The organism is Streptomyces sp. NPDC030799, assembly GCF_055572255.1.
Genome location: NZ_JBVIDS010000012.1, coordinates 248,083 through 301,430, shown reverse-complemented (window position 1 = coordinate 301,430; position 53,348 = coordinate 248,083). Strand labels below are relative to the sequence as shown.

Below are 53,348 nucleotides of genomic sequence, written 5' to 3'. Positions count from 1 at the left end.
CCGAGCGTCGCAAGCCCGGCTGAATCGATGGTTACGGAGACATGACGTGCGGGATAGCGGGGGGAGGCTCCCGGGGGTCTTGGCCGCGAAAGTGACGTTTGTGCGCGCGACCGGCCGACCACGGACCGCAGTCGCCCGGGCGCCGGCAGTCCAACGGCGATCGGGCGTTCCGGCGGCGCAGCAAAACCGCCGGTCCGTCGCCGCCGCCGTGCCCGGCGCCGCAGGCCGGTGCTCAGGTCTCCGTGCGGTACATCAGATCCGTCTCGTACGTGCTGAACCCCAGCCGCTCGTACACCGACACCGCCGCCTGGTTGTCGGCGTCGACGTAGAGCATCGCGGTCGGCAGCTGCTGGGCGGCCAGGTGGCGCAGGCCGATCGTGGTGAGGGCCTTGCCGAGCCCGCCGCCCTGCTCGCCGGGCCGCACACCGAGGACGTACACCTCGCCGAGCCCCTCCTCGGCGTGCACCTTGGTCCAGTGGAAGCCGATCAACTCCCCGCGCCGCTCGGCGAGGAAGAACCCGGCCGCATCGAACCACGGCTCGGCCTTGCGGTCGTCGAGGTCCCGCTGGGTCAGCGCGCCCTGCTCGGGGTGGTGGGCGAAGGCGGCGGCATTGACCTCCAGCCAGGCCGCGTCGTCCTTGCCGGGCACGAAGGCGCGCACGGCCACGCCCTCCGGCAGCACCGGGTCGGGCAGCGCCAGGTCGGTCAACGACCGCCGCATCTGGCGCAGTTCACGGAACAGGGTCAGACCGAGCACCTGGGCGAGATGCCGGGCGGCGGAATGCCCGCCGTGCGCCCACACCCGCAGCCGCTTGCCGGAGGCGGCGAGCAGCGCCGAGCCGAGCGCCCGGCCGTGCCCGTGCCCGCGGTGCGCGGGGTGTACGACGAGTTCGGCGGCCGGTGCCTCCACCGGGTCGGTGTCCTCCAGCTGGGCGTAGCCGACGAGTTCGCCGTCGATGGTCAGCAGCAGGTGCGAGACGCCCTCGCGGGGACCTCCGCGCAGTTGCAGCCGCCCCTGCTCGGACACCGGCTGCTGCCCGTCGACGCGGGCGGCCTCGGCGAGCAGGGCCAGCACGGCCTCGGCCTGGTCCGGGGTGAGCGCGGAATGGGTCTCGATGGAGCGGGCGGGAAAGGCTCGTACGGTGTCGTCGCTGCTCATGGGTAGAGAGTACGGCAGGCGACTCATTGATTGAGGTTCACCGGAATTGCCCTTTTCCGGCTGGCTGGTCTTCTTCCCGTCGTACCAGATCGTCGCCGCGAGCCCGGTGATCAGCAGGGCGCACAGCAGGGCCCGGGCTGAAAGGAGTTCATGAGCTCCCCTGTCCGCGCGTCGCCTGGGGCGTGCCGCAGTGCGACATCCGCGCCGGCGGCAGAGGTACGGGCCCACCGTGGCGAGGCTGAAGCAACTGACGGAGTGTCTCAAGGGGGGCTGTCCTCCGCGTTCCCTGCCATGCGTTCGAGGACCCGGACGGCCGTGCGGTACTCGGCCGGCGTGATGCCGGTCATGCAGCGGTCGCGGAACGCGTCGACCCGTTCGGTCACGGCGGTCAGCCGGTGTCGGCCGTCCGGGGTGAGGGCGAGCCGGTCCGGTGCGGGGCGGGTCGCCCAGCCGTCGGTGAGCAGGGTGTCGACGGATGCCTTCAGGGTGAGGACGTCGGCGTTGACGGCGAGGGCCGACAGGACGGCGGAGTCGTCGGCTCCGGGGGTGTCGCGGACGACGTTGAGCACCTGCCAGTCGACGCGGGTGAGGCCGAACTCCGTCAGCGTGGCGTTCATGGCGCGGGTCAGGGCCTTGTCGGTGCGGTTGAGCCAGTAGCCGATGGGCTTCATGCGGGGGCTCCTTCGGGGGCGGGTTCGGTCAGCAGCCGTGGCCAGTCCTGTGCGGACGCCCACTGCGTGAAGGTGTGCCAGCCCACCTCGGGACAGGCGCGCCGCAGGCCGGCGACGTCGACGTCCAGACCGTGGGTGTTGAAGTACTCGAACATGGCAGCCAGGTCGGCGGAGTGGGCCCGGACGTACTGCAGGGGCACCTCGTGGTGGGTGACCGGGCGGCCGGTGGCGGTGGCGAGGACGGCCGCGATCTGTGCGGGCGTACAGGTGTCGGAGGCGATGTCGATGCGGCTGCCGGAGAACTCTTCGCGGCGGCTCATGACCAGGGCGGCGAACGCGCCGATGTCGGCGGCGGGGATGAGCGTGATCGGCCGGTCGGCGGGCATGGGCCAGCCGAAGGTGTTCTCGCGCAGCCCCTCCAGGGCCCAGCCGCCGGCGTGGTTGTCCATGAAGGCGGCCGGTGCGATCACCGTCCAGGGCACCCCGGACGCGCGCAGGTGCCGCTCGATCACGTACTTGCTCTCGTAGTGCGGTATGCCGGTGCCGCGGTCGGCGTGCGCGGCCGAGGTGAGGACGACGTGGCCGAGGCGGGCTGCCGCGGCGGCGTCGACCAGGGCCCGGCCCTGCCGGACTTCGGTGTCGGTGTCGGTGCCGAACGGGGTGGTGACCCCGAAGAGGGCGTCGGCGCCGGTGAGGGCCGCGTCGAGGGAGGCGCGGTCGTCGAAGTCGGCGTGACGGATCTCCGCGCCGAGGGTGCGCAGGGCGGTGGCGGCCGGCGCGTCGGGGCGGCGGGTCAGGGCGCGGACGCGGTGGCCGGCGGCCAGCAGGGCGCGGGCGGTGGCTCCGCCCTGGGCGCCGGTGGCGCCGGTGACGGCGACAGTGAGCATGGGTGTCCCCCAGTGGATAGAATGACTGCGTGGCGCAATAGCTGCGCCACGCAGGAGAATAGCAGTCGGTTGCTGCGTCGCGCAGCGATTTGGGAGGCGAGCCATATGACGGAGCCGAGCCGGGACCGGCTGTACGAGGAACTGTCCACGGAATCGCGCCGCTACCTGGCGGCCTACGTCCTGTTCAACCAGGCCGTCGCCGACCACCTCGGCCTGCACCCCACCGACGTGCAGTGTCTGAGCCTGCTGACGGCCGAGCCGGAACCCCTCACCGTCCGCCAGATCGCCGACATGACCGGCCTCACCACCGGCTCGGCCACCCGCCTGGTGGACCGGCTCGAACGCGGCGGCTATGTCGTCCGCACCCCCGACCGGCAGGACCGCCGCCGCGTCCTGGTCACCCCGGTACCGGAGCACATCGCCCGGGTCGCCGCTGTGTGGGGTGACCTCCGGCAGGGCTGGCAGGCCATCTTCGACGACCACACCGAGGCCGAACTCCAGGTGATCATCCGGCACATGCGCCGCGCGAACGACCTCAGCCGCACCCAGATCGAGCACCTGCGCAACCTGCCGAAACCGGACTGAGCCGACGAGGCGCGGCCGGCCGACGGGACGCGCAGGCGACCGGAGGGGCCCGGCCGCCCGATGCGCTCAGCCGGCCGGCGTCCCGGGCGTCTCCGATGTCTCCGGCGGCGGCGTGGCCGCCCCCGGCAGGCGTACCGTCGCCACGGTCCCGCCGCCCTGGGCCCGGGTCAGGGTGACCTTGCCGCCCGCCTGCTGGACGGTGCGGGCCACGATGGACAGGCCGAGGCCGGAGCCCGGCAGCGCACGTGCGCTCGGTGAGCGCCAGAAGCGGTCGAAGACGTGCGGGAGTTCGTCCTCGGGGATGCCGGGGCCGTGGTCCCGGACCGTCAGTACGCCCTCGCTCAGCTGCACCTCGATCGTGCCGCCCTCGGGGCTGAACTTCACCGCGTTGTCGAGGATGTTGACGACGGCCCGCTCCAGCGCGGAGGGCTCCGCCCGGACGTACCAGGGTTCGAGGCCGGACGTGATCGTCAGCTCGGGGCCGCGCAGCCGCGCCCGGCGCAGAGCCGCCTCGACCGTGTCCCGCAGCGCCACCACCTGGAGGCGCTCGCCGCGCTGGCCCTCCGGGCGGGACAGCTCCTGCAAGTCGCCGATCAGCGCGGCCAGTTCCGTCATCTGCGCCTTCACCGAGGCGAGCAGGGCCTTGCGGTCTTCCGGGTGGAGCGGCCGGCCCGTCTCCTCGCTGCGGGTGAGGAGTTCGATGTTCGTGCGCAACGACGTCAGCGGAGTACGGAGCTCATGGCCGGCGTCCGCGATCAGCTGCTGCTGGAGGTCACGGGAGCTGGCCAGGGAGGCGGTCATCGAGTTGAACGAGCGGGAGAGCCGGGCGACCTCGTCCTCGCTGTCGTCCTCCACCGGGATGCGGATCGTCAGGTCCTCGGTCCGGGCCACCTCCTCCACGGCCTCGGTGAGCTTGTCGACCGGGCGCAGGCCCGCACGGGCCACCACGAGGCCCGCGGCTCCGGCACCGACCACTCCGACGCCGGAGACGAGGAGCAGGATGAGTGCCAGGTCGTTGAGGGTCCGCTGGGTGTCCTTGAGGGACACGGCCACCATCAGGGCGACGCCCGGATAGCGCTGGGGAACCAGGCCGGGGCCTCCCATCAGTATCGGCACGGTCTTCACCCGTACGTCATTGCCGTGGGAGTCCTTGGCGTCGTGGTAGATGCGGACGTCGCCCTTCGCGGCCACCGCCGCGTCCTGCGCCGAGGGCGTCACGACTCCTTTGGAGTAGTTGAAGACGCAGATCTGGCCGTTCGGCATCACCACCTGCATGTAGTAGAAGGTGGGCCGCACCGCGTTGGGCGGCTGGTCCGAGGTCGTCGGGCAGGTGGCCAGGACCGTGGTGATCTGGTCCTCGGTCAGCCGCTGGTTGAAGTTGTCGAGCGTCTTGTTGACCTGCACGTCCAGTCTGCGCTGCACCATGAACCAGCAGGTGACCGAGACCGCCGCCACCGCGAACGCCACCGCCGCCGCGACCAGCATCGCCAGCCGGGCCCGGATCGGCAGTGAGCGGTAGCGCCGTACCAGCTTGTTCACTCGGCGCCGCCCTGGCGCAGGACGTACCCCACGCCCCGCACCGTGTGCACGAGACGCGGCTCGCCGCCGGCCTCGGTCTTGCGGCGCAGGTACATGACGTAGACGTCGAGCGAGTTGGAGGACGGCTCGAAGTCGAAGCCCCATACCGCCTTCAGGATCTGCTCACGGGTCAGTACCTGGCGCGGATGCGCCATGAACATCTCCAGCAGGGTGAACTCCGTGCGGGTCAGTTCCACCTGCCGGCCGCCCCGGGTGACCTCCCGGGTCGCGAGGTCCATGCGCAGGTCCGCGAAGGTGAGGGCCTCGTCCTCCTGCGCCTCGGCCGACACCGCCGCCGCGTACGAGCTGCGGCGCAGCAGCGCGCGGATACGGGCGAACAGCTCGTCCAGTTCGAAGGGTTTGACGAGGTAGTCGTCGGCGCCCGCATCCAGGCCGGTCACCCGGTCGCCGACCGTGTCCCTGGCCGTCAGCATCAGTATCGGCGTCGTGTCGCCGGCCCCGCGGATGCGGCGGGCCGCCGTCAGGCCGTCCATGCGCGGCATCTGGATGTCGAGGACGACCAGGTCGGGCTGGTAGACGGTGGCCTTGTCCAGCGCGTCCGCGCCGTCGACGGCCACCTCCGTGTCGTACCCCTCGAACGCGAGGCTGCGCTGGAGCGCCTCGCGTACGGCCGGCTCGTCGTCGACGATCAGGATGCGCTGGGGGTCACGGTCGCCTTCGGCGGGGCTCATCGCTCGCGATTCCTCAAGGTGCGGTGGACGGGACGGACGGACCCTCTCAGCCTGCCACGGCCGACGGTCCGGGCGGCGCACCGCCGAGGCCGGGCCCGCACCGCGGTGCGGGCAGTACGGCGCAGCGTCAGGCCTGCACCGCGGTGAGGCGGTGCAGCGGCACCTTGCGGCGGTGGAGGCGGGCGGCGGAGGTGCGCAGGCCCATCAGCTCGCGGGGGACCGGCGGCGGGGCCACCCCGGGGGCGCGGGGCGTCGGGAGGGGCGTGTGCAGATCACGGACGATCGACAGGGCGAGGGTGACGTCGGCGGGACGCAGGCCGGCGCTCTTGTGCGAGACATGCTGGATCATGACGTACTCCCTGCTGACTGAGGGTGGAGGGTTAGCTCTTGTCGCCCGCCCGCAGCTTGGCCAGGTCGGACTTGACGGTGTTGACGGGGATCGCGAAGCCGAGGCCGATGCTGCCCGCGTCCGAGGAAGAGGAGGACTGCCGGCTCGACGAGTACATCGCGGAGTTGATGCCGATGACGTTGCCGCTCGCGTCGATCAGCGCGCCGCCCGAGTTGCCGGGGTTCAGCGAGGCGTCGGTCTGTATGGCCTTGTAGGTCGTCGTGGACGAGCCCGGGTCGCCGTTGAACTCACGGCCGCCGAACTCGAACGGCCACTGACCGTCGCCGCCCTGGCCCTGACCCTGGTTCTCGTCGGTGGAGACGGTCACGTCCCGGTTGAGCGCGGAGACGATACCGCTGGTGACGGTGCCGGTCAGGCCCTCGGGGGAGCCGATCGCGACGACCGTGTCGCCGACCTGGACGCCCGACGAGTTGCCGAGCGAGGCCGGCTTCAGCCCGGAGGCGTCGCGCAGCTTGATCAGCGCGAGGTCCTTGGAGCTGTCGGTGCCGACGATGCCGGCGGTGTAGCTCTTGCCGTCGCTGGTGCGCACCTTGATGGACTGCGCGCCGGAGACGACGTGGTTGTTGGTGACGATCTCGCCGTTCGACGAGATGATCACGCCGGAGCCGGTGGAGGAGCCGCTGCCGAGGGTCGCCTGGATCTCGACGACGCTCGGGCTGACCGCGGCGGCGATCGCGGCGACGTCGCCCTTCTTGGCGGTCGGCACCACATGCGTGGTCGTACCGGCGGAGGCGACCGTGTCCTTGCCGGTCAGCTCCTGGAAGCCGTACGCCGTGGCGCCGCCGACCGCCGCGGCCACGATCGCGACGGCCGCGAGGAGGGCGACGGGGCCGCGGTTGCGCTTCCGGTGGTGGGGAGCGGGGGCCGTGGCCATGGCCGGCTCGTACGGCGGCGGAGGCGGCCACTCCGGGTTCACGGGAGCGGCGTAGCTGTGCTGCTGCGGCTGGGTGTGTGCACCCTGGCTCTCGGTCATGACCAGAAGACTCCCCCGTGACCATGAGAGCTTCCTGAGTGCTCGCTGAGAAGCCCGGCAGAACCTTGTTTGCCCGATATAAAGGCTCGGGACGGAGGCTCAGGATAAAGGGTCAGGCCTCGCAGCCGCAGGACGTTCGCACCACCAGCCGGGACGGGAACGTCTTCAGGCGCTCGCGGCGTGACCCCGCCACCCGCAGCCCGTCGTCCAGCACCAGATCGACCGCCGCACGCGCCATCGCCGAGCGGTCCGAGGCGACCGTGGTCAGCGGCGGGTCGGCCAGCGCCGCCTCCTTGATGTCGTCGAACCCGGCCACCGCCAGCTTGCCGGGCACGTCGATGCGCAGCTCCCGCGCGGCCCGCAGCAGGCCGATCGCCTGGTCGTCGGTGGAGCAGAAGATCGCCGGCGGCCGGTCGGGGCCGGAGAGGATGTCCAGGGCCACGCGATAGGCGTCGTAGCGGTTGTACGGCGCCTCGAACAGCCGGCCCTCGGTGGACAGCCCCGCCTCGGCCATGGCCCGCCTCCAGCCGTCGACGTGGTCGGAGACCGGGTCGCCGACGGCCGGCGTCTGAGCCGTACCGCCCATGCAGGCGACGTACTCGTAGCCGTGCTCCAGCAGGTGGCGTACGGCGAGCTGGGCGCCGCCGAGGTCGTCCGTGACCACGGCCACGTCGTCGATGGCCTCGGGGCGCTCGTGCAGCAGCACCACCCGGGCGTCCCAGGCGTCGATCTCGGCGGCGGCAAGGTCGTTCAGGGCGTGACTCACCAGGATCAGCCCGGAGACGCGCATGCCCAGGAAGGCGCGCAGATAGTGGACCTCGCGCTCGCCGATGTAGTCGGTGTTGCCGACCAGGACCATCTTTCCGCGCTCGGAGGCGGCCTGCTCGACCGCGTGGGCCATCTCGCCGAAGAAGGGCTGGCGGGCGTCCGGGATGATCAGGCCTATGAGGTCGGTGCGCCGGGACGCCATCGCCTGGGCGACCCGGTCGGGGCGGTACCCCAGTTCCTTGATCGCCGCGAGGACACGCTCGCGCGTGGCCGGGGCGACCGGCCGGGGTCCGTTGTTGATGACATAACTGACGACGGCGGTGGAGGTCCCAGCCAGCCGTGCCACGTCATCCCGAGTCACCTTGGCCACGCGCGGAGTCTACGCGGATTGACCTGCTCTGGGCAGGGCGTACCAGTCCTTGGATGTGCGCCCACAGCAACCGGGCGTCGAACTAGGCGTCCGCGTGGACCTCGGAGTCGTCCCGGACGGCCGATGCATCCGCATCCTCCGCCGTTGCGCGGATCCCCCCGGCCCGGTCCGCCTTGGCCCTGGGCTCCTCGGCGCTCCGGTCGGTCTTCTCGGGCGTGACGAACCGATAGCCGACGTTCCGGACGGTGCCGATCAGCGACTCGTGCTCCGGGCCGAGCTTGGCGCGCAGCCGCCGTACATGGACGTCCACCGTCCGGGTGCCGCCGAAGTAGTCGTAGCCCCACACCTCCTGCAGCAGCTGGGCGCGGGTGAAGACGCGGCCCGGGTGCTGGGCGAGGTACTTGAGCAGCTCGAACTCCTTGAAGGTGAGGTCGAGGACCCGGCCCTTGAGTTTCGCGCTGTACGTCGCCTCGTCCACGGACAGGTCGCCGTTGCGGATCTCCATCGGCGAGTCGTCGTTGACGATCTGCTGGCGACCCATGGCCAGCCGCAGCCGGGCCTCCACCTCGGCCGGGCCGGCCGTGTCGAGGAGTACGTCGTCGATGCCCCAGTCGGCGGTGACGGCGGCCAGACCGCCCTCGGTGACGACCAGGACCAGCGGACAGCCGGGGCCGGTGGAGCGCAGCAGCTGACACAGGCTGCGCACCTGGGGCAGGTCGCGGCGGCCGTCGACGAGGATGACGTCGGCGCCGGGGGTGTCGACGAGAGCGGGGCCCTCCGCCGGGGCCACACGCACGTTGTGCAGGAGCAGGCCGAGGGCGGGGAGCACCTCCGTCGACGGCTGGAGGGCGTTGGTCAGGAGCAGCAGAGAACTCATACGTCTGGTTCCTCCTCGGTCCCTGCGAGGCTGTGCGGACGGGCACTGCTCTGCGTTCCCGAAGGCCCCGTACACCGGCGGTCACCCGAGGGTTCCCGCTTCGTATACAACGCTTCCGAAAGCACAAAAGGACCCGGGGGCTGCGCTGCCCGAGTCCTCTGCCCAGCAGAATAGCCCACATGAGCAAGGGTCCGGCAGGTCATGTGGCACGTTCCACCGATCGTCCGTATCGCGAGACAGGCAGAGGGGCGCCTATCCGGACGTTTCTGTGCACGGCCGACGGCGTTCCGGTCGATTCCGTATACGACCCGGGCGCGGTCGTATACGAAACGCATCCGGACGCCTCCCGTACACCTTCACGCGACCTGGTGTTCGTCGTCGCCCACGGGTTCACCGGGGACGTGGACCGGCCGCACGTACGACGGGTGGCGGGCGTCCTGCGCGGTTACGGCGCGGTCCTCACCTTCTCCTTCCGCGGCCACGGACGCTCCGGCGGCCGTTCCACGGTCGGCGACAAGGAGGTCCTTGACCTCGCCGCGGCCGTCGAGCGAGCCCGTGCTCTCGGCCACGCGCGCGTGGTGACCGTCGGCTTCTCCATGGGCGGCTCGGTGGTCCTGCGGTTCGCGGCCCTGCACCCCGGTACGGCCAGTGCTGTCGTCTCGGTCAGCGCCCCGGCCCGCTGGTACTACCGGGGCACGGCCCCCATGCGCCGCCTGCACTGGCTGGTCACCCGTCCCGAGGGCCGCCTGGTCGGCCGCTACGGCCTGCGCACCCGCATCCACCACCGCGACTGGGACCCCGTGCCCCTGTCCCCGGTGGAGTCGGTCCCCAGGATCGCCCCCACACCTCTTCTGATCGTGCACGGCGACCGCGACGCCTACTTCCCCCTCGACCACCCCCGGATGCTCGCCGAGGCGGCCGGGGACCACGGGGAACTCTGGGTGGAGCCGGGCATGGGCCACGCCGAACACGCGTCCGACGACGCGCTCCTCGCCCGGATCGCGCGCTGGGCTGTGGGCCGGGCGGGCTAGCCTGACACCATCTGTCTTCTGTCCTTGTCCTTTTCTTGCCGTCGATTGAGGAACGAGATGCCCAAGGTCACGGTGCGCTACTGGGCCGCCGCCAAGGCCGCGGCCCAGGTCGCCGAGGAGCCGTACGACGCGGACACGCTCGCCGACGCGCTGGCCGCCGTGCGCGCGCGACACCCCGGTGAACTCACGCGCGTACTGCAGCGATGCTCCTTCCTCGTCGACGGTCACCCCGTCGGGACCCGCGCGCATGAGACGGTACGGCTGGCCGAGGGCGGCACGGTCGAGGTGCTCCCGCCGTTCGCAGGAGGGTGAGGCGATGAGCGACCAGCCGTATCAGGGCGGACAGCCCCATCAGGGCGGACAGCCGTACCAGGGCGGTCCGTACGAGGGCTACGACCCGTACCAGCAGCAGCAATGGTCCGCGTACGACCAGCAGCAGTACGACCAGCAGCAGTACGGACAGCAGCCCGGCTACGACCCCCAGCTGACCCAGCAGTGGCAGGGGCAGACCTGGGAGACGCAGACACACGGGTCGATGCAGATGCCGGCGCAGGCGGCGTATGTGCCGCCGCAGGCGTTCGAGGGCCAGTACGGCCAGCAGCACGCGCAGCCGTACCCGGCCGCTGCCCAGCCGCAGCCAGGAACGGGAACGGGACCCGCACCGGCGGCGGCGCCCGCCCCGGAAGCCGTGACGGAGGAGCCCGAGCCCGACTACGGGCCCGCCACGCTCGGCGGCAACTCCCGGATCACGGATGCCCAGCGGGCGCGCCTGGAGGGGCGTTCGCCGATCATCGAGCCCGGTATGCAGCCGGCGCTGCTGACCGCGGTGCTGGGCCTGCTGCTGGCCGCGACGGCGCCGGTCGCCTCGTACGCGCTGGTCGTCCCGCTCGTGCTGCTCCAGGCGGTGACGGCGGCGGGCTGGTTCCGGCTGAACGGCATGTGGCCGGCCCGGCAGGGCATCGCGCTGGCCTTCGCGGGCGGGCTCGCCGCGGACGTGGCCGTCCTGGCGGCCGGCCGCGATCACGTGCCCGCCGCGATCCTCGGCCCGCTCGGCGTCTGGGTCCTGCTGTGCCTGGTCCTGCAACTGCGCTCGCACGCCTCGCCGGACGAGCGGATGTACGGCCTGATGGCGACGGTCGTCTCGGCGGCGCTGTCGGTCCTGGCCACCGGGTACCTCGGCGCCGACCCGCACGCGGTGTCGGTGGGCGCGGCGGCGGTGGCGGTGGCGATCCTGGCGAGGGCGCTGCCGCTGCCCACCCTGGTGTCGGTGGTGGTCTCGGTACTGGCCGCCTCCGGCGCGGGGATCGCCGTGGGCGGCATGACGGGGCTGGGCGCGAAGGGCGCACTGCTGGGCGGGGCCGCGGCAGTGTGCGCGCTCATCGGTCACCGGGTCGCGAGCTACGACTACCCGTCCCGCTTCGTCCACTTCACCGCGGGCGTGGCGTTGCCTCTGTCGGCGGCGGCGCCGGTGGTGTGGGTCCTGGGGCGCGCGCTGGGCTAGGGGGCGTCGCTCGGATCATCCGGCCCGGCGGCGACTCCACCCCCACGGCGGGAAGCCGAAGGGCCGTACCCCCACTGGCGTCCAACCCCAGGGGTACGGCCCTTCGGCCCGTCACAGAACCCGCTCAGACCGCGATGGCGACCTCGGCCAGCGCGCCCTTCTCCGCCACGACGACCGTACGGTCCGCCGTGCCGCCGGGCACCAGCGCGCGCACGGTCCACGTGCCCTCGGCCGCGTAGAACCGGAACTGGCCGGTCGCCGAGGTGGGCACCTCGGCGGTGAACTCGCCGGTCGAGTCCAGCAGACGGACATAGCCCGTCACCGGCTCGCCGTCGCGGGTCACCTGACCCTGGATCGTGGTCTCACCGGGCTTGATCGTCGAGGCGTCCGGGCCGCCGGCCTTCGCTCCGCACATGCTGTCTCTCCAGAGGGGTTGGGATTACTTGTTGGCGCCGAGCTCGATCGGCACGCCGACGAGGGAGCCGTACTCGGTCCAGGAGCCGTCGTAGTTCTTGACGTTCTCGACGCCGAGCAGCTCGTGCAGCACGAACCAGGTCAGGGCCGAGCGCTCACCGATGCGGCAGTAGGCGATCGTGTCCTTGGCGAGGTCCACGTTCTCCTCGGCGTACAGGGCCTTGAGGTCCTCGTCCGACTTGAACGTGCCGTCGTCGTTGGCGTTCTTCGACCACGGGATGTTGCGCGCGGTCGGCACGTGGCCCGGGCGCTGCGACTGCTCCTGCGGGAGGTGCGCCGGGGCGAGCAGCTTGCCGGAGAACTCGTCGGGCGAGCGGACGTCGACCAGGTTGTGCGAGCCGATCGCGGCGACGACGTCGTCACGGAAGGCGCGGATCGAGGTGTCCTGCGGCTTGGCCTTGTAGTCCGTCTTCGGGCGCTCGGGGACCTCGTCGCCGGCGACCAGCTCGCGGGCGTCCAGCTCCCACTTCTTGCGGCCGCCGTCGAGGAGCTTGACGTTCTCGTGGCCGTACAGCTTGAAGTACCAGTAGGCGTACGACGCGAACCAGTTGTTGTTGCCGCCGTAGAGGACCACGGTGTGGTCGTTGGCGATGCCCTTCTCCGACAGGAGCTTCTCGAAGCCCTCCTGGTCGACGAAGTCGCGGCGGACCGGGTCCTGGAGGTCCTTGGTCCAGTCGATGCGGATCGCGTTCTTGATGTGGTTCTTGTCGTAGGCGGACGTGTCCTCGTCCACCTCGACGATGGCGATGGCCGGGTCGTCCAGGTGCTCCTGCAGCCAGTCGGCGTCGACCAGGACGTCGGTGCGGCTCATGCTCTTTCTCCTCCGGGGCAGTTGCGGCGGGGCGTGCGAGTAGAGGGGTGCGCGCTCGCGGGGCGGGCGGCGCACGGGTGCCCTTTCAAGCAGGGCGGCTGAGGGATGCGGAGGTCGGGGACGTCCGCTCAGAAGGGGCGACAGAGCATGGCGGCAACGCGGCACAGGTCCACTGCCCGCCGCTTCGTGAGATCCGCCTGTCGCTTCATGCCGACGATCGTAGGGACGTCCGGGCGGGCGTGTCACCGGTGTGTCATATGGCGAGACACGATCGTCCGTATGGCGGAATGAAGAAGCGCCCGGCGGCCGTCGCGCGGCCCGCCGAGCGCTTGCAGGAGTCTTCTCATCTACGGTACGGACGGCGTTGTCTCGCCACTCGGACGATCGGCGTCCGTCAGCGGTGTTCCTACCCCGCCAGCTTGACGTCGGAACCCTTCACTGTGATCTCCACACCGTTCTTCACGGCCTGCACCTTGTCCAGCTTGATGCCGCCGGGCAGCCGGTCGATGGCCTGCTGGAAGTCGGTGATCTCACGGATGCGGTTCTCGGCGATCGCGGCGGCGCCGAGGCGGGGCAGCGAGTCGGCGTGAACCTGCACCTTGTCGTTCTCGACGGTCACCGAACTGAGCACGGGCACGGTCTGCTTGATCCCGAGGGACGAGACGGTGCCCTCCACCATGACCTTGATCTTGCCGTTGCCGCCGTCGGAGAGGCCGACGATCCGGGCCGTGATCCCGGGGGCGACCTCCGTCGGCTTGGAGTCCGCGGTCTTCAGCAGCTCGGCGTAGGAGATCGTCGCGGTGCCGGTGGCGCTGTCCGCGGTGGCGGAGCTGTAGTCCCCGGAGAACGCGACGCCCTTCATGTCGGCCTTCAGGTCGTCGATCCTGATGGTCTGCCCCGCCTTGCCGGTGGCGGCCCGGTAGTCCTTGATCCCGACCTCGACGTCGTCGAGCGACCCGCCCGCGACCTGGGTCAGGAACGGGAACCCCTTGATGTCGACGTCCGGCGTCGAGGCCAGGTTCTCCGTCGCCTTCAGCTTGTCGGCGGCCTCCCCCTCGGCGAAGTGCACGGCCACCCGGTCCGCGATCACGAACAGCCCGCCCAGGATCACGACGAGGATCAGGATGATTCGCAGGGCGCGCATGTGGTGGTTCCCCCCGGACGAGAGCGGTGTACGGCTACGCCACGGTAACCCTGCGAGGGGCGGCCGAGCGGTGATTGTGGATCACTTGTGACAGGGGTCGCCCGGCCTACTCTGGAGTCATGTACGCACGGCGGCGTCACATCTACTTCGCCATGATGGGGACGTGCATCGGCCTCTTCGTCCTGGCGTGGGGAGTCGTGCGCCTCTGGTCGGTACCGGCGGCCGTCGGCATGTGCGTCGTGGCCATGATCATCCCGCCGGTCGCCGCGATGATCGCCAACCGGCGGGGCCCGGAGGACCGCTGGTGGGACGACCCCTCCGGCGATCCCCAGTCCGACGAGTGGTGGGACGAGCTGGACGGCAGGAAACGGCGGTAGCCCGAGCCTCAGCCCGTCCAGGGCTGCCAGACCCCCTTGCCGTCCGCCGCGTTGTACCAGTACTGCTTGTCGCCGCGCATGCCGGCGGTGCGGAACGGTCTGCCGTGGTCGTCGATGCGGGTCGTGCCCTGCCGGTCGCCGCTGCTCCAGACGAGTTCGAGGTACCAGTCGACGTCCTGGGCGGCCGTGGCGGCGTCGATGTTCAGCACCTCCGGGTCGTCGGCGGACACCTTGTAGGGGAAGTCCGTGGCCCGGGTCTTGATGTTCCCCTCGTGTCCCGGCACCGCCTTCGCGCTCGGGGCCTGGGCGTCGAGGTCGACGGCGAAGGACGCCGGGGCCAGATCACCGCCGCACTGCCCGCCCATGGTGAAGGCGTTCCACGCGGGGGCCTTGCGGGTGCCGGTGACACGGACGTGCAGCCCGTGCAGCACGACCGGCCGGCTGCTGTCGCCCTGCACGGTCACCTGCAGCCGCAGATGCCCGGCGGGCACGGCACCCAGCGCGGCGGCCCAGCCGTCGGTGGCCTGGCTCGCGGGGGGCGGAGCCACCTTCTTCGGGTCGCTGTTCAGCAGGAACCACTGGTCACAGGAGTTGTCCCAGTTGTTGGTCAGCACGTTGACGTGGAACGGGGCCGAGGCGGGCGCGGTCGCCGGGTGCGAGGGGCCGCGGGAGGATCCGGCGGAGTCCGCCCGGCCGACGGCCCGGGACGGGGAGCCGGTGGGGGATGTGCTCCCGGTGGGGGCGGAGTCGGCGGTGGTCGCCCTGCCGCCGTGCGGGACGCGGGCCGCGGACCCGTCGGCGGTCCCGTCCGCGGTCGGGTCGGCGACAGAGCGCGCGGAGGGCCTGCCGGAGTCCTGCGCGGCGGTGACCAGGGCCGGCACGGCGACGGCGGCGACGGCCACCGCGCCGGCGGCGATCAGCAGCCGTGGGCGACGGAGGCGGGCGGTACGGGACGTGCGGAGGGCCGCAGGGGCGGGGGCGGTCTTCAGGTCCGGTGCGGTCTCCCCTGCCCCCGCGTCGGCCTCTGCCCCTGCCTCGGCCTCTGCCCCTGCCTGGGCCTCTGCTCCTGCCTGGGCCTCTGCTCCTGCCTCTGCCCCTGCTCCTGACGCCTCTGGCCGCCGGGTCGCGCCCTCGGCCGAACGCCCCGTGGAGACGGCATCCGCCACCGAGGGGTCCCCACCTGGCCGTCCCCCGTCCCGGCGGCGGGACGCGTCCGCCAGGATCCAGCGGCGGTGCAGCTCGACCAGTTCCTCCGCGCTCGCCCCGCACACCCGGGCGAACCGTTCCAGCGGCGCGTACTCGGTCGGCACCGCCGTGCCGTTGCAGTAGCGGTGCAGTGTGGACGTGCTGACGTGGAGCCGTTTGCCGAGCGCGCCGTAACTGCGCCCGGACCGGTCCTTTAATGCGCGGAGCAACTCCGCCAGCGCGTCCGTCTCCCGGCCCATGCCACCCTCCCCATCCCGGAACGGCATTCCAGGCTCTGCCGTTTCCCCTGGTGAGAGTGCGCAAAAGCGTTCCAGGGTTCCGCATTTCCCGGCGGTCATGGCGACTGGGACAAATCTCACTCCACAGTTCGGTGCAGCGGCCGGTCCACCAGGCCCGGCCACCGAGCGAACCACCAACGGGAGACACACATGTCCGCCAAGCGCATCCTCGTCACCGCCGCCACGCTGGCCCTCGGCTCCGCCGCCGTCGTCGGCTGCAGCGGCACCTCGTCGGCCTCCGGCTCCACGCCGTCCGCGTCCGCCGTCCGGGCCACGACCGCGTCGCCGTCCCACGCCACCGGTACGCCGGGAACGCACGCCTCGTCCATCGGTGGCAGCACGGCGCAGGCCGGCTCCCGCACGAGCGCGACGGGCGACGCCCACCGCACCGCCACCGGCTCCGGGAACAAGAAGGCTCCCTCCTGCCGGGCCGACCAGCTCACCGTCACCGCCGCGCCGGTGTCCCGTCCCCTGAACCACCTGCTGATCACCGCCAAGAACACCAGCGGCAGCCCGTGCGACCTGGGGATCATCGGCCTGGTCACCTTCGACGGCAAGATCAGGGCCACCACCCCGGACGGCATCGGCGGCGGACCCAACATCCTCCAGCCGGGCCAGAGCTCCTACGAGGGCGTGTCCCTGGACCAGCAGGACGCCCCCGGCAGCGGAACGCACACCTCGACGCTCTCCGTGCAGCTCGACGGCGGTGACACCGTCCGGATTCCCGTGAAGACGTACGTCCACGCCCCCAAGATCACGGTCTGGGAGCCCACGGCGGCGGACGCCCTCGTCCTCTGAGACGCGTGAGCAGGCGCTCGTCTCAGCCGATCACGGTGGATCAGTAGACGAGCGCCTGCGTGTCGTCGGCGAGGGATTCCTGTACGAAGACCTGCGCGCCCGCGATCCGTACGCCCTCGATGACGTCCTTCTCGGTGATCTCCCGCCGGGCGGCACACTGCGTGCACAGCGTGATGCGCCCGGCGGCGAGGATCGACTCGATCAGATCCGGCAGCGGCGCCGCGTGCGGCAGCTCGAACTCCGCGGCCCGCCCCGGCAGCGCGAACCAGGACGACTCCCCGGTCAGCCACAGCGACACCTCGACGCCGCTGGCGACGGCCACCGCGGCCACCGTGAACGCCTGCGAACAGCGCTCGGGGGCGTCCGCCCCGGCCGTCACCTTGATCACGAGCTTCTTGGTCATGCCGGAAGCGTAGCCGCGGCGACGATCGTGACGAGCAGCGTGGCGACACAGAGAGCGGTGAGTACGCCGCTCATGGTGGCGCCGTCGAACCGGGTCCGCCGTCGGCGCCGGTGCCGGGATCGGGTGGCGAAACCGGGGTGGAAGGGCGGGAGCGCATAACCCGGTGAGAGGGGGACCGAGTCTCCTGACGCGCCGTGCTCCGCCCGGTACCGCTTGCACTCCTCGTACGGGAGACCGCCCTGGATGCCGCTCATGCGCGGTGCTCCTGCCGCTGGTGCTGGCGCAGCAGCACATTGGCGTCGGTCTCCGCGCTGCGATCGCACACCGCCCGTGCCATCTCCCGCAGCTCGGCCATTCTCATGCACGCCGGGCAACCGGGGACCGGCCGGGGCGGGCGGCTGAGGTCGTCGGGGTCGGGCGGAACGGCCCGCGTACGGCCGTTCCTTGCGTGGACACTCGCGCTGAGGCGTTCGCGGTCGGTGGCCGGGCGCACCGCGGCGGGATCGGCCTGCCACTCGCGGCCACCGCCGAGGGGGCGCAGCAGCGCGTACGGCCCCGAGCGGTCCTGGTACTCGCCGACGCGCTGGGTGGCGGGGTCGTAGAGCAGGGCGCCGGGTTCGTAGCCGGCCGGTTCCGTTCTCATGGCGTTCGCTCCTTTGCTCAACTTCTATACGGAATGCGACAGTTGCACTACTCTGCGTGCTCCTGGGCTGATACGAGGATGGTCCAGGGCGGAGACGGACACGAGCGGAATGGCGGCTAGTGCCACAGGCGGCGGCCCAAATTCCACAAATTCCACAAGCAGGGAGGGCGCGGTGCCGCAGCGGAGGGCGATCACGGGGCGAAGCCAGGAGCCGAGGGTTCGTTTCGCCGAGGAGCTGCGGTTACTGCGGGCCGCCCGGGGCGTGAGCCTGCGGACGCTGGCCGACGCGGTGGGCTGGGACGCGTCCCTCTTCGGCAAGCTGGAGAACGGCCACACACTGGGCGGGCCGGAGGTGGCGCAGGCGCTGGACCAGTACTACGGCACGGGGCGATTGCTGCTGACCCTCTGGGAGTTGGCGATGGCGGACCCGACGCAGTTCAAGGAGCGGTATCGGCGGTACATGGTGGCGGAGGCCGAGGCGGTGAGCCTGTGGCAGTACTCCGTAAGCCGACCGCCGGGGCTGCTGCAGACGGCGGGATACGCGCGAGAAGCACTCGCCGCGGGTGGCCTCAGCGGGGAGGAGCTGGATCAGCAGGTGGGTGCGCGCATCGGACGGCGGCACGTGCTGGAGGGCAACTGCGCACCGCCGTTTCGAGTCATTCTCTGGGAAGCGGTGCTGCGCAACTCGCTGCGTGACCCCGGCGAGTGGCGTGAGCAGCTCACGTATCTGGCGCAGGCTGCGGAGCGCCCGAACATCACCCTCTACGTGCTGCCCTTCGGCGCCGGTCTGCACGGCATGGACAGCACCGACACCATGTTCCTCCATCTGCCCGACGGTCGTACCGTGGCCTACGTAGAGAACGACGTGCGGGGTGAACTCATCGAGGAAACAACCAGGGTTGGGCGTCTGCAGCGCACCTATGATGACGTGCGCGACCTGGCGTTGAGCCCCGCCGAGTCGCGAACGTTCATCTTGCGGATGTTGGAGGAAGCGCCATGCGAGCCATCGACCTGAGCAACGTGACCTGGCGCAAGAGCTCGTACAGCAACTCGGACGGCGGCAACTGCGTCGAGGTCGCTGACAACCTTCCCCTCGTCCCCGTCCGCGACAGCAAGGACACCACCCGCACCTCCCTGCTGATCGGCGCGGGCGCCTGGTCCGCCTTCGTGGACGGAGTCAAGCGGGGCTGATCAGCCGAAGAGTCCTGCGTTCAGGGGGGTGCCCACCAGGTCTGTGACGTCTGACAGGGCCGCAGAATCATCGTTCTGGGCGTGGGCAGTGGTCGGCATGACCGCCAGCAACAGCCCGGCAGCCACACCCGTCGCCATCGTGCGCAGCACCTTGAGCATGCTCTTCTCTCCGAATCTCAGGTGGGACCTGGATCAAGGTTCGGTGCCGGCCGGTGCCGGGGCGAGCCGGGCGGGCTGAATGGGGCCGGGGCCCTGGTCGGCCCACCTCGTCAAGAGAGCCCGAGCAGGGCCGCGTAAGCTGGGCCCCGGCTCTGTCGTATGCCCACCCTCGCTCAAGGAGCACCCGTGGAGATCTTCTTCGAAACCCTGCTGGTCCTGGTCTGCGTCGGCGTGCTCGCCTTCGCCGGTCTGACCGTGAAGAAGCTGTACCAGGGCCAGCGCTGACCACTCCCACCCAGGAAACGCCCCTCATGATCGAGATCCCGTCCGACCTGCACAAGGACCTCGTCCCGCTCGCCTTCCTGCTCGGCAACTGGGCCGGTGCGGGCGTGCACGACTTCCCCGGCTCGGAGAAGTGCAACTTCGGCCAGGAGGTCAGCTTCACCCACGACGGCCGGGACTTCCTGGAGTACCACTCCCAGACCTGGGTGCTGGACAACGACGGCAACAAGGTCCGCCCGCTGGAGTCGGAGCACGGCTTCTGGCGGATCGACGCCGACCGCAAGGTCGAGGTGACGATGACCCGCGACGACGGTGTCATCGAGATCTGGTACGGCGAGATGGCCGACAAGAAGCCGCAGATCGACCTGGTCACGGACGCCGTCGCCCGGACGGCCGCCTCGCAGCCCTACAGCGGTGGCAAGCGGCTCTACGGCTACGTCAAGAGCGACCTCATGTGGGTCGGCGAGAAGCAGACCCCCGAGGTCGAGCTCCGCCCCTACATGTCGGCCCACCTGAAGAAGGTCGTCACCCCGGAGGACGTCGAGCGCTGGGCCAAGGCCCTCCCGGACGACCTCCCGGACGACGGGATCGCTTTCTTCAAGTAGGCCCCGCACCAAGTGGTCCTAGACTCTGTGGTGTGGTGAGCACTGACTGGAAGAGCGACCTCAGGCAGCGCGGCTACCGGCTGACGCCGCAGCGGCAGCTTGTCCTCGAAGCCGTGGACACCCTTGAGCACGCGACCCCCGACGACATCCTCAGCGAGGTGAGGAAGACGGCGTCGGGGGTCAACATTTCCACGGTCTACCGGACCCTGGAGCTGCTGGAGGAGCTGGGCCTGGTCAGCCACGCCCATCTGGGGCACGGTGCGCCGACCTACCACCTCGCCGACCGCCACCACCATCTGCACCTGGTGTGCCGGGACTGCGAGAACGTGATCGAGGCCGATGTGGACGTCGCCTCCGAGTTCACGGCGAAGCTGCGCGCGCAGTTCGGGTTCGACACCGACATGAAGCACTTCGCGATCTTCGGCCGGTGCAAGGACTGTTCCCTGAAGAGTTCAACTACCACGTCGTAGGCTGGCCCTATGAAGAGCCCCCTGCTGACCCTGCCCGGCGCCGTCCCCGCCGAGGGCGTGGACGAAGGCGTCGCCGCCCACTACGGCGACCTGTTCCGCGAGCAGCGCGCCCTCGCCGACGGCACCGGATTCGTCGACCTGTCCCACCGGGGCGTCGTCACCGTCAGCGGCGACGACCGGTTGAGCTGGCTGCACCTCCTCCTCACCCAGCACGTCAGCGAGCTGCCGGCCGGTGAGGCGACCGAGGCGCTGATCCTGTCCGCGCACGGGCACATCGAGCACGCGCTGTACCTGGTGGACGACGGTACGACCGTGTGGGCGCACGTCGAGCCGGGTACGCAGGACGCGCTGATCGCGTACCTGGAGTCGATGAAGTTCTTCTACCGGGTGGAGGTCGCCGACCGAACGGGTGACATCGCCGTGGTGCACCTGCCCGCCGGGTCCATCGCCGAGGTGCCGGACGGGGTCGTCGTACGGGAGACGGCGTACGGCCGTGATCTGTTCCTGCCGCGTGCCGACCTGGAGTCCTTCGCGGCCACGCACGGCCCGGCCGCCGGGCTCCTCGCCCACGAGGCGCTGCGCGTCGAGCACCACCGGCCGCGGCTCGGTTTCGAGACCGACCACCGGACGATTCCGCACGAGCTGGGCTGGATCGGTACGGCCGTGCATCTGCAGAAGGGCTGCTACCGGGGGCAGGAGACGGTCGCCCGGGTCCAGAACCTGGGCAAGCCGCCGCGCCGTCTGGTCTTCCTGCACCTCGACGGCAGCGACGTCCATCTGCCGGTGCCGGGTACGGAGATCCGCATCGCGGACGAGGGGCCGGAGGGCCGGAAGATCGGCTTCGTGACGACGTCCGTACGGCACCACGAGCTGGGGCCGGTGGCACTGGCGCTGGTGAAGCGGAACGTGCCCGTCGACGCGCGGCTCCTGGCCGGAGAGACAGCGGCGGCGCAGGAGGTCGTGGTCGAGCCGTAGCGCCGTGGGGCGGGGGCCGTGTGGCGGCTGCGGGTCCGGGGTGGTTGCTCGCGCAGTTCCCCGCGCCCCTTGCGGGGCGGTCATCGCCGTCGTAGTGCCTAAATCTCCAGCAGCACCGTAAAGGGCCCGTCGTTCGTCAGAGACACCCGCATCTGTGCGCCGAAGCGGCCCGTGGCCACCGTCGCCCCCAGTCCCCGCAGCTGGGCCACGACCTCGTCCACCAGCGGCTCGGCGACGTCACCCGGAGCCGCCGCGTTCCAGGTGGGCCGGCGGCCCTTGCGGGCGTCGCCGTAGAGGGTGAACTGGCTGATGACCAGCAGGGGGGCGTCGATGTCGCTGCATGACCTCTCGTCCTGCAGCATCCGGATCGACCAGAGCTTGCGGGCCAGCTGCGCCGCCTTCTCCTTGGTGTCCTCATGGGTCACCCCGACGAGGACGCACAGCCCCTCACCCTCGATCGCGCCGACCGTCTCGCCGTCCACGACGACGCTCGCGCCGTCCACTCTCTGCACCACCGCACGCATGCGGACCATCATGCCGGGTGCCCGGTACGCGGATATAGAGGGTCCAATATAGATCTCTTACCCCCCATCTGGGGCTGTTCGGGGGCACTCGGTCACTTAGTGGCCAGTTGGGGTGGCACGATGCTCCCACACGCCGGTCGAGGGGACGGTCAGAAGCACATGAGCACACCGAGTACCAGCGGGCGGCTGGAAACGCAGGGGGCGCAGGGGGCGCAGGGGACGGAGTCGGCCCTCTCCGTGGAGCCGGCCCTTTCCGTGGAGTCGACCCTTTCCGTGGAGCCGGCCCTGCCCGCCGAGCCTCCCGCGCCCGACCTGGCCCGGCTGAGCCTGCCCGAGCTGCGCACCCTGCGCCGCGACGCCCAGCGCGACGAGGCGGACCTCAGCTATGTGCGGCGGCTGCTGCAGGGCAGGATCGACATCCTGCGTGCCGAGCTGTGCCGGCGCGGCCGGGCGTCCGTGCCCGCCCCGGCGGACGGCTCCATGGTCGACCGGCTCCCGGAGATCCTCAAGGACGCCCCGGCCCGGCACCGTTCCTCGGCCCGCCATGTCACGCTCGGCACCCCGCACAACGAGGAGTACCGGCAACTGGCCGCCGAGATGCTCGCCGAGGTCGAGTTGTCGGACCTGGAAGCGCGGACGGACCTGGAACTGACCATGGCCATGGGCCGCCTGGTCCGCTACGAGCAGGAGGTCTCCCGTCGCCGCCAGCACCTGCAGCGCACGACCGACGACTGCAGCGCGGAGATCGCCCGCCGCTACCGGGTGGGCGAGGCCCAGGTGGACGACCTGCTGCTCTGAGTCGGCGAAATGCAGGCGACAGGTTCCGGGGGCGCCGCCTACCGTGACCCCATGAGCGACGTCCGAAGCGTCACCGAGGCCGAGTTCGAGGACTGGCTGCGCGCCCATGCCGTCGGGTTTCTGCGGCCGCCCGTCGTGACACCTGAGCAGGTCGACGCCCGCCGCGGCCAGTTCGTGCCGGGCCGGCTGCTCGGGGCCTTCGACGACGGCCGTTGTGTGGCCACCTTCCGGTCCTTCACCCAGGAACTGACCGCGGTCGGCGGCGCGTCCGTGCCCGCGGACGCCATCACCAACGTCAGTGTCACCGCCACCCACCGCCGCCGCGGTCTGCTGAGCCGCATGATGGCGCAGGACCTGGCCGCGGCGAAGGAGCGCGGTGACGTCGTCGCCACCCTGATCGCCGCCGAGTACCCGATCTACGGCCGCTACGGCTTCGGTCCGGCCACCTGGGCGAACGAGTGGACCATCGAGGTGCCCCGGGCGGGCCTCGACCCCCGCTGGTCGGGCCCGGGTGACGGAGGCCGGATCGAGCTGGTGGACGGCGAGGACGTGCGCAAGCTCGGCCCCGAGCTGTTCGAGCGGTTCCGCCGCCTGCAGCCCGGCGCGGTCAGCCGCGACGAGCTGTGGTGGCAGGTGAACACCGGGGCGGTCCGCTTCTACGACGACTGGACCGAGCCCTTCTACGCCGTCTACCGCGCGGCCCATGGCGAGGTCGAGGGGCTGGTGGCGTACAAGTCCGACGAGACCTGGACCGGCAAGCAGCCGGATCAGACCGCCAGTGTGCTGGGGCTCGTCGCCACCACGACGGCGGCCGAGCGCGCCCTGTGGCACTTCCTGTGCTCCATCGACTGGATCACCAAGGTCAAGTGCGGCTACCGAGGCCCCGACGATCTGCTCCCGCGCTATCTTCCCGACCCGCGCGCGGCACGGATCATCTCGCACGCGGACTGGCTCTGGCTGCGGATCCTGGACGTCGTACGGGCCCTGGAGGCGCGGACGTACGACGGGGCGGGCGCGGTCGTCCTGGAGGTCGTGGACGGACGGGGGTCCCCCCGCGCGAGCGAGGCCGAGCGCGGGGGAGGACTCGCCGCGGGCCGGTTCCGGCTGGAGGCCTCGCCCGACGGGGCGTCCTGCACCCCGACGACCGCGAGCGCCGATCTGACGCTGGACGTGGGCGAGTTGGCCTCGGTCTGGCTCGGGGGTGAGTCCCTGCTGCGGCTGGTCGCGCTCGGCCGGGTGCAGGAAGAAAGAGAGGGCGCCGCCCGGAAGGCCGACGCCCTGTTCCGCTCGCCCGGGCGGCCGTGGTGCCCGGACATCTTCTGACCGCTCCTCTCTCCCGGTGGCGCTGACCGTTCATCCGTAGCGAGCTGTTCAGTTGTGGCTGTGCTGCGCTGTTCAGTTGTGGCTGTGCGAGGTCGTCTTCAGTTGTGACTGTGCGCTTCGGTGGCCGTCCCCTGTCCGGACTCCCGGCTCCCCTCCGGAAGGGAGCCCGATCGGCCAACCACTGGGAAGCTTGACCATGTCGTGAAGTTGGCAGCCAACTTCACTGTACTTATCTCCGTTGGGAAGCGACTCATAACCAGCCGTCGGCGAACTGCCGCAACTTGGCGGGAAGTTGTAGTGTTTGTCCGTGGACCCGGAGCACGCCTCCGCCAATGGACGGACGAGGTCACACCGGCCTCATGCGTCCCGCGACATCGCCGACGAACTGCGCACCCGGATCAGGTCCGGTGTGCTGCGGGCGGGCCAGCGCATGCCCACGCAGGCCGCGCTGGCCGACGAGTTCGGTGTCGAACGGGGCGCGGTACGGCAGGCGTTGCGCATCCTGCAGTCGGAGCGGCTGCTGACCAACGTTTCCAAGGGCAGCCCGGCCACGGTGGCGGCGGTGCCGGGGCCGGCGGGCCCGCCGGCCGGACCGGCGGCGCCGCCGCAGCCCACCATGGTGAGCCTCGCGCCCCGTATCGCGGAGGCCTTCGCCGTCCCGCACGTGCGCATCGACGCCCTGTGCCTGACCGCGGTCTCGCTCACGATGGCCATCGGGGAGCCGCTCCGACAGATCCACGCCAGGCGGTTGAAACCGGCCAAGATCGACGTCCGGGTGCTGCTGCCCAGCCGTGACATCGACCTCGCCTTCCCGGCGCCCGTGGCCGCCGACGACCGCGGTCTGCTGCACCGCCGCTGGCTGGCCCAGCGCAACGCCCAGGGCCTGGTGCTGCGGCAGAACCTGCAGGCCCTGTACGCCACCCACGGCGTCGACGTACGGGTCTGCTTCCGGGCCCTGCCGTTCACCCCGCCGGTCAAGCTGTATCTGCTCAACGGCTCCGAGGCGTTGTTCGCGTACTACACGCTCGGGCGGCGCGAACGGGAGATCGACCACGCGCACCTGGAGCTGTACGACGTCGACGGCACGCGCTCGATGCTGTTCGCGTTCGAGCGGCGTGCCGGGCAGCGGGACGCCGCGTTCGTGGAGCAGTCGCGGCTGTGGTTCGACGCGCTGTGGGAGACGATCAGCTCGGAGCTGCTCCTCAGCCCCTAGCCCGACCGAGTCCCCTGGCCCGTCCTCGCGAACCGGCCAACTTGGAAAGGTTGGCAGCCAACTCCCCCTAGATGGATCCGAGTTGTAGCGTTTGGCCGTGACCCAGGAGCATATGGCAGCGAACGGCAGCAGAAAACTCACGTCTCAGGAGATCGCCGACACCCTGCGCGCCCGCATCCGCACCGGCGTGCTGCGGCCCGGCGAGCGGCTGCCGACCCAGGCCGAGCTGGCCGGGGAGTTCGGGGTCGAGCGGGGTGCCGTACGCCAGGCGCTGCGGGTGCTCCAGGGCGACGGACTGCTCGCCGGCGCCGGCAAGGGCAGCCCGCCCCGGGTCGCCGAGCCGCAGTCCGCGTGGCAGCGGGAGGAGCCCCAGCCGACGATGGTGGCGCTCGCACCCCGGCTGACCGAGGCGTTCGCGGCACCGCATGTGCGCATCGACGCCGTGTGCCTGACCGCGCAGAGCCTGATCCCGGCGCTCGGGGAGGCGCTGCGCCTGGTCCACGAGGGCCGGCTGCACCCCGAGCGGATCGACGCCCGCATCCTGCTGCCGTCCCGGGACATCAACCTCGCCTTCCCGGTCTCGGTCGACGCCGGGAGCGAGGAGGACGAGGCCGTCCACCAGCGCTGGCTGGCGATGCGCAACGCCCAGGGCCAGGTGCTCCAGTACAACCTCCAGGCGCTGCGCGGCACCCACGACATCGACGTCCACGTCACCTTCCGGGCGCTGCCGTTCACCCCTCCGGTCAAGCTGTACCTGCTCAACGGGGAGGAGGCGCTCTTCGCGCACTACATGATCACGCGCCGTGAGGAGCCCACCGACCGCGGGACGCTGGAGATGTACGACACCCTCGGCTCCGAGTCGCTGCTGTTCTCCTTCAAACAGCGGGCCGGGCAGCGGGACGCGGCGTTCGTGGAGCAATCGCAGAAGTGGTTCGACGCCCTCTGGGAAACCATCACGACGGACCTGACACTCTCCTAGTGACTTCTGATGCGAGTGAGATCGAAAAGCTTCGGGAACTGATCACACCGGCCCGGTTCGTGCTGTGGGACTTCGACGGGCCCATCTGCCGCCTCTTCGCCGGGCACAAGGCGGAACGGGTGGCCGCGGACCTGGTGGAGTGGCTGGCGCGGCAGGGCCTGCACGGTCTGCTCACCGACACCGAACGGGACACGCTGGACCCGCAGGTCGTGCTGCGCGCGGTGGGCCGCAGATGCCCGGGCAGCGACCTGGTCGCCGGGCTGGAGGAGCGGCTCACCCAGGAGGAGCTGCGGGCCGCGGCCTCCGCGCTGCCCACTGCCTACGCCGACCCGCTGATCCGCACCTGGACCGCCGTCGGCGCCCGGCTGGCCGTCACCACCAACAACTCGTCCCGGGCGGCCCGCACCTATCTGGAGACCCGCGGCCTCACCGGCTGCTTCAGCCCGCACCTGTACGGCCGCACCGAGCAGCTGCACCACCTCAAGCCGGACCCGCAGTGCCTCAACCGCGCCCTGAACGCGATGGGTGCCGCGCCCTCGGCCGCCCTGATGATCGGCGACGCCCCCTCGGACCTCGCCGCGGCCCGTGCCGCGGGCGTTCCGTTCCTCGGCTACGCGCGTGGCGAGGCGAAGGAGGCACTCCTGCGGGCGGCGGGCGCCCGGCACGTCGTACGGTCGCTCCAGCCCCTGCTGCGGTTGCTCCGGAGCAGCCGCCCGGTCGGCTAGCATGCCGACACGTCCGGGTCACCGCTCGGACGCGTGCACAACCGCGCGGGAGGAACGGCAACGAGCCGGCCCTCGGCCCGGCACAGACGAGTGGCGGACCACCCGCCCGGCTGCTCGACTGGGCCCGACCCTTCCTTTCCGCGCGATCGACCCCGGAGCGGCCAGTGGGCGCACCGCCTGTTCCCCGTGCCGCGGCCGGGGGGCACGCCGGCAGATTTCCAGCGGACGCCGTCCGGGCGTTCCTGGCCCGTGCGCTCGCCACCCGCCCGAGGGGTTCCGGCTTCCACCACGACAACCATGTGGTGCCGCTGACCGAGCCGCTGGCCCGGCTGCTCGGCCGGGAGCCGGGCACCCTGGTGACCGTGCGGGTGCCGCGGCCGGACGTGCCGCCGGTGGTGATCCGTACCTGGGCGAGCGAGCCGGAGATCCTGCGGGCGGTGCGGGCCGTGCTGCCGAACGTGCCGGAGTGCCTGCTGGAGGGGGACGGCTTCGCCCTCCACAGCCATGCCGAGGGCACCTTGCTGGCCGAGCTGTGCGGCCCCGGCAAACCGGTCGACGGGCCCCTGCTGACCGATCTGGCCGAGCTGCTCGCGGCCATCGCGCAGGTGCGCGGCACGGCGCTGCCGCCGCTGCCGTCGTCCTGGCCGGCCAACCACACCGACTCCCAGGCCTTCCTGCGCACCCTCGCCCACCAGGCCGACCGGCAGATCCGCCGGCCCAACTGGCGCCGCTACGGCGGCCTGTTCACGGCCCTCGGCGTGCCCGAGGACGCCCTGCTGCGGTTCGCCGACCGGGTGCCGGCGATGACCCGGCGGCCGTACGGCCTGCTCCACGGCGATCTGCACCGCGGCAACCTGGTGGTGCCGGCCGCCGGTGACGTGCCGCTGCACTGCCTGGACTGGGCACGGGCGGGCTACGGCGACCCGTTGCACGACCTCGCCGTCCACCTGGTGCGGATGCGCTACCCCGACCACCAGTGGCCCGAGGCCACCGAGGCCTGGGAGCGGGCCGTACGCCGGGTGCGGCCCGCGGCGGCGGCCGGACTGCACAAGGACCTGCGCCACTACGTCGCCTTCGAGCACGCCCAGTCGCTCTACGCGGACGTGATCCGCGCCGCGCGTTCCCTGGAGGACTCCTGCGGCCGGCGTCGCCTGGACGAGGCCACCGCCGCCGTGCACGCGGCCCTGCGCCGCGCGGCCGAGCCGCTGCGGCTCGGCCGGGTGCCGGAGCAGCCGGAGATCGAGCGGATCCTCTTCCGGCGGGGTGTCTCGGCCGGTGCCCGGCGGCCCGGCGCGACGGGCCGCGCCCGCCGGGGCATCGCCTGGACCCCGGACCGGCGGGTGCCCGAGCACCCCGCGTTCGGGCACGCCGCGGTCGCCGACGCGCTGTACCTGGAGGGCGCCGCCCCGGCCGAGCGGGTCTTCAAGGGCGCCGCGCACCTCAACACGGTGATCCAGGTCCCCGGCGCGCCCTTCCCCGTCGTCGTGCGCCGGGAGGCGACCGTCGTCCTGCGGCGCGAGCGCAGTTTCCTCAGCGAGCACGCCGTACTCGCGGCGATCGAGCGGTCCGGGGCACCCGTGGCCGCGCCGCGGGTGCTGGCGCTCGGCGAGAGCCACGCCACCGATCCCGCCCACCGCTACGCCGGTGACCGGTTCGCCGTCCACACCTACGAGGCCGGCCGCGACCTCGGCCGCAGACCCGATCACCCGGTGCACGGGCTGCGCCCGCACGAGGCGGACCGCCTGGTCGACCAGTTGGCCGCGCTGGCCGGGATCGACTACACCCCGGTCGACCCGGTGGCCGGCCGGCCCGGCTTCTACGGCTGGCTCAGCGACCAGCTGGTCGCGCTGGTGGCCGGGCTGCCCCGCCAGTCCCAGCGGCTGGCCCGCTTCCTCGGCCTGCCCGACGCGCCCCGGCTGCGCGAGATCCTCGCCCGGCACGAGGTCACCGACCGCGCGCCCGCCCTGCTGCACGGCGACCTCAACCCCTGGAACCTGGTGCGCCGCGACGACGATCTGGCGCTGACCCTCATCGACTGGGAGCTGGCCCTGGTCGGCGACCCGCTGTACGAGCTGGTCCGGCACATGCACCTGACCCCGACCCGGCCGGAGATCCGCGACCGCATGTTCCGCCGCTGGGAGAGCCTGCTGCCGGCCCGGTTCACCCGGGACTGGCAGCAGGACTGGCGGGTGTACCGGTGGATCGAGATCGTCCGCTCCGCCTACGTCGACCTGGACCGGCTGGTCACCGGGACCAGCCTGGACGCGCCCAACGTCCGCCGCGCGGTGGAGTCGTACGCGATGACCCTGGCAGCGGCCATCGCCTCCCTGGGCCTGTCGTCCCGCCGCCGGACCGACCCCTACCTCGCCCGCAACCTGGCCTGGCCGACCCGTCCGGGCGGGGCTGCGTAGGCTCGCCCCATGGGTGAGATGGGCCTGCGTGAGCGCAAGAAGCAGCGGATGTACCAGGACGTGTCGGACATCGCCGTGCGGCTGTTCCTGGAGCGGGGCTTCGACGCGGTGTCCGTGGCCGAGGTCGCGGCGGCGGCCGGGATCTCCAAACCGACCCTCTTCCGGTACTTCCCGGCCAAGGAGGACCTGGTCCTGTACCGGATCGCGGACCACGAGACGGAGGCCGCGCGGGTGGTCGCCGACGCGGCCGATCCGGTGGACGCGCTGCGCCGGAACTTCCTCGCCGGACTGGACCGGCACGACCCGGTCACCGGGCTGAACGACCATCCGCAGGTGCTCGCCTTCCACCGGCTGCTCTACGGCACCCCGGCCCTGGTGGCGCGCGCGTACGGCCATGTGGAGCGGTCGGAGGCGGCACTCGCTCAGGCGCTCGGGGGCGGGCTGGACGCGCGGCTGGCCGCCGGGCAGATCATCGCCGTTCAGCGCATCCTCGCCCAGGAGAACTGGCGGCGGATCGCGGCCGGGGAGCCGGTCGCGCAGGTGGCGCCGGACGCCGTACGGGCGGCCGAGCGGGCGTTCCGGCGGCTGGGGGAGGCGCTGCCCGAGCTGAGGCGCGCTGAATGAGACGCGGTTAAAAATGTAACTCGGTAACGTTATGGCGGTACGCTGGCGCCATGACGCCACTCGACCCCGCCCTGACGGACACCCTGCACACCGAGCGCGCCCACCACGACACCTGCCGTGCCGCCCTCGCCGCGATGATCGAGGGCGCCGCCGAACAGGTCGTCGTCGGCGAGGACGTCTCCGCCTCCGGAGCCGACGCCGAGGTCCTCGGCCGCCGGCTGCGCAGCGAGGCCAAGGCACTGCGCGAACTCCCGCCCGGACCGCTGTTCTTCGGCCGGCTGGACTTCACCGAGGGCGCGCCGCCGTCCCTGCATGTGGGCCGGCTCCGGATCACCGAGGGACCGGCCGCCCCGCCCCTCGTGGTCGACTGGAGGGCCCCCGTCTCCCGCGCCTTCTACCAGGCGAGCGCCCGCGATCCACAGGGTGTGGATGTACGGCGCCGGTTCGGCTGGGCGCCCGGCAGCACCGGCGACTCCGCCGACCTGACCGGACTGGAGGACGAGCACCTCGGCCGCGGCGAGTCACGGACCAGCGCCATCGTGGCCCGCGAGATCGAGCGGCCCCGCGTCGGGCCCATGCGGGACATCGCCGCCACCATCCAGCCCGAACAGGACGACCTCGTGCGGGCCCCGCTCAGCGACTCGGTGTGCGTGCAGGGCGCCCCCGGCACCGGCAAGACCGCCGTGGGCCTGCACCGCGCCGCCTATCTGCTGTACACGTACGCCCAGCGGCTGCAGCGCTCCGGCCTGCTCATCCTCGGCCCCAACCGCACGTTCCTGGCGTACATCGCCGAGGTGCTGCCGTCGCTCGGGGAGACCGCCCGCCGCGGAGCGACGGAGGGGGGCTATCGCCAGTCCACCCTCCTGGACGAGATCGCCCGGCACCCGGTCACCGGCACCGACCCGGGCCGCACGGCCGCCGTCAAGCACGACGCCCGGATGGCCGAGGTGCTGCGCCGGGCGCTGTACGCGCGGGTGTCCGCCGACGGCGTGACCGACCTCGCCGTGCCGGACGGCACCTACCGCTGGCGGGTGCCGGCCGCCGAACTCGCCGCGATCGTGACGGAGGTACGCGCCGAGGAACCGCCGTACGCCGTCGGCCGGGAGCGGGTACGCGCCCGGGTGGTACGGCGGCTGCGCGAGCGGGCCGAACGGCGCTCCGGGGTCCTGCCCGCCTCCTGGGTGCGCCGCATCGAACGGGCCCGGCCGCTCACCGCGCACCTCGACCTGGTCTGGCCCAAGGCCCGCCCCGAAGAGATCCTCGCCGAACTCCTCACAAACGCCGAGGCGTTGGCCCAGGCGTCCGACGGCCTGCTGGACCCGGACGAACAGAAGGCGCTGCTGTGGCCCCGCCCGCCACGCTCCTGCAAGTCGGCCCGCTGGTCGGCCGCCGACCTGGTCCTCCTGGACGAACTCTCCGGACTGATCGAACACCCCGAGGGCCACGGGCACATCGTCGTCGACGAGGCGCAGGACCTCTCGCCCATGGAGTGCCGGGCGATCGCCCGCCGGGCGGTCTTCGGGTCGCTGACCGTCCTCGGCGACCTCGCCCAGGGCACCACCCCGTGGGCAGCCCGCGACTGGTCCGTCCAGCTGCGCCACCTCGGCCGGCCGGAGGCGGCCGTGGTGCCGCTGACCACCGGATTCCGGGTGCCGGCGGCGGTCGTCGCGCTGGCCAACCGGCTGCTGCCCCGCCTGGACGTGTCCGTGCCGCCGGCCCACTCCCTGCGCACGGACGGCGAGTTGACGCTCCGGCCCACCGACGACGTCCTCGGCACGACGGTGACCGCCGTACGGCACGCCCTCACCCAGGAGGGCTCGGTCGGCGTCGTCGCGGCGGACGCGGAGGTGGCCGGTGTGCGGGAGGCCCTGGTGGGCGCCGGTCTGGAGCCGGCCGGTCCCGACACGCTCGGCGCCCGCCTGACTCTTGTCCCCGCGAGCATGGTCAAGGGCCTGGAGTACGACCATGTCGTCGCCGTGGAACCGGCCGCCGTCGCCGCGGCGGAGGAACGGGGCGCACACCGGCTGTACGTCGTACTGACCCGCGCGGTGTCCCGACTGGACGTGGTCCACGCCCGCCCGCTGCCGTTCTGACGCACCCGGCCACGGCGGAAGGCTTCAACGGCGCTTCACCGCCCGGTGCCTCACCGCCCGACGTACTCGGCCAGGTGCTGCCCCGTCAGCGTGGGCCGGGCGGCGACCAGCTCGGCCGGGGTGCCCTCGAAGACGATGCGGCCGCCGTCGTGGCCGGCGCCGGGGCCGAGGTCGATGATCCAGTCGGCGTGGGCCATGACCGCCTGGTGGTGTTCGACCACGATGACCGACTTGCCGGAGTCGACCAGGCGGTCCAGGAGGGCGAGCAGCTGCTCGACATCTGCAAGGTGGAGCCCTGTCGTCGGCTCGTCCAGCACATAGACGCCCCCCTTGTCGGCCATGTGCGTGGCCAGCTTCAGCCGCTGGCGTTCGCCGCCGGACAGGGTGGTGAGCGGCTGGCCGAGGGTGAGGTAGCCGAGGCCGACGTCGGACATGCGGTCGAGGATCCTGTGCGCCGCCGGGACGTGCCCCTCGCCCGCGCCGAAGAACTCCTCCGCCTCGGTCACCGACATCGCCAGCACCTCCGCGATGTCCCGCCCGCCGAAGGTGTACTCCAGCACCGAGGCCTGGAACCGCTTGCCCTCGCACTCCTCACAGGTCGTGGCGACACCGGCCATCATCGCCAGGTCGGTGTAGACGACCCCGGCGCCGTTGCAGGCGGGGCAGGCACCCTCGGAGTTGGCGCTGAACAAGGCCGGCTTCACGCCGTTGGCCTTGGCGAACGCCTTGCGGATCGGCTCCAGCAGCCCGGTGTACGTCGCCGGGTTGCTGCGGCGCGAACCGCGGATCGGCGTCTGGTCGATCGACACCACGCCCTCGCCGGCCGGGATCGACCCGTGCACCAGTGAACTCTTGCCGGAGCCGGCGACCCCGGTGACGACGCACAGCACGCCCAGCGGGATGTCCACGTCGACGTTCTGGAGGTTGTGCGTCGTCGCGCCCCTGATCTCCAGGGCGCCGGCCGGTTTGCGCACCGTGTCCTTGACGGCGGCCCGGTCGTCCAGGTGGCGGCCGGTGAGCGTGCCGCTGGCCCGCAGGCCCTCCACGGTGCCCTCGAAGCACACCGTGCCACCCGCCGTACCCGCGCCGGGACCGAGGTCGACGACATGGTCGGCGATGGCGATGGCCTCCGGCTTGTGCTCCACGACCAGCACCGTGTTGCCCTTGTCGCGCAGTCGCAGCAGCAGCTCGTTCATCCGCTGGATGTCGTGCGGGTGCAGCCCGATGGTCGGTTCGTCGAAGACGTACGTCACGTCGGTGAGCGAGGAGCCGAGGTGGCGGATCATCTTCACGCGCTGGGCCTCGCCGCCCGACAGGGTGCCCGCCGGCCGGTCGAGGGAGAGATAGCCGAGGCCGATCTCCACGAACGAGTCGAGGGTGTGCCGCAGCGAGTCGAGCAGCGGCGCCACCGACGGCTCGGCCAGGGACCGTACCCACTCGGCCAGGTCGCTGATCTGCATCGCGCACGCGTCGGCGATGCTGACGCCCTGGATCTTCGAGGACCGGGCCGCCTCGGTGAGCCGGGTGCCCGCGCACTCCGGGCAGGTGGCGAAGGTGACCGCACGGTCCACGAACGCCCGGATGTGCGGCTGCATGCCCTCCTTGTCCTTGGCGAGCATCGACTTCTGGATCCGCGGGATCAGACCCTCGTAGGTCATGTTGATGCCCGCGATCTTCATCCGGGTCGGCTCCCGGTGCAGGAAGTCGTGCAGCTCCCGCTTGGTGAACTCACGGATGGGCTTGTCCGCGTCGTACAGGCCGGATTCGGTGTAGAGCCGGTGGTTCCAGCCGCCCGTCTTGTAGCCGGGGACGGCCAGCGCACCCTCGTTGAGGGACAGGGAGTCGTCGAAGAGCTGGGTGAGGTCGAGGTCGGAGACCGTGCCCCGGCCCTCGCAGCGCGGGCACATGCCGCCGGTGATGCTGAAGCTGCGCCGCTCCTTCACCTGCTGCCCGCCGCGCTCCACGGTGACCGCACCGGCGCCGCTGATCGAGGCCACGTTGAAGGAGAACGCCTTGGGCGAGCCGATGTGCGGCCGGCCCAGCCGGCTGAACAGGATGCGCAGCATGGCGTTGGCGTCGGTGGCGGTGCCGACGGTGGAGCGGGGGTCGGCGCCCATCCGCTGCTGGTCCACGATGATCGCGGTCGTGATCCCGTCGAGCACGTCGACCTCGGGTCGTGCCAGCGTGGGCATGAAGCCCTGCACGAACGCGCTGTACGTCTCGTTGATCAGCCGCTGCGACTCGGCGGCGATCGTGTCGAACACCAACGAGCTCTTTCCGGAGCCGGACACACCGGTGAACACCGTCAGCCGGCGCTTGGGGAGCTCGACGCTGACGTCCTTGAGGTTGTTCTCGCGGGCGCCGTGCACCCGGATCAGGTCGTGGCTGTCGGCGGCGTGCGGGGCGGTGAGGTCCATGGCGGCCACGCTAGCGGGGGCGCACCGGCCGACGCTTCTCGAATTCTGACCGGCTCCGGGGCCTGCGGCCGTACAGGTCATGCCGCCAGGCCGTTCGAGGGAAGTGCGGGGCGTCCGCCGCTCGGTCGGGCACGCGGGTCCGGCGTGGCCGCTTATATGCCCTCGCAGGTAAACCCAGCAGGTCAGGCCGTCGGGACGGCACCTGCGCATCGATCAGGAGGAGCCACATGCTTGGGCGAGCAACAAAGCCGGCGGGGCATACCGTCCCCGGCTGCACAGGCTGACTTCCCCATCGACTGAGGGGGGCACCGGAAACGGTGCCCCCCTCAGTCGATGGCCAGCGAGACGGCGAGCGCGCCGAGCACCGTGCCCATCAGCCGGCGCTGCACCTTCAGCCAGGAGGGGCGACGGGAGAGGAAGACGGCGATCGTGCCGGCGGCGAGCACGATGGCCATGTTGACCGCGAGGCTCACCACGATCTGGAACGAACCGAGGACCAGCCCCTGGAGCAGGACATGGCCCCGGTGCAGGTCGATGAACTGGGGGATGAGGGAGAGATACATGATGGCGATCTTCGGGTTGAGCAGGTTCGTCATCAGGCCCATGGTGAACAGCTTGCGTGGCGAGTCGGGCGGCACGTCCTGCGGCGCGAAGACGGAGATGCCGCCCGGCTTCAGCGCGTTCCAGGCGAGGTGGGCCAGGTACGCGGCACCGGCCAGCTTCACCGCGAGGTACAGCTCGGGCACGGCGAGGAAGACGACCGACAGGCCGAGGTTCGCGGCGAGCAGATACACCATGAAGCCCAGTGCCACTCCGCCGAGGGAGATCAGCCCGGCGCGCCGGCCCTGGGTGATGCTGCGGGAGACGAGATAGATCATGTTCGGGCCGGGGGTCAGCACCATGCCGAGTGCCACCACCGAGACACCGAGGATCCCGCTCGGTTCCACCATGAAAACCCCCCGTTCGCGCTGGCCCCGTTCCTGATCCGGGGCAATGGCTGGAGCGTAGGGGAGGGCAATAACTCAATGCAATCCATAAATTGCACCGAGTGCAATGCTGTGGTTGGATGGAGGCGCCCGGCCGACGAGGGGAGCGCGTGGCCGTGAAGGACTATCAGAGCGTCGCCGACGCGGTGGCCGGGGAGATCAGGTCCGGCGTCCTGCGGCCCGGCGACCGGCTTCCCCCGCAGCGCGAGTTCGCCCGCCGGCACGGCATCGCCAACTCCACCGCCACGCGTGTGTACCAGGAGCTGGCCCGGCGCGGCCTGACCGTGGGCGAGGTGGGACGCGGCACGTTCGTGCGGGCGCAGTCCGTGTGGTCCGGCACCACCGGCCCTGCGCTGACCGAGCCCGCGGTCGGCCGGGTCGATCTGGAGCTGAACTACCCGGCCGTACCCGAACAGAGCGCGCTGCTCGCCGAAGGGCTCGGCGCTCTGCTGCGGCCGGACGCCCTCGGGTACGCCCTGCAGCCGGCCGGCACGGCCGGGCTTCCGGCCGTCCAGGAGTCCGCCGCCGGCATCCTCGCCCGGGGCGGCTGGCGCCCGGACCCCGCGCGGATCCTGTTCGCCGGCAACGGCCGGCAGGCCATCGCGGCCGTGGTCGCCGCCCTGGTGCCGCCGGGCGGGCGCCTCGGTGTCGAGGAGCTGACGTACCCCGTCATCAAGGCCGTGGCCGCCCGGCTCGGCATCACCCTCGTCCCGCTGGCCATGGACGGCGCCGGACTCGTCCCGGAGGCCGTCGAGGAGGCCCACGCGGCGGCCCCGCTGCACGCCGTCTATGTGCAGCCGAGGCTGCACAACCCGCTGACGCTCACGATGCCGGAGCAGCGGGTGGAGCACCTGGCCGAAGTCCTGGCCCGGCTGGGCCTCGTCGCCGTCGAGGACGCCATCTGGGCCTTCCTGCGCGGCGAACTGCCGCCGCTCGCCGCCCACCTCCCCGAGCGGACTGTTCTGATCGACAGCCTCTCCAAGCGCATCGCCCCCGGCCTCACCCTGGGTTTCGCGGTGGCGCCGCACACGCTGTCCGGCGAGATCGCGGCCTCCCTGCGCTCGGGCGGCTGGGCCCCCATGCGCTTCGCCCTGGAGGCCGCCCACCGCTGGCAGCAGGACGGCACCGTGCAGAAGCTGGTGGACGCCAAGCACCGGGACGCGGCGGTACGGCAGGAGCTCGCGGCCCGGCACCTGGCCGGTTTCGCGGTGCAGAGCCATCCGCGCTCCTATCACTGCTGGTGGCAGCTGCCCCGCCCGTGGCGCGCGGACACCTTCGTCGCCGCCGCCGCGCGGCACGGCATCGGGGTGGTGCCCGCCGCCGCGTTCACCGTCGGCGGCGGCCACGCCCCCAACGCCGTCCGCCTGGGTCTCGCCTCGCCGCCGCCGGACGTCCTCTCGCAGGCGCTCGGCGTGCTCGTCGATCTCGCCCGGTCCGCCCCGGACGACCTCGTCAGCGACTGACGCCTGCCCGGCCCTGCCGTTGCCTCCCGGGGATGTCACATCCACGCCCCCGGCGGTGTCTTCATGCCGAACCGGTAAGCACACGAGGAGGACACCATGACGCTCCGCGTCCCGAAGGCCGAGATCACCCCCGAGATGAGGGAAGGCCTGATGGCACAGTTCGGCGCCGTACCCGAGCCCCTGGAGGCCACCTGGCACAACCCCGAGGTCGCCCGGGCGGCCCAGGAGATGGGGGGCCGGGTGAACGCGTGGAACGCGGCGGACGAGAGCCTGAAGTCGTTCGCACACATGGCCGTCGCCGCACAGGTCGGCTGCAGCTGGTGCCTCGACATCAACTACTTCCAGGCGCAGAACATGAACCTGGACCTGACCAAGGCCAGCCAGGTGCCGCGCTGGCGGGAGTCGGACGTCTTCACACCGCTGGAGCGGGACGTGATGGAGTACGCCGAGGCCATGACGGTCACGCCGCCGACCGTCTCGGACGAGCTGTCCGCGCGCCTGCTGGACCGGCTCGGTCCGGCCGCATTGGTCGAGATCACCGCGGCGATCGCCTTCGCCAACTTCGCGACCAGGAACAACACCGCACTCGGAGTGAAGTCGCAGGGCTTCTCCGACGCCTGCGAGATTCCGCTGGCCGCACGTCCTGTGAAGTCGGAGACGGCACCGACGGCATGACACAGGATCCGTTCGTCGCCCATCGCAGCCTGCTCTTCACGGTCGCCTACGAGATGCTCGGCTCGGCGGCCGACGCCGAGGACGTGCTGCAGGAGTCCTGGCTGCGGTGGGCCGACGTCGACCACGCGCAGGTGCGCGACCCGCGGGCGTACCTGGTCCGGATCGTCACCCGGCAAGCGCTCAACCGGTTGCGCACCCTCACGCGCAGCCGCGAGGAGTACGTCGGTGAATGGCTTCCGGAACCGCTGCTGACCAGCCCCGATGTCGCCGAGGACATCGAACTCGCGGAGAGCGTCTCGCTCGCGATGCTGACCGTACTGGAGACGCTCGGGCCGACCGAGCGGGCCGTGTTCGTGCTCCGCGAGGTCTTCGAGCTGAGCTACGGCGAGATCGCCGAGGCCGTCGGGAAGACGGCGGCCACGGTACGGCAGATCGCGCGGCGGGCCCGTGAGCACGTGGCGGCCCGGCGCCCGCGCGTGCGGGTGAGCCGCTCGGAGCAGCAGGCCGTGGTGGAACGCTTCCTGGCCGCGCTGCGCACCGGGCAGCTGCAGGACCTGCTGGAGGTCATGGCCCCGGACGTGGTCATGGTCACCGACGGGGGCGGGGTGGTGGCCGCCGCGCTGGTCCCGTTCCACGGGGCCGGCCCGGTCGCCGAGGTGCTCGCGCGCGCCCACCGGCTGGTGGACACCCTGGAGACGACGGCCGTGTGGCTCAACGGCACACCGGCCGGCCGTGTCGAGTTCAACGGCGAACCGAGCGCGGTGGGCCTCACCGTGGAGAACGGGCGGATCACCCGAATCCACGTGGTCCGCAACCCCCGCAAGCTGACCCGCCTGAACGAACCGACGCCGCTCGTCCGGTAGGCGTCAGAAGTCCTACACGGCGAAGTCGGTGACCGGGACGTATCCGATGCGCTGGTACAGGGCGTTGCTGGTGGGGTTGGCCGCGTTGGTGAACAGGACGACCTCCTTGGCGCCTGCGGCCAGCGCGGCCCGGCTCACCTCGACCGTCACGGCGCCCGCGTAGCCGCGACCGCGGAGGTGAGCCGGGATGTAGACGGGATCCACCCGGACCTGGCCGCCGGGGGGGGGGGGACCGCTGCAGCCCGTGCCGCCGCGGTCGTACACCACGGCGGTGGTGAACTGCGAAACCCGCTGCTGCACTGTTGTTCGTCGACCCCTTCTGCCCCGTCCCGGATAACCGTTGGCATGGTGCGGCTCCGACCTGCTGTGCTTGCGGTCGAGTGGAACGAACGAGCCCTTTCCGTCCCGCTCACGTCCACTGATCGGCTCGGAGGTGCCATGCCCCTGCAGATGGAATTGGTCGCAATAACACTCGATTGCCCTGATCCGCCGGCTCTGGCGGCGTTCTATCAGCAGGCCACCGGCCTTGCGCCGCATCCGAAGTCGGACGCCGACTTCGCCGGTCTCGACCGTGAGGACGGGCTCTTCATCGGCTTCCAGCGGGTCGAGGACTACCGGGCTCCGAGTTGGCCCGACCAGATCGTTCCCCAGCAGCTGCACATCTGCTTCAAGGTCGCGGACAGCCTGGACGAGGCCGAGGCCAGGCTGCTGGAGCTGGGTGCGGGCAAGCCGGACCACCAGCCGCATGGCGACAAGGCACGGGTCCTCACCGATCCCGCCGGCCATCCCTTCTGCATCGTCACGCGCTAGTCGGCGTCCTGCCCGGACGAGGTTCGGACATGGGGAGAGTTCGCCGTACCGGCCTGGTGCAGCAAGGGCCGCACGGTGGAAACCATCGCCCTGCACCTGGCAGGACGGGGTTTCCAGGCTGGAACATCGGACCGAAGAGCGACCAGGTTCGCTGACAAGGAGGGCGGCGCTGTCGGCAGCGCGGCCGATCGGGCAACTCTTGCAAGCGGGTGCTTGCAATTGTTAGCGATCGTGGGGCAAGGTGGAGGCATGGCATCGCTGAACGTCGGCAATCTCGGTGAGTATCTGCGCGAGCAGCGGCGTAACGCCCAGCTCTCGCTGCGGCAGCTCGCCGACGCCGCCGGGGTGTCCAATCCCTACCTGAGCCAGATCGAGCGCGGGCTGCGCAAGCCCAGCGCGGAGGTGCTCCAGCAGGTCGCCAAGGCCCTGCGCATCTCCGCCGAGACGCTGTACGTCCGCGCCGGGATCCTTGACGCCGAACGGGGCCGGGACGAAGTGGAGACGCGCGCCGTCATCCTCGCCGATCCCTCGCTCAACGAGCGGCAGAAGCAGGTGCTGCTGCAGATCTACGAGTCCTTCCGGAAAGAGAACGGATTCGGGATCGACGAGCCCGCCACGGACGAGGACGGGGCGGACCGGGCAGGGGACGAGGACTTCGGCGGCACCGCCGTGCGCGGCACCCGCACGGCCGGCGGACACGATGCCGATGCAGGCCCGCGGCGGACGGCCGGATAACCGGACCAGGGCGCCGGCCACCACCGCGGACCACACCAACCTCAGCCGAACGCGAATCCGGGAGGACCTGATCACCATGGCGATCACCGACGACCTGCGCAAGACCTTCAGCGACCCGACTCCGCTCTACTTCGCCGCCGGCACCGCCGACCTCGCCCTCCAGCAGGCCAAGAAGGTGCCCGCCCTGGTCGAGCAGCTGCGCGCCGAGGCCCCGGCCCGCATCGAGGCCGTGCGCAACACCGACCCGAAGGCCGTGCAGGAGAAGGCCGCCGCCCGGGCAAAGGAGGCGCAGGAGACCCTCCAGACCAAGGTGAACGAGTTCATCGGCACCCTCGACGTCGACCTGAAGAAGCTCGGCGAGCAGGCGCAGGACCTCGCCCTGCGCGGCGTCGGTGTCGCCGCCGAGTACGCCGTCAGGGCCCGCGAGACCTACGAGAAGGTCGCCGAGCACGGCGAGCAGGCCGTGAAGAACTGGCGCGGCGAGGCCGCAGAGGAGATCGAGGAGCTGGCGATCGTCGTCGAGGGCAAGCCCGAGCCGGTCGAGGCCACGGACGAGCCGAAGCCGGCCGAGGCCCAGGCCGAGCCCGCCGCGGAGAAGAAGCCGGTGGCGAAGAAGGCGCCGGCTCCCCGCAAGTCCACCACCGCGAAGAAGACGACGCCTCCGGCCAAGTGACCGGAGTCGGGCACGTCACAACGGGCCGGGCACCTTGGGGGTGCCCGGCCCGTTGTACGGGTACGGTGGCTCTACGGACGACTCGACTCGGGTGGTGGGCATTGTGCTGATGACGGCAGTCGGCGGAGTGATGTGGCTGATCTTCACCGCCATCCTGGCACTCGCCATCGTGGCGTTCGTGATGGCCGCGATCTTCCGCGAGGACGCGTACCGCGCCGCGGACAAGCAGAACAAGGGCTTCTGGCTGATCATCCTCGGCGTCGCGGTCGCCGTGAACCTGTTCGTACCGATGCTGTTCCTGCAGCTCGCGGGCCTGGTCGCCACGATCGTCTTCTTCGTGGACGTGCGCCCGGCCCTGCAGCAGGTCTCGGGTGGGAAGGGTTTCCGCCGTCGCAGGGGCAGCAGCAGCGACGGTCCCTACGGCCCCTGGAACGGCGGTCGCTGAGGGCATCTCGCCGTAGGGCCGTCCCACGGCGAGGAACCCGCGCGGCGAAGAACCCCTACGGCGGGAGCCCGCATTACGGCGCCCGATCCAGCAGCACCACAGCCACGTCGTCCGTCAGCTCACCCCCGTTGAGGTCCCGGACCTCACTCACCGCGGCCCGCAGCAGGTTCTCCCCGCGCAGCCCCTCGGACAGCTGCCGGCGGATCATCTCCACCATGCCGTCCTGGCCGAGCCGCTCACCGCCCGCACCGACCCGGCCCTCGATCAGACCGTCGGTGTAGAGCATCAGGCTCCACTCCGAGCCCAGCTCCACCTGCATCCGCGGCCAGCGGGCGCCGGGGAGCAGACCGAGGGCGGGGCCGTTGTTGTCGTAGGGCAGCAGCCGTGCCGCGCGGCCCGGGCGGGCGAGCAGCGGGGCCGGGTGACCGGCCAGGCACAGGCCCGCGCGGCGGCCGTCCGGGGCGATGTCCACCGTGCACAGCGTCGCGAAGATCTCCTCGTCCGCGCGCTCGTGCTCCAGCACCTCCTGGAGGGTGCCGAGCAGTTCGTCGCCGCACAGGCCCGCCAGCGTCAGCGCCCGCCACGCGATGCGCAGCTCCACGCCGAGCGCGGCCTCGTCCGGGCCATGGCCGCAGACGTCGCCGATCATGGCGTGCACGGTGCCGTCGGGCGTGCGGACGGCGTCGTAGAAGTCGCCGCCGAGCAGTGCACGCGAGCGGCCGGGGCGGTAGCGGGCGGCGAAGCGCAGCGAGGAGCCCTCCAGCAGGGGCGTGGGCAGCAGCCCGCGCTCCAGGCGGCGGTTCTCCTGTGCGCGCAGCCGGCCCTCCGCCAGCCGCCGCTCGGCCGTGTCGGACCGTTTCCGCTCCACCGCGTACCGGATGGCGCGGCTGAGCAGCCGGCCGTCCAGCTCGTCACGGAAGAGGTAGTCCTGCGCACCCACGCGCACGGCTTCGGCGCCGCGCTCGGCGTCGCCGGAGGCGGTCAGCGCCAGCACGGCATGCCGGGGCGCGAGCTGGAGGACGTGCTTGAGCACGGCCAGCTCGTCGTCGGTGCCGCTGCCGCCCGGCGCCGGGAGCGCCAGGTCCAGCAGGATGCAGTGGACGTCGTCGGTGAGCAGCCGCTCGGCCTCGGTGAGGTTGCGGGCGGTGCGGACGCGGATCGGCTTGCCGGCCGAGTCCAGCAGTTCGGGCACGATCGGCGAGCCGGCCGGATCGTCCTCGATCAGCAGCAGGGTGAGAGTGGCGCCGGTGCCGTGCACGGTCGTGGCGTCGCGGTGGGCCTCTTCCTTGAGGGGGCCGCCGCCGGCAACCGGGGCAGCCTGCGCCTGACCACTCTCCACGGCCGGGATCGCTCTCTGCCGCGGTACGGGTACGGGCATCGTCGTGGGTTCCTTCCCTCCCCCCGAGGGCATTGGCGGCGCCGAGGGTCTCGAAGCCACCGACGGGTGACCATAGCGGCTCGGCCCGCCCCGATGGAATGGTGTGAGCCGCGTCGCTCCCGCGCAGGCCGCTGTCATATGCCGCGTTCCGTACGACAGTTGGACAGGACGACCCGGCGTCGGGGATGACGAAGCTCACGTGTCACCCGGGTTTGTACGGGGGTTGGGCGTGCGGTGGGTCACATGGCGGGTTGTGTGCGAGGCGTGTGCGCCGTCACATGACCTGCCTCACGCATCCGGCCGTACGACCCCCAGGATCGGCATCGAGCCGGCGCCCGCGACCGTCACCGTGCGTCCGGGGCGCGGGGCGTGGATGATCGCGCCGTCGCCGACGTACATCGCGACATGGCTGGCGTCGTCGAAGTAGATGATGAGGTCGCCGGGGCGCATGTCCTTGATGTCGACGTGCTTGAGCTGCTTCCACTGCTCCTGCGAGGTGCGCGGGATGGGGTGGCCGGCCGCCGCCCAGGCCTGGGAGGTCAGGCCGGAGCAGTCGTAGGACTCCGGGCCCTCGGCGCCCCACACGTACGGCTTGCCGAGCTGGTCGGTGGCGAACGTGACGGCCTTCTCGCCCTGCGCGGACGCCGCGCCGTGCACCTTCTTGAGGATGCCGGTGTCGAGCCACTTCGTCTGCGCCGCCAGCGCGGCCTGCTCCTCCAGCCTGGCGAGCCGTTCCTTGTCCTTCTTCTCCAGCTCCGACTCGAGTTTCTCGGCGGCGGAGATCTGCTGCTGGATCTTCTTCTTGGCGGCGGCCTTGGTCTTGCGCTCGGCGTCCAGCTTCTTCCACTGCTCGGCGGCGTCGTCGGCGTAGTCCTGCAACTGCTTCTGGGTGTCGGCCAGTTCGCCGATCAGGGACGTCGTGGCCCGCTGGCCCTGCAGCACCAGCCCCGCCCCGTCCAGGACCTGGCCGGGATCGTCGCTGAGCAGGAACTGGGCGGTGGGCGGCACGCCGCCGGTTCGGTACTGCTCGCGGGCGGCGGCGCCCGCCTGGTTCCTGAGTCCGGCGAGTCTCTGCTGTCCTTGGTCGATCTTCTTCGCCAGTGCGACGATCGCGGCGGACTGCTGCTTCGTCTTCTCCTCGGCCGCGTTGTAGGCGTCGGTGGCGACGGCGGCGTCGTGGTAGAGCTTGTCGAGCTTCTCGCGGACCTGCTCAAGGTCCTTGCTCGGACGGGGAGTCGGGGAGGTGCTCGGAGTGGGTGCCGGGTCGGCGAAGGCCGTGCCGGGAGCGCCCAGCACGGTCACCGCGCAGACCACGGTCACGGCGGCCGAGAGGATGCTGCGCTTGCCCCAGCCCATCACACATGCCCCCAAGCTGATTTACCGTCAGTAACTTACGGTGCCCCGGGGATGGTGTCATGCCACGCCGCAAAGCGACAGAGGCAGGCGGCGCGACGATCTCCCCGCCGGTGTGACGAACGGTGCACGAGGATCGTTCCGTCCCGCGACCCCCGAACGGGTGAGGTCAGCTCAGTGGCGCCAACGCCTCCCACGCCACCGTCACTTCACCCTGCCGCCAGCGCGCCGGGGAGTCCGTCACCGGCCAGTCGGCCGTCAGATCCCGTACCGCGCGCAGCCAGCGCTGGCGGGCGCCGTAGGAGGCGTAGGGCGCGGCGGCGGCCCAGGCGCGGTCGAAGTCCCGCAGGAAGGCGTGCACGGGCTCGCCGGGGACGTTGCGGTGGATCAGCGCCTTCGGCAGCCGTTCGGCGAGGTCGGAGGGCTGCTGCAGGGAGCCCAGCCGGGTGGCGAACGTCACCGTCCGCGGCCCCTCGGGACCGAGCGCCACCCACACGTGCCGCCGCCCGATCTCGTCGCACGTCCCCTCGACCAGCAGCCCGCCGCGCGAGCCGCCGCCCGCCGGGGCGAGCCGTGCGCACAGCCGCGCCCAGACGGCGGCGACCTCGGTCTCGTCGTACTGGCGCAGCACATTGGCGGCCCGGATGAGCACCGGCCGCCCGGGCACGGGGACCTCGAAGCCGCCGTGCCGGAAGGTGAGCCCCTCCCGCTCGTACGCCTTCGCCGCCGCGACCCGCGCCGGTTCGATCTCGATGCCGACGACGCGTGCGCGGGGCGCGACGGTCGTGAGGCGCCCGAGCAGCTCCACGGCGGTCCAGGGGGCGGCGCCATAGCCGAGGTCGATGGCCAGGGGATCGTCGGCGCGCCGCAGTTCGCCGCCGTGTGCGGCGGCGATCCAGCGGTCCATGCGGCGCAGCCGGTTGGGGTTGGTGGTCCCGCGCGTCACCGTTCCCACGACGGTGCTCCCTCCGCTCGGCCGAAGCCGAGGGCGGGGCAGGGAAGCGGTGCGGGCTGTCATGTGTACGAGGGTAAGGGGGAGCTTCGAAGAGGAGCCGGACCGCACCCCCGAAGGTAATGATTGAGTAAAGCCGCTTGGCGGGGAAATGGCAGCGCACCCGTCCGCTGTTGGACCACCGTGGAGGGCGAGACCGGTCCTCCGTCCGGCATGCCCGCAGCAAGGAGGACGGCCACGTGAGCCAGTACGTCAGCAGGCTCGGGCGACGCTCCCCGTCGGCCGCGTCACGGCTCCGTCTGCTCCGCCGGCCCCGACGGGTCGCGATGCTCTCCGTGCACACCTCTCCGCTCCACCAGCCCGGCACCGGCGACGCCGGCGGCATGAACGTCTACATCGTGGAGCTCGCCCAGCGGCTCGCCGCGATCAACATCGAGGTCGAGATCTTCACCCGGGCCACGGCCGGCGGCCTCGCGCCCACGGTCCAGCTGGCCCCCGGCGTCCTCGTCCGGCACGTCGACGCGGGCCCCTACGAGGGCCTGGCCAAGGAGGAGCTCCCGGCCCAGCTGTGTGCCTTCACCCATGGCGTGATGCAGGCCTGGGCCGGTCACCGCCCCGGCCACTACGACCTGGTCCACTCCCACTACTGGCTCTCCGGTCACGTCGGCTGGCTCGCCGCCCAGCGCTGGGGCGTGCCGCTGGTGCACGCCATGCACACGATGGCCAAGGTCAAGAACGCCAACCTGGCCGACGGCGACACCCCCGAGCCGGCTGCCCGGGTCATCGGCGAGACGCAGATCGTGGCCGCCGCCGACCGGCTCATCGCCAACACCGCGGAGGAGGCCGACGAGCTGGTACGGCACTACGCCGCCGACGCCGCGAAGGTCGCCGTCGTCCATCCGGGCGTCAACCTCGACCGCTTCCGCCCGGCCGACGGCCGCGCCGCGGCCCGCGCCCGCCTCGGCCTGCCCAAGGACGCCCTGATCCCGCTCTTCGCCGGCCGCATACAGCCCCTGAAGGCCCCGGACGTGCTGCTGCGCGCGGTGGCGGTGCTGCTGGACGAGCGCCCGGAGCTCCGCTCCCGCATCCTCGTCCCGGTCGTCGGCGGCCCGAGCGGCAGCGGGCTCGCCAAGCCGGAGGGCCTGCAGAAGCTCGCCGCCCGGCTCGGCATCGCGGACGTCGTACGGTTCCGCCCGCCGGTCGGCCAGGAGCAGCTCGCGGACTGGTTCCGGGCCGCGTCCGTGCTGGTCATGCCGTCCTACAGCGAGTCCTTCGGGCTGGTCGCCATAGAGGCGCAGGCGGCCGGTACGCCGGTGCTCGCGGCGTCCGTGGGCGGGCTGCCGGTGGCCGTGCGCGACGGCCGCACCGGCTTCCTCGTGGACGGCCACAACCCGGCCGACTACGCGCGCGTGCTGGGCCGCTTCGCCGACGAGCCGTCCCTCGCGGCGAGCATGGGGGAGGCCGCCGCGCGCCACGCCCAGTCCTTCGGCTGGGACACCGCGGCCGCCGCGACCGCCGACGTCTACACGGCCGCGACCCAGTCCCACCGCCGTCGCGTACGCTCCCACCATGGGTGATGGCGAGAAGGCGGTCGGGCAGGTCCTGGAAGCTGTCCTGAAGGACGCCGAACTGGAGTGGGAGAGCCCCGAACCCGGAACCTACGTGGTCAAGCTCCCCGGCACCCGCAAGCTCTCCACGACGGTCTCCTTCCTCGTGGGCCGCCACTCCCTCTCCCTGAACGCCTTCGTCATCCGGCACCCCGACGAGAACGAGGCGGGCGTCCACCGCTGGCTCCTTGAGCGCAACCTCAAGCTGTACGGCGTCAGTTACGCCGTCGACCGCCTCGGTGACATCTATGTCACCGCCCGCCTGCCCCTCGCCTCCGTCACCCCCGACGAGATCGACCGTCTCCTCGGGCAGGTCCTGGAAGCGGCCGACGGGGCCTTCAACACCCTTCTGGAGCTGGGGTTCGCCTCCTCGATCCGCAAGGAGTACGCCTGGCGCGTGTCCCGCGGCGAGTCCACGCGCAACCTCGACGCGTTCAAGCACCTGATCGAACGCCCCGCCGACTGACCGCGGGGCGTTTCAAAGGCTCAGGACGGGTCCGGCTCCGGCTTGCCGTTCCCGCCGCGGTGGTCGAGTTCGTCGGCGAAGGCCCGCAGGGCGTCGGCCAGTTCCTTCTTGGTCGGCAGCTGGTCGACCTTCTTGTCCAGTTCCGTGATGCGCCGGTTGAGCTCGTTCAGGTCGGGCGGCGTGGAGGGGTCGCCCGAGGGCGTGGGGCCGCTCGGGCTCGGATCGGTGCCGCCGGTGCCGCCTCCGTCGGTGGCGCCGCCGGTGCTGCCCGAGCCCGCGGTGTCGCCGCCGGTGCTGTCCGCGCCGCCCGAGCCCGAGCCGGCCCCGACGGACGTGCCCCCGGAGACGGTGTCCGGCGGCAGGGAGCTCGTGACGTCCGGCTCGGGACGGGGGTCGTCGTCCGAGGGCGCCGCCAGTGCGACGCCGACGCCGAGGGCGACCAGGGCCGCGGCACCCGCGAGGGCGGTCGAGAGGCGTCTGAGCGGCACAGAGCGGGTCTTGGTGGATGAATCGCGAGGAGTCTGTGGTTCCTGTGCTTCTTGTGTGTCATCCATGGGGGGAGGTTAACCAGGAGTGATCCCCGGACGGAGGTCTTCCGCCGATCCACCCGAAGGAGGGCGGCAGCGGCCGGACGACGCTCAGCGCGGGCCGCGCCGATAGCGCCCCGGTGGCACCCCGACCAGCTTCCTGAAGTGCCGGGTGAGATGAGCCTGGTCGTAGAACCCGGTCATCGAGGCCACCTCGCCCGGTGCCAGCCCGTCCAGCAGCAGCCGCCGGGCCCGCCCGACCCGCCGCGACATCAGGTACTGGTGCGGGGCGATGCCGTACGCACCGCTGAACGCCCGCACCAGATGGGCGGGATGGGCGTGCAGCAGACGGGCGGCCTCCGCCAGCGGGACACCGTCGACGACACGGGCGTCGAGCAGCTCCCGCAGCGAACGGGCGAGAACGGGATGCGGACGGTGCGCCGAGGCGGCCCTCCGGTACAGATGGTCGCGCAGTCGCTCCCCGACGAGGGTCAGCCTGCTCTCCGCCTCCAGTTCGTCACCGGGCCGGGCGAGGGCGGAGTGCAGCTGCCCGACGCGCCGGCGCAGCACGGGATCCCGCAGGTCGGGCGTGTCGACGGCGCGCCCGATGAGATCGTCGCCGAGAAGGCTGCTGTCGAGGTAGACGACCCGCTTGCGGAAGCCGTCGGGCGTGGCCGGCGAGCCGTTGTGCGGTACGTGCGGCGGGAGCAGGCTGACGGTGTCGTGCGGGGTGCCGTGCTCGTGCCGGTCGAGGTCGTAGCGCACGGCCCCGTCGTCCACGATGAGCAGCGTCCAGGCGTCATGGACGTGCATCGGGTAGGCGTACTCGGTGAAGCGGGCGTGGAAGACCTCCGTCACGCCCGGGACGCGGGGGCGCCACGCGCTGACCTCCTGCCGGGTGCCGTTCTGCCGGGCCGCCACGCAAAGAACGTACAAGACGACGCCGTACGACGCCCGGCAGTCTCATTCCATGAGCGCTGAACCCATCCGTTTCGACACGAAGATCGCCGTCCTGCTGCGCGAGGACCTGGAGCCCTGGCAGCGCCTGAACGTCACCGCGTTCCTGGCCAGCGGCCTCGGCAGCCAGGTGCCCGAGGTGGTCGGCGAGCCGTACGAGGACGGGGACGGGGTGTCGTACCTGCCCATGTTCCGCCAGCCGGTGCTGGTCCTCGAAGGCGCGAAGGAGACCCTGAAGGCGGCGCACGGCAGGGCACTGGGCCGCGCCCTGCCCCGCGCCGTCTTCACCTCGGACCTGTTCGCCACCGGCAACGACCGCGACAACCGCGCGGCGGTCCGGGCCGTACCGACGGCCGGGCTCGACCTGGTGGGGCTGGCGGTGTACGGCCCGAGGAACGGGGTGGACAAGGTAATGAAGGGCGCACGCATGCACCCGTGACCCGGCCGGCCGCCGGCCCTCAGCCGAACATGCCGGGCACGTAGTCGCCGGCGGGCTGCTGGACGAGGACGTTGACGCGGTTGTAGGCGTTGATGAGGGCGATCAGTGCGACGAGGGCGGCGAGCTGGTCCTCGTCGTAGTGCTTGGCGGCGTTCGCCCAGACCTCGTCCGGGACGCCGCCGGCCGTGTCGGCGATCCGGGTGCCCTGCTCCGTCAGCTCCAGCGCGGCCCGCTCGGCGTCGCTGAACACCTTGGCCTCCCGCCAGGCCGCGATCAGGTGCAGCCGCTGCGCCGTCTCCCCGGCGGCGGCCGCGTCCTTGGTGTGCATGTCGAGACACATCGCGCAGCCGTTGATCTGGCTGGCCCGGATCTTCACCAGCTCCTGCGTCGCGGCCGGCAGGCCGGAGTCCGAAACCGCCTTGCCCGCCGAGTTGATGTACTTGAAGAACCTGCCGGAGACAGGGTTCTCGAAGAGGTTCAGACGAGCGTCCATGATCTGCTCCCGTGTGGTCTCAGGTGTTCCGCGCCTGGTGGCTACACCTCTCTGACGGAACGATCCGGGGAGATGTGACACGGCCGCCTGTGACGCGCGCCATACGCGCCCAGTGCACTCGGACGGCTCGCCCGCCGGCCCCCCGAGAGACCTCGCCCAATCTGCACAGCGCGTACGCAACTGCCGGAACGGCGGGTTCCGTTGGTGCGGAGTTGTCCCGGTCGGTGCGGCGCCGGCAAGAGCTGTGGGCCGCCCGTGTGCCCCGGTGTGTGGAGAAGCTGCCCCGAAAGCGTGACCGTGCCCGCACGGTTCGGTCACCTGGCGCGGCCAACTGGCCCGGGCCGGACGTCGGTTGGCTGGATGCCCGGAGCGCTCCGTGATTTGATCGCTCGCGCCGCCGGGATCGCGCCACGGTGTCCTGAATAGGACGGCGCACGCCTGCGGCCGCGGCCCACCGTCTGTCCCCAGCGGGGCCGCTTCCCCTGTGGACCACCCATGCGAAGGGCAGTTTCCCCATGAACTCCGCTCACCAGGTTCAGACCCTTGAGATCTCCGACGCCGACCTCGACACCGTCGCCGGCGGCCTGAGCCCCGAGGCCAGCCTCACCCTCGACTCCACCACCCTGAGCAGCGCCGGCGTGCTGTCCCAGCTCGACGCCGTCAAGGGCGAGGCGCTGGGTGCCCTCGGCCAGTCCCACCAGGTCGGCTTCAACGCCGCCCTCTGATCCCTCGGTTCAGCGCACCGAGCCCCCTGCCGGCGGAGAAGTCCCGGCAGGGGGCTCGGTCGCTCCGGTCATATAAGATCCATGCACTTTTCTTACCAAGACTGGCGCCTGGGGGGACCGGATCGTGAACTCGTATGTCTTCAGAGGGGCTTTCGCGCTCGTACTGAGCGGAAGCCTGGCGGGGGCCCTGCCCGCGCTGTCCGCCGAGGCGGCGACGGCGACCACCGCGGCGGGGACGACGGCGGGGACGGCCACGGTGGCCACCGATCCCGTACAGCCCGGCGTCTGGGGCGCCTCCACCGAGCTCGCCGCCGACGCCCAGCACACCCTCCGGGGACTGCAGGCACGCGCCGACGGCGCCCTCGTCGCCCTGCGCGACCAGCCGCAGGACCCCACGCAGACCGCGGAGATCCGCCGGGTCACCGTCCAGGTCCGCCCCGCGGGCACCACCACCTGGGCCGCGCCCCAGACCCTGTCCACCGCCGCCTACGGCGACAGCACCCTCGCCCCGCAGGCCGACGGCTCCTTCATCACCTACTGGAGCGAACGCCTCCCGGAGGGCAAGAGCCTGCTGAAGGCCGCCATCCTGGCGCCCGGCGCCACCCGCTGGTCCGACCCGACCACCGTCGCCACCCTCTCCGCCTGGTCCGAGTACCCCGTGGTCTTCGGCAGCGCCACCGGCCGTCTCGGCGCGGTCTGGGCCGTCCGGATCACGGGCGGTTACGAGCTGCACACGACCGAGCGGACGGCCCCCGGCGACGCCTGGTCCGAGCCCACCGTGCTGGACACCGTCACGAGCGACGTCGAGGACGGAAGGTACTTCCTGACCGGACTCGACGCCGCCACCGACAAGGCGGGCAACGCGGCCGTCGCATGGAACCTCGACGACCGCCCCCGCGACGGCGACAGCACCACCGGCCCGGACGGGCCCTCGTACTCCTCCCGGATCATGGAGCGCAAGGCCGGCGCGACCGCGTGGGGCACCGCCGAGGAGCTGACCCCCCTGGCCGGTACCCAGCCCGGGGCGCTCCGCCTCGACGCCGACCCGGCCGGCGGTCTCACCCTCCTGTGGGCGAGCGTCGACGGCCCCGTCCGCTTCGCCCGCAAGGCCGCCCCCGGTGACGCATGGAGCGCCCCCGAGCAGACCGGGCTCACCGGCTGGTACGCCCCCCGTGCGCTGCCCCGCCCGCTGACCGCCCCGAACGGCGACATCACCGTCGTCGGTGCCGCGGCCAAGGCGGTGATCTCCACCACCCGCTCCGCTCGCACCGGCGTGTGGGGCGCCGTCGAGCAGGCCGACGACCGCCACCCCCTGGCCTCGGCCGTCAGCTCCGGCATCGCCGCCGACGGCACCGTGCACGCCGCCTGGAGCGTGTCCCTCGGCAACGGCTCGTACCGCTTCGTCGCCGGCTTCCGCACCCGCGGCGGCTGGTCGGCGCCGAAGACGCTGGCCACCACCACCGGCAACCGGACCGTCGGCGGCGCCCTCGCGGTCGCGGGCACCCGCCCCACCGCGCTCTGGTACGACAGCTCCGCCCTCGGCGGCCCGCTGCACGCCGTCTCCGGCACCACCCGCCCGCTGCCCCGCGCCCGCGACTACGGCGACGACCGCCGCGCCGACGTGCTCGGCCTGAGCGGCACCACCCTGACCCGGTACGACGGCGACGCCGCGGGCCATCTCGCCGCGGGCTCCGTGCACAGCGGCGCCGTCACCACCGGCTGGCCCGCCGGTACCCGGTTCACCGGCTTCGGCGACCTGAACGGGGACCGCCTCAACGACGTCCTCGCCGTGCTGCCCACGGGCGAGGCCCGTATGTACGAGACCCCGGCGGGCCGACTGCCCGCGCCGGCGTCCCCGTACAAGAGGACCAGCAGCGACTGGCGCGGCTACGACGTCCTCACCACCCCCGGTGACCTGACCGGCGACGGCCGCGCCGACCTGCTGGCCCGCTCCGCCGCGACGGGTGACATCTACCTGTACGCCGGAGGCGGCAGCGCCGGATTCGCCGCACGCATCAAGATCCGGTCCGCCTGGAAGGGGTACACCCGGGTGATCGGCGCCGGGGACCTCGACGGCGACGGACACGGGGACGTGCTGGCCCTCGACGGCTCCGGCGAGCTGTGGCGCTACAACGGCACCGGCACCGGCAAGCTCGCCGACCGCGTGCTGGTCTTCCGCGACTGGGGCAAGAGCTACCGCCAGGTGCTCGGTGCCGGCGATCTGAACGGCGACGGCCGGGCCGACCTCCTCTCGGTCGACTCGGACGGCGTGACCTGGCTCAACCCGGGCACCGGCCACGGCGGCTTCGGCGGCCGGGTCCGCGTCGGCTCGGGCTGGACGGGCCGCACCCTGTCCTGACGGGCCCCTATTCGGGTGCTTGTGTGCACGTCAACGCTTCTTGCGCGGGGGCCGGCGGCATACCTCTGACGATCACACACCGATCGAAGGAGATGCTTATGCGTGTACGTGCCGCACTCGGCGCCATCGCTCTCGCCGGGACCGTTCTGCTCGGAGGCGCGGCCCAGGCCATGGCCGACGACAACGACGACATGGGTAACGTCGGGGTCGAGTCCGGGAGCAGCGCGCCGGCCACGTCCGATGCCGACCAGGGCATGTCCGGCATGGACCAGGACATGCCTGAATTCGGCAAGGTCGGGGGTATCTTCGACCGGCAGTTCGGCCACTGACGGCGGGCCGTACCTTCCTTCCGCGCCCACGCCCCGCACCGCGATGCTCTCGGTGCGGGGCACGGGACGGCTTTCGGCCGGGCCGGCGCGAGCGGTCGCCCCGCACGGCTCACACTTCGGTGACCTGGACGGAAGCGGACGGCGGCGGAGCCGGAACCGGCGTCTCGGCCGGCAGTCCGCGCATGAGCACGCCGTATCCGGCGCCCGCGACCGTCCCCACCACCGCACACATCCCCCACAGCCACTCCGGTCCCAGCCGGTCGATGACCGCGCCGGACATCAGCGGTGCGACCAGGGCGGCGACGGACCAGGACAGGGTGTAGACGCCCTGGTAGCGGCCGCGCCCGTGCACCGGGGACAGCCGGACCACGAGCCCGGTCTGGGTCGGGGCGTTGACGATCTCGGCGAGGGTCCACACGCAGACGGTGAGCGCGAAGACGCCGACGGAACCGGCGAAGGCGGTGAGCCCGAAGCCGTACCCGGCGAGCACCGAGGAGACCACCAGCAGGGTGCGCGGGTCGCGGTGCTCGATGAAGCGGGTGACCGGGATCTGCAGGGCGACGATCAGGATGCCGTTGACGGCGATGGCGAGGCCGTAGTCCGCGGGCGAGAACCCGGCCCGCCCCATGGCCACCGGCAGCCCCACGGACCCCTGCTGGAAGACCAGCGCGACCAGGAAGGACAGCCCG

At 71.8% G+C, this 53,348-nt stretch carries 60 protein-coding genes and 1 pseudogene (1 of these 61 running past the window's edge); 32 read left to right on the top strand and 29 right to left on the bottom strand.

Going from position 1 to position 53,348, the window contains the following annotated elements; translation table 11 throughout:
• Nucleotides 1-232: 232 nt before the first annotated feature.
• The 3 genes from mshD to ACZ41I_RS29330 all read right to left on the bottom strand — a co-directional run bounded on the left by mshD (nt 233) and on the right by ACZ41I_RS29330 (nt 2,717).
• The gene (mshD, locus tag ACZ41I_RS29340; protein WP_363216942.1) at nt 233-1,159 is read right to left on the bottom strand and encodes a mycothiol synthase; all 927 of its coding nucleotides are present in this window, start codon (nt 1,157-1,159) and stop codon (nt 233-235) included.
• Nucleotides 1,160-1,419: 260 nt separating this feature from the next.
• Nucleotides 1,420-1,830 carry a MarR family winged helix-turn-helix transcriptional regulator gene (locus ACZ41I_RS29335; RefSeq protein WP_399774555.1) on the bottom strand — a complete coding sequence of 137 codons (411 nt, stop codon included), beginning with the start codon at nt 1,828-1,830 and terminating at the stop codon, nt 1,420-1,422.
• Nucleotides 1,827-2,717, bottom strand: coding sequence for an NmrA/HSCARG family protein (locus ACZ41I_RS29330; protein ID WP_468515475.1), 891 nt, complete (start codon nt 2,715-2,717; stop codon nt 1,827-1,829). The genes ACZ41I_RS29335 and ACZ41I_RS29330 overlap by 4 nt, the downstream gene beginning before the upstream one ends.
• 105 nt (nt 2,718-2,822) lie before the next feature.
• On the opposite strand from ACZ41I_RS29330, the gene ACZ41I_RS29325 reads away from it, so the two are divergent.
• Entirely contained in the window at nt 2,823-3,302 is a 480-nt protein-coding gene (locus tag ACZ41I_RS29325; RefSeq protein WP_363216945.1) for a MarR family winged helix-turn-helix transcriptional regulator, read from the top strand.
• Between the two features lie 66 nt (nt 3,303-3,368).
• Here ACZ41I_RS29325 and ACZ41I_RS29320 read toward each other — a convergent pair whose 3' ends face one another.
• The 6 genes from ACZ41I_RS29320 to ACZ41I_RS29295 all read right to left on the bottom strand — a co-directional run bounded on the left by ACZ41I_RS29320 (nt 3,369) and on the right by ACZ41I_RS29295 (nt 8,969).
• The gene (locus ACZ41I_RS29320; RefSeq protein ID WP_399774549.1) at nt 3,369-4,841 is read right to left on the bottom strand and encodes a HAMP domain-containing sensor histidine kinase; all 1,473 of its coding nucleotides are present in this window, start codon (nt 4,839-4,841) and stop codon (nt 3,369-3,371) included.
• Nucleotides 4,838-5,572, bottom strand: coding sequence for a response regulator transcription factor (locus ACZ41I_RS29315; RefSeq protein ID WP_363216947.1), 735 nt, complete (start codon nt 5,570-5,572; stop codon nt 4,838-4,840). Before ACZ41I_RS29315 ends, ACZ41I_RS29320 begins: the two co-directional genes overlap by 4 nt.
• 127 nt (nt 5,573-5,699) lie before the next feature.
• Nucleotides 5,700-5,921 (bottom strand): hypothetical protein, encoded by a 222-nt coding sequence (locus tag ACZ41I_RS29310; RefSeq protein WP_363216948.1) that lies wholly within the window; start codon nt 5,919-5,921, stop codon nt 5,700-5,702.
• 31 nt (nt 5,922-5,952) lie between these two features.
• Nucleotides 5,953-6,954, bottom strand: a complete 1,002-nt coding sequence (locus ACZ41I_RS29305) for a S1C family serine protease (protein ID WP_468515474.1) — start codon at nt 6,952-6,954, stop codon at nt 5,953-5,955.
• A gap of 112 nt (nt 6,955-7,066) precedes the next feature.
• Nucleotides 7,067-8,092: a LacI family DNA-binding transcriptional regulator gene (locus tag ACZ41I_RS29300; RefSeq protein WP_363216950.1), complete on the bottom strand. Its 1,026-nt coding sequence runs from the start codon at nt 8,090-8,092 to the stop codon at nt 7,067-7,069.
• Between the two features lie 82 nt (nt 8,093-8,174).
• A complete protein-coding gene (locus tag ACZ41I_RS29295) occupies nt 8,175-8,969 on the bottom strand; it encodes a winged helix-turn-helix transcriptional regulator (RefSeq protein ID WP_468515473.1) in 795 nt (264 codons plus the stop codon).
• 179 nt (nt 8,970-9,148) lie between these two features.
• Between ACZ41I_RS29295 and ACZ41I_RS29290 the strand changes: the two genes are divergently transcribed.
• The 3 genes from ACZ41I_RS29290 to ACZ41I_RS29280 are packed head-to-tail and all read left to right on the top strand — an operon-like array spanning nt 9,149 to nt 11,501.
• The gene (locus tag ACZ41I_RS29290) at nt 9,149-10,000 is read left to right on the top strand and encodes an alpha/beta hydrolase family protein (protein WP_399774539.1); all 852 of its coding nucleotides are present in this window, start codon (nt 9,149-9,151) and stop codon (nt 9,998-10,000) included.
• A 57-nt stretch (nt 10,001-10,057) separates the two neighbouring features.
• The gene (locus ACZ41I_RS29285; RefSeq protein WP_351030841.1) at nt 10,058-10,312 is read left to right on the top strand and encodes a MoaD/ThiS family protein; all 255 of its coding nucleotides are present in this window, start codon (nt 10,058-10,060) and stop codon (nt 10,310-10,312) included.
• Between the two features lie 4 nt (nt 10,313-10,316).
• Nucleotides 10,317-11,501: a hypothetical protein gene (locus ACZ41I_RS29280; protein ID WP_468515472.1), complete on the top strand. Its 1,185-nt coding sequence runs from the start codon at nt 10,317-10,319 to the stop codon at nt 11,499-11,501.
• A 124-nt stretch (nt 11,502-11,625) separates the two neighbouring features.
• On the opposite strand, the gene ACZ41I_RS29275 is transcribed toward ACZ41I_RS29280, so the two are convergent.
• The 4 genes from ACZ41I_RS29275 to ACZ41I_RS29260 all read right to left on the bottom strand — a co-directional run bounded on the left by ACZ41I_RS29275 (nt 11,626) and on the right by ACZ41I_RS29260 (nt 13,930).
• On the bottom strand, nt 11,626-11,916 hold the full coding sequence (locus ACZ41I_RS29275) for a DUF1416 domain-containing protein (RefSeq protein ID WP_043502058.1): 291 nt from the start codon (nt 11,914-11,916) through the stop codon (nt 11,626-11,628).
• 24 nt (nt 11,917-11,940) lie between these two features.
• Nucleotides 11,941-12,786, bottom strand: a complete 846-nt coding sequence (locus ACZ41I_RS29270) for a sulfurtransferase (protein WP_363216953.1) — start codon at nt 12,784-12,786, stop codon at nt 11,941-11,943.
• A 128-nt stretch (nt 12,787-12,914) separates the two neighbouring features.
• Nucleotides 12,915-12,995 (bottom strand): Ms5788A family Cys-rich leader peptide, encoded by an 81-nt coding sequence (locus tag ACZ41I_RS29265; protein ID WP_350751515.1) that lies wholly within the window; start codon nt 12,993-12,995, stop codon nt 12,915-12,917.
• 197 nt (nt 12,996-13,192) lie between these two features.
• Nucleotides 13,193-13,930 carry a DUF2993 domain-containing protein gene (locus ACZ41I_RS29260; RefSeq protein WP_399774531.1) on the bottom strand — a complete coding sequence of 246 codons (738 nt, stop codon included), beginning with the start codon at nt 13,928-13,930 and terminating at the stop codon, nt 13,193-13,195.
• A 119-nt stretch (nt 13,931-14,049) separates the two neighbouring features.
• On the opposite strand from ACZ41I_RS29260, the gene ACZ41I_RS29255 reads away from it, so the two are divergent.
• Nucleotides 14,050-14,307, top strand: coding sequence for a DUF3099 domain-containing protein (locus tag ACZ41I_RS29255; RefSeq protein ID WP_363216955.1), 258 nt, complete (start codon nt 14,050-14,052; stop codon nt 14,305-14,307).
• 8 nt (nt 14,308-14,315) lie between these two features.
• Here ACZ41I_RS29255 and ACZ41I_RS29250 read toward each other — a convergent pair whose 3' ends face one another.
• Nucleotides 14,316-15,752 (bottom strand): helix-turn-helix domain-containing protein, encoded by a 1,437-nt coding sequence (locus ACZ41I_RS29250; RefSeq protein ID WP_468515471.1) that lies wholly within the window; start codon nt 15,750-15,752, stop codon nt 14,316-14,318.
• Between the two features lie 189 nt (nt 15,753-15,941).
• On the opposite strand from ACZ41I_RS29250, the gene ACZ41I_RS29245 reads away from it, so the two are divergent.
• On the top strand, nt 15,942-16,589 hold the full coding sequence (locus tag ACZ41I_RS29245; protein ID WP_399774525.1) for a DUF4232 domain-containing protein: 648 nt from the start codon (nt 15,942-15,944) through the stop codon (nt 16,587-16,589).
• 40 nt (nt 16,590-16,629) lie between these two features.
• On the opposite strand, the gene ACZ41I_RS29240 is transcribed toward ACZ41I_RS29245, so the two are convergent.
• The 3 genes from ACZ41I_RS29240 to ACZ41I_RS29230 are packed head-to-tail and all read right to left on the bottom strand — an operon-like array spanning nt 16,630 to nt 17,635.
• Nucleotides 16,630-16,992: a DsrE family protein gene (locus tag ACZ41I_RS29240; RefSeq protein ID WP_363216958.1), complete on the bottom strand. Its 363-nt coding sequence runs from the start codon at nt 16,990-16,992 to the stop codon at nt 16,630-16,632.
• Nucleotides 16,989-17,246 (bottom strand): hypothetical protein, encoded by a 258-nt coding sequence (locus ACZ41I_RS29235; protein WP_399774520.1) that lies wholly within the window; start codon nt 17,244-17,246, stop codon nt 16,989-16,991. The genes ACZ41I_RS29240 and ACZ41I_RS29235 overlap by 4 nt, the downstream gene beginning before the upstream one ends.
• Entirely contained in the window at nt 17,243-17,635 is a 393-nt protein-coding gene (locus tag ACZ41I_RS29230; RefSeq protein ID WP_363216960.1) for a hypothetical protein, read from the bottom strand. The genes ACZ41I_RS29235 and ACZ41I_RS29230 overlap by 4 nt, the downstream gene beginning before the upstream one ends.
• Nucleotides 17,636-17,807: 172 nt before the next feature.
• Between ACZ41I_RS29230 and ACZ41I_RS29225 the strand changes: the two genes are divergently transcribed.
• Nucleotides 17,808-18,650: a helix-turn-helix domain-containing protein gene (locus tag ACZ41I_RS29225; RefSeq protein WP_399774517.1), complete on the top strand. Its 843-nt coding sequence runs from the start codon at nt 17,808-17,810 to the stop codon at nt 18,648-18,650.
• Entirely contained in the window at nt 18,632-18,826 is a 195-nt protein-coding gene (locus ACZ41I_RS29220) for a DUF397 domain-containing protein (protein WP_468515470.1), read from the top strand. The genes ACZ41I_RS29225 and ACZ41I_RS29220 overlap by 19 nt, the downstream gene beginning before the upstream one ends.
• On the opposite strand, the gene ACZ41I_RS29215 is transcribed toward ACZ41I_RS29220, so the two are convergent.
• Nucleotides 18,827-18,985 (bottom strand): hypothetical protein, encoded by a 159-nt coding sequence (locus ACZ41I_RS29215; RefSeq protein WP_363216963.1) that lies wholly within the window; start codon nt 18,983-18,985, stop codon nt 18,827-18,829.
• 311 nt (nt 18,986-19,296) lie between these two features.
• Here ACZ41I_RS29215 and ACZ41I_RS29210 point away from each other — a divergent pair, with 311 nt between their 5' ends.
• The 3 genes from ACZ41I_RS29210 to ygfZ are packed head-to-tail and all read left to right on the top strand — an operon-like array spanning nt 19,297 to nt 21,317.
• Nucleotides 19,297-19,872: a heme-binding beta-barrel domain-containing protein gene (locus tag ACZ41I_RS29210; RefSeq protein ID WP_363216964.1), complete on the top strand. Its 576-nt coding sequence runs from the start codon at nt 19,297-19,299 to the stop codon at nt 19,870-19,872.
• 32 nt (nt 19,873-19,904) lie between these two features.
• A complete protein-coding gene (locus ACZ41I_RS29205; protein ID WP_468515469.1) occupies nt 19,905-20,342 on the top strand; it encodes a Fur family transcriptional regulator in 438 nt (145 codons plus the stop codon).
• A gap of 9 nt (nt 20,343-20,351) precedes the next feature.
• Nucleotides 20,352-21,317, top strand: coding sequence for a CAF17-like 4Fe-4S cluster assembly/insertion protein YgfZ (gene ygfZ, locus ACZ41I_RS29200; RefSeq protein WP_363216965.1), 966 nt, complete (start codon nt 20,352-20,354; stop codon nt 21,315-21,317).
• A 98-nt stretch (nt 21,318-21,415) separates the two neighbouring features.
• Here ygfZ and dtd read toward each other — a convergent pair whose 3' ends face one another.
• Nucleotides 21,416-21,841 carry a D-aminoacyl-tRNA deacylase gene (gene dtd, locus ACZ41I_RS29195; protein ID WP_363216986.1) on the bottom strand — a complete coding sequence of 142 codons (426 nt, stop codon included), beginning with the start codon at nt 21,839-21,841 and terminating at the stop codon, nt 21,416-21,418.
• A gap of 159 nt (nt 21,842-22,000) precedes the next feature.
• On the opposite strand from dtd, the gene ACZ41I_RS29190 reads away from it, so the two are divergent.
• The 8 genes from ACZ41I_RS29190 (at nt 22,001) to ACZ41I_RS29155 (ending at nt 32,007) form a co-directional block, all read left to right on the top strand.
• The gene (locus ACZ41I_RS29190) at nt 22,001-22,639 is read left to right on the top strand and encodes an RsiG family protein (protein WP_468320638.1); all 639 of its coding nucleotides are present in this window, start codon (nt 22,001-22,003) and stop codon (nt 22,637-22,639) included.
• Between the two features lie 51 nt (nt 22,640-22,690).
• Nucleotides 22,691-23,962 carry a GNAT family N-acetyltransferase gene (locus ACZ41I_RS29185; RefSeq protein ID WP_468320635.1) on the top strand — a complete coding sequence of 424 codons (1,272 nt, stop codon included), beginning with the start codon at nt 22,691-22,693 and terminating at the stop codon, nt 23,960-23,962.
• A 301-nt stretch (nt 23,963-24,263) separates the two neighbouring features.
• Nucleotides 24,264-25,175 carry a winged helix-turn-helix domain-containing protein gene (locus ACZ41I_RS29180; protein WP_468515468.1) on the top strand — a complete coding sequence of 304 codons (912 nt, stop codon included), beginning with the start codon at nt 24,264-24,266 and terminating at the stop codon, nt 25,173-25,175.
• A 91-nt stretch (nt 25,176-25,266) separates the two neighbouring features.
• Nucleotides 25,267-26,154, top strand: coding sequence for a winged helix-turn-helix domain-containing protein (locus ACZ41I_RS29175; protein ID WP_468515467.1), 888 nt, complete (start codon nt 25,267-25,269; stop codon nt 26,152-26,154).
• On the top strand, nt 26,154-26,879 hold the full coding sequence (locus ACZ41I_RS29170; protein WP_363216970.1) for an HAD family hydrolase: 726 nt from the start codon (nt 26,154-26,156) through the stop codon (nt 26,877-26,879). Before ACZ41I_RS29175 ends, ACZ41I_RS29170 begins: the two co-directional genes overlap by 1 nt.
• Nucleotides 26,880-27,043: 164 nt before the next feature.
• A complete protein-coding gene (locus tag ACZ41I_RS29165; protein ID WP_468515466.1) occupies nt 27,044-29,290 on the top strand; it encodes a phosphotransferase in 2,247 nt (748 codons plus the stop codon).
• A gap of 9 nt (nt 29,291-29,299) precedes the next feature.
• Entirely contained in the window at nt 29,300-29,914 is a 615-nt protein-coding gene (locus ACZ41I_RS29160) for a TetR family transcriptional regulator (protein WP_363216972.1), read from the top strand.
• A gap of 50 nt (nt 29,915-29,964) precedes the next feature.
• Nucleotides 29,965-32,007 (top strand): HelD family protein, encoded by a 2,043-nt coding sequence (locus tag ACZ41I_RS29155; RefSeq protein ID WP_468515465.1) that lies wholly within the window; start codon nt 29,965-29,967, stop codon nt 32,005-32,007.
• A 50-nt stretch (nt 32,008-32,057) separates the two neighbouring features.
• On the opposite strand, the gene ACZ41I_RS29150 is transcribed toward ACZ41I_RS29155, so the two are convergent.
• Complete coding sequence (locus ACZ41I_RS29150; protein WP_468320626.1) at nt 32,058-34,424, bottom strand: ATP-binding cassette domain-containing protein; 2,367 nt, start codon at nt 34,422-34,424, stop codon at nt 32,058-32,060.
• 326 nt (nt 34,425-34,750) lie between these two features.
• Nucleotides 34,751-35,374 carry a LysE family translocator gene (locus ACZ41I_RS29145; RefSeq protein WP_468515464.1) on the bottom strand — a complete coding sequence of 208 codons (624 nt, stop codon included), beginning with the start codon at nt 35,372-35,374 and terminating at the stop codon, nt 34,751-34,753.
• Nucleotides 35,375-35,526: 152 nt separating this feature from the next.
• Between ACZ41I_RS29145 and ACZ41I_RS29140 the strand changes: the two genes are divergently transcribed.
• The 3 genes from ACZ41I_RS29140 (at nt 35,527) to ACZ41I_RS29130 (ending at nt 38,411) form a co-directional block, all read left to right on the top strand.
• Nucleotides 35,527-36,873, top strand: a complete 1,347-nt coding sequence (locus ACZ41I_RS29140; protein WP_468515463.1) for an aminotransferase-like domain-containing protein — start codon at nt 35,527-35,529, stop codon at nt 36,871-36,873.
• A gap of 96 nt (nt 36,874-36,969) precedes the next feature.
• Nucleotides 36,970-37,548, top strand: coding sequence for a carboxymuconolactone decarboxylase family protein (locus ACZ41I_RS29135; RefSeq protein ID WP_399774486.1), 579 nt, complete (start codon nt 36,970-36,972; stop codon nt 37,546-37,548).
• Complete coding sequence (locus ACZ41I_RS29130) at nt 37,545-38,411, top strand: RNA polymerase sigma-70 factor (RefSeq protein ID WP_468320614.1); 867 nt, start codon at nt 37,545-37,547, stop codon at nt 38,409-38,411. The genes ACZ41I_RS29135 and ACZ41I_RS29130 overlap by 4 nt, the downstream gene beginning before the upstream one ends.
• Nucleotides 38,412-38,423: 12 nt before the next feature.
• Here ACZ41I_RS29130 and ACZ41I_RS29125 read toward each other — a convergent pair.
• Nucleotides 38,424-38,639, bottom strand: a pseudogene (locus tag ACZ41I_RS29125) (GNAT family N-acetyltransferase); the annotation flags it as partial.
• 210 nt (nt 38,640-38,849) lie between these two features.
• Between ACZ41I_RS29125 and ACZ41I_RS29120 the strand changes: the two are divergent.
• The 4 genes from ACZ41I_RS29120 (at nt 38,850) to ACZ41I_RS29105 (ending at nt 41,074) form a co-directional block, all read left to right on the top strand.
• Nucleotides 38,850-39,221: a VOC family protein gene (locus ACZ41I_RS29120; RefSeq protein WP_468515462.1), complete on the top strand. Its 372-nt coding sequence runs from the start codon at nt 38,850-38,852 to the stop codon at nt 39,219-39,221.
• Between the two features lie 249 nt (nt 39,222-39,470).
• A complete protein-coding gene (locus ACZ41I_RS29115) occupies nt 39,471-39,956 on the top strand; it encodes a helix-turn-helix domain-containing protein (protein ID WP_468515461.1) in 486 nt (161 codons plus the stop codon).
• Nucleotides 39,957-40,032: 76 nt separating this feature from the next.
• On the top strand, nt 40,033-40,629 hold the full coding sequence (locus ACZ41I_RS29110) for a hypothetical protein (protein ID WP_363216982.1): 597 nt from the start codon (nt 40,033-40,035) through the stop codon (nt 40,627-40,629).
• Nucleotides 40,630-40,759: 130 nt separating this feature from the next.
• Nucleotides 40,760-41,074, top strand: a complete 315-nt coding sequence (locus ACZ41I_RS29105) for a DUF2516 family protein (protein WP_468515490.1) — start codon at nt 40,760-40,762, stop codon at nt 41,072-41,074.
• A gap of 73 nt (nt 41,075-41,147) precedes the next feature.
• Here ACZ41I_RS29105 and ACZ41I_RS29100 read toward each other — a convergent pair whose 3' ends face one another.
• From ACZ41I_RS29100 to ACZ41I_RS29090, 3 genes are all read right to left on the bottom strand, one after another.
• A complete protein-coding gene (locus ACZ41I_RS29100) occupies nt 41,148-42,452 on the bottom strand; it encodes a PP2C family protein-serine/threonine phosphatase (RefSeq protein ID WP_363216983.1) in 1,305 nt (434 codons plus the stop codon).
• Nucleotides 42,453-42,740: 288 nt separating this feature from the next.
• The gene (locus tag ACZ41I_RS29095) at nt 42,741-43,808 is read right to left on the bottom strand and encodes a C40 family peptidase (protein ID WP_468515489.1); all 1,068 of its coding nucleotides are present in this window, start codon (nt 43,806-43,808) and stop codon (nt 42,741-42,743) included.
• A gap of 166 nt (nt 43,809-43,974) precedes the next feature.
• Nucleotides 43,975-44,712 (bottom strand): class I SAM-dependent methyltransferase, encoded by a 738-nt coding sequence (locus ACZ41I_RS29090; RefSeq protein WP_399774613.1) that lies wholly within the window; start codon nt 44,710-44,712, stop codon nt 43,975-43,977.
• Between the two features lie 284 nt (nt 44,713-44,996).
• On the opposite strand from ACZ41I_RS29090, the gene mshA reads away from it, so the two are divergent.
• Both mshA and ACZ41I_RS29080 read left to right on the top strand, forming a co-directional pair.
• Nucleotides 44,997-46,334 (top strand): D-inositol-3-phosphate glycosyltransferase, encoded by a 1,338-nt coding sequence (mshA, locus tag ACZ41I_RS29085; RefSeq protein ID WP_399774476.1) that lies wholly within the window; start codon nt 44,997-44,999, stop codon nt 46,332-46,334.
• Entirely contained in the window at nt 46,327-46,830 is a 504-nt protein-coding gene (locus tag ACZ41I_RS29080; protein ID WP_363213695.1) for a type III secretion system chaperone family protein, read from the top strand. The genes mshA and ACZ41I_RS29080 overlap by 8 nt, the downstream gene beginning before the upstream one ends.
• A gap of 20 nt (nt 46,831-46,850) precedes the next feature.
• Here ACZ41I_RS29080 and ACZ41I_RS29075 read toward each other — a convergent pair whose 3' ends face one another.
• Together ACZ41I_RS29075 and ACZ41I_RS29070 are read right to left on the bottom strand one after the other, a co-directional pair.
• Nucleotides 46,851-47,318: a hypothetical protein gene (locus ACZ41I_RS29075; RefSeq protein WP_399774473.1), complete on the bottom strand. Its 468-nt coding sequence runs from the start codon at nt 47,316-47,318 to the stop codon at nt 46,851-46,853.
• A gap of 150 nt (nt 47,319-47,468) precedes the next feature.
• Complete coding sequence (locus ACZ41I_RS29070) at nt 47,469-48,278, bottom strand: helix-turn-helix transcriptional regulator (RefSeq protein ID WP_468320604.1); 810 nt, start codon at nt 48,276-48,278, stop codon at nt 47,469-47,471.
• A gap of 49 nt (nt 48,279-48,327) precedes the next feature.
• On the opposite strand from ACZ41I_RS29070, the gene ACZ41I_RS29065 reads away from it, so the two are divergent.
• Nucleotides 48,328-48,753, top strand: a complete 426-nt coding sequence (locus ACZ41I_RS29065; RefSeq protein WP_468515460.1) for a DUF2000 family protein — start codon at nt 48,328-48,330, stop codon at nt 48,751-48,753.
• A gap of 19 nt (nt 48,754-48,772) precedes the next feature.
• On the opposite strand, the gene ACZ41I_RS29060 is transcribed toward ACZ41I_RS29065, so the two are convergent.
• Nucleotides 48,773-49,246: a carboxymuconolactone decarboxylase family protein gene (locus tag ACZ41I_RS29060; RefSeq protein ID WP_363213699.1), complete on the bottom strand. Its 474-nt coding sequence runs from the start codon at nt 49,244-49,246 to the stop codon at nt 48,773-48,775.
• A gap of 515 nt (nt 49,247-49,761) precedes the next feature.
• Between ACZ41I_RS29060 and ACZ41I_RS29055 the strand changes: the two genes are divergently transcribed.
• The 3 genes from ACZ41I_RS29055 (at nt 49,762) to ACZ41I_RS29045 (ending at nt 52,659) form a co-directional block, all read left to right on the top strand.
• Nucleotides 49,762-49,971, top strand: coding sequence for a hypothetical protein (locus ACZ41I_RS29055; protein WP_399774467.1), 210 nt, complete (start codon nt 49,762-49,764; stop codon nt 49,969-49,971).
• A gap of 124 nt (nt 49,972-50,095) precedes the next feature.
• Nucleotides 50,096-52,330, top strand: a complete 2,235-nt coding sequence (locus ACZ41I_RS29050) for an FG-GAP repeat domain-containing protein (RefSeq protein WP_468515459.1) — start codon at nt 50,096-50,098, stop codon at nt 52,328-52,330.
• Nucleotides 52,331-52,428: 98 nt separating this feature from the next.
• Nucleotides 52,429-52,659, top strand: a complete 231-nt coding sequence (locus ACZ41I_RS29045) for a hypothetical protein (RefSeq protein WP_363213702.1) — start codon at nt 52,429-52,431, stop codon at nt 52,657-52,659.
• A gap of 109 nt (nt 52,660-52,768) precedes the next feature.
• Here the strand turns inward: ACZ41I_RS29045 and ACZ41I_RS29040 are convergent, their stop codons facing one another.
• Nucleotides 52,769-53,348: the final stretch of an MDR family MFS transporter gene (locus tag ACZ41I_RS29040; RefSeq protein ID WP_399774461.1), read on the bottom strand. It continues 671 nt past the right edge of the window; 580 of the gene's 1,251 nt are visible here — the last part of the coding sequence; its start codon lies off the right edge, out of view; the stop codon is at nt 52,769-52,771.

Bases quoted from the DNA above. Each gene is read 5' to 3' on its own strand.
- mshD (WP_363216942.1), bottom strand. From the start codon at position 1,159: ATGAGCAGCGACGACACCGTACGAGCCTTTCCCGCCCGCTCCATCGAG.
- ACZ41I_RS29335 (WP_399774555.1), bottom strand. From the start codon at position 1,830: ATGAAGCCCATCGGCTACTGGCTCAACCGCACCGACAAGGCCCTGACC.
- ACZ41I_RS29330 (WP_468515475.1), bottom strand. From the start codon at position 2,717: ATGCTCACTGTCGCCGTCACCGGCGCCACCGGCGCCCAGGGCGGAGCC.
- ACZ41I_RS29325 (WP_363216945.1), top strand. From the start codon at position 2,823: ATGACGGAGCCGAGCCGGGACCGGCTGTACGAGGAACTGTCCACGGAA.
- ACZ41I_RS29315 (WP_363216947.1), bottom strand. From the start codon at position 5,572: ATGAGCCCCGCCGAAGGCGACCGTGACCCCCAGCGCATCCTGATCGTC.
- ACZ41I_RS29310 (WP_363216948.1), bottom strand. From the start codon at position 5,921: ATGATCCAGCATGTCTCGCACAAGAGCGCCGGCCTGCGTCCCGCCGAC.
- ACZ41I_RS29305 (WP_468515474.1), bottom strand. From the start codon at position 6,954: ATGACCGAGAGCCAGGGTGCACACACCCAGCCGCAGCAGCACAGCTAC.
- ACZ41I_RS29295 (WP_468515473.1), bottom strand. From the start codon at position 8,969: ATGAGTTCTCTGCTGCTCCTGACCAACGCCCTCCAGCCGTCGACGGAG.
- ACZ41I_RS29290 (WP_399774539.1), top strand. From the start codon at position 9,149: ATGAGCAAGGGTCCGGCAGGTCATGTGGCACGTTCCACCGATCGTCCG.
- ACZ41I_RS29285 (WP_351030841.1), top strand. From the start codon at position 10,058: ATGCCCAAGGTCACGGTGCGCTACTGGGCCGCCGCCAAGGCCGCGGCC.
- ACZ41I_RS29280 (WP_468515472.1), top strand. From the start codon at position 10,317: ATGAGCGACCAGCCGTATCAGGGCGGACAGCCCCATCAGGGCGGACAG.
- ACZ41I_RS29275 (WP_043502058.1), bottom strand. From the start codon at position 11,916: ATGTGCGGAGCGAAGGCCGGCGGCCCGGACGCCTCGACGATCAAGCCC.
- ACZ41I_RS29270 (WP_363216953.1), bottom strand. From the start codon at position 12,786: ATGAGCCGCACCGACGTCCTGGTCGACGCCGACTGGCTGCAGGAGCAC.
- ACZ41I_RS29265 (WP_350751515.1), bottom strand. From the start codon at position 12,995: ATGAAGCGACAGGCGGATCTCACGAAGCGGCGGGCAGTGGACCTGTGC.
- ACZ41I_RS29260 (WP_399774531.1), bottom strand. From the start codon at position 13,930: ATGCGCGCCCTGCGAATCATCCTGATCCTCGTCGTGATCCTGGGCGGG.
- ACZ41I_RS29255 (WP_363216955.1), top strand. From the start codon at position 14,050: ATGTACGCACGGCGGCGTCACATCTACTTCGCCATGATGGGGACGTGC.
- ACZ41I_RS29250 (WP_468515471.1), bottom strand. From the start codon at position 15,752: ATGGGCCGGGAGACGGACGCGCTGGCGGAGTTGCTCCGCGCATTAAAG.
- ACZ41I_RS29245 (WP_399774525.1), top strand. From the start codon at position 15,942: ATGTCCGCCAAGCGCATCCTCGTCACCGCCGCCACGCTGGCCCTCGGC.
- ACZ41I_RS29240 (WP_363216958.1), bottom strand. From the start codon at position 16,992: ATGACCAAGAAGCTCGTGATCAAGGTGACGGCCGGGGCGGACGCCCCC.
- ACZ41I_RS29235 (WP_399774520.1), bottom strand. From the start codon at position 17,246: ATGAGCGGCATCCAGGGCGGTCTCCCGTACGAGGAGTGCAAGCGGTAC.
- ACZ41I_RS29230 (WP_363216960.1), bottom strand. From the start codon at position 17,635: ATGAGAACGGAACCGGCCGGCTACGAACCCGGCGCCCTGCTCTACGAC.
- ACZ41I_RS29220 (WP_468515470.1), top strand. From the start codon at position 18,632: ATGCGAGCCATCGACCTGAGCAACGTGACCTGGCGCAAGAGCTCGTAC.
- ACZ41I_RS29215 (WP_363216963.1), bottom strand. From the start codon at position 18,985: ATGCTCAAGGTGCTGCGCACGATGGCGACGGGTGTGGCTGCCGGGCTG.
- ACZ41I_RS29210 (WP_363216964.1), top strand. From the start codon at position 19,297: ATGATCGAGATCCCGTCCGACCTGCACAAGGACCTCGTCCCGCTCGCC.
- ygfZ (WP_363216965.1), top strand. From the start codon at position 20,352: ATGAAGAGCCCCCTGCTGACCCTGCCCGGCGCCGTCCCCGCCGAGGGC.
- dtd (WP_363216986.1), bottom strand. From the start codon at position 21,841: ATGCGTGCGGTGGTGCAGAGAGTGGACGGCGCGAGCGTCGTCGTGGAC.
- ACZ41I_RS29190 (WP_468320638.1), top strand. From the start codon at position 22,001: ATGAGCACACCGAGTACCAGCGGGCGGCTGGAAACGCAGGGGGCGCAG.
- ACZ41I_RS29185 (WP_468320635.1), top strand. From the start codon at position 22,691: ATGAGCGACGTCCGAAGCGTCACCGAGGCCGAGTTCGAGGACTGGCTG.
- ACZ41I_RS29160 (WP_363216972.1), top strand. From the start codon at position 29,300: ATGGGTGAGATGGGCCTGCGTGAGCGCAAGAAGCAGCGGATGTACCAG.
- ACZ41I_RS29155 (WP_468515465.1), top strand. From the start codon at position 29,965: ATGACGCCACTCGACCCCGCCCTGACGGACACCCTGCACACCGAGCGC.
- ACZ41I_RS29150 (WP_468320626.1), bottom strand. From the start codon at position 34,424: ATGGACCTCACCGCCCCGCACGCCGCCGACAGCCACGACCTGATCCGG.
- ACZ41I_RS29145 (WP_468515464.1), bottom strand. From the start codon at position 35,374: ATGGTGGAACCGAGCGGGATCCTCGGTGTCTCGGTGGTGGCACTCGGC.
- ACZ41I_RS29135 (WP_399774486.1), top strand. From the start codon at position 36,970: ATGACGCTCCGCGTCCCGAAGGCCGAGATCACCCCCGAGATGAGGGAA.
- ACZ41I_RS29130 (WP_468320614.1), top strand. From the start codon at position 37,545: ATGACACAGGATCCGTTCGTCGCCCATCGCAGCCTGCTCTTCACGGTC.
- ACZ41I_RS29120 (WP_468515462.1), top strand. From the start codon at position 38,850: ATGCCCCTGCAGATGGAATTGGTCGCAATAACACTCGATTGCCCTGAT.
- ACZ41I_RS29115 (WP_468515461.1), top strand. From the start codon at position 39,471: ATGGCATCGCTGAACGTCGGCAATCTCGGTGAGTATCTGCGCGAGCAG.
- ACZ41I_RS29110 (WP_363216982.1), top strand. From the start codon at position 40,033: ATGGCGATCACCGACGACCTGCGCAAGACCTTCAGCGACCCGACTCCG.
- ACZ41I_RS29105 (WP_468515490.1), top strand. From the start codon at position 40,760: ATGTGGCTGATCTTCACCGCCATCCTGGCACTCGCCATCGTGGCGTTC.
- ACZ41I_RS29100 (WP_363216983.1), bottom strand. From the start codon at position 42,452: ATGCCCGTACCCGTACCGCGGCAGAGAGCGATCCCGGCCGTGGAGAGT.
- ACZ41I_RS29095 (WP_468515489.1), bottom strand. From the start codon at position 43,808: ATGGGCTGGGGCAAGCGCAGCATCCTCTCGGCCGCCGTGACCGTGGTC.
- ACZ41I_RS29090 (WP_399774613.1), bottom strand. From the start codon at position 44,712: ATGGACCGCTGGATCGCCGCCGCACACGGCGGCGAACTGCGGCGCGCC.
- ACZ41I_RS29080 (WP_363213695.1), top strand. From the start codon at position 46,327: ATGGGTGATGGCGAGAAGGCGGTCGGGCAGGTCCTGGAAGCTGTCCTG.
- ACZ41I_RS29065 (WP_468515460.1), top strand. From the start codon at position 48,328: ATGAGCGCTGAACCCATCCGTTTCGACACGAAGATCGCCGTCCTGCTG.
- ACZ41I_RS29060 (WP_363213699.1), bottom strand. From the start codon at position 49,246: ATGGACGCTCGTCTGAACCTCTTCGAGAACCCTGTCTCCGGCAGGTTC.
- ACZ41I_RS29055 (WP_399774467.1), top strand. From the start codon at position 49,762: ATGAACTCCGCTCACCAGGTTCAGACCCTTGAGATCTCCGACGCCGAC.
- ACZ41I_RS29045 (WP_363213702.1), top strand. From the start codon at position 52,429: ATGCGTGTACGTGCCGCACTCGGCGCCATCGCTCTCGCCGGGACCGTT.